The following is a 47,055-nucleotide window of genomic DNA, read 5'->3' as shown; positions in this document are numbered from 1 at the left end:
GACCGCCGAACGTGGCCGGGGCCTGTTGATGGTGGACGTGCTCGCCGCGAGGTGGGGCGCGTACCCGATCGTCCCGTTCCCCTTCTGCTCCGACGTGGGCACGGCGGTATGGGCCGAGTTCGTGCTGGGCGGTGGTGAGCGATGACCGCAGTCGAGGCCAGGGTTCGGTCCGTGCTGGATGCTCCTCGGGGACACCGCTTCTCCCGTACCCCCGCACCCGCGCTCGCGAGGAGGAGCACGCTTCCGGAGACCTGGGAGGAGCGGCAGCAACGCCTTCTGCGGCAGATGGTGGGAAACCCGAAGGTCGCCTACCGGATCGAACACGGCGTGATGCCGCACTGGATGATCGTGGCGAAGGAACGCAGGGAACAGGCGGTCAGGGAGGCGAAACGACGGGAGGCCGAACCCGGTCCGATCCCGCCGCGCAGGCCGCGTGGACGCCACCGGGCCCCTCGCTGGCGCGGTGGCTGGGCCGCGGCGACGCTGACCTACGGGATCGCTCTGGTCGCCGGGATGATCAGTCAGGCCGTCGCGCTGTTCTGGTAACTGCGACGGGACTCTGCCCACGGGCTGTGGACAGAGGCCCGCGCACGACGAACGCCCCGGCCGGAGGGCTTCCGGCCGGGGCGTCGCTGACACACTGCTACAGGATGATCCGCATGGGCTCTTCCAGGATCTCGGCGAGCTCCTTGAGGAACGCCGCGCCCACGGCACCGTCGACCGCGCGGTGGTCGACCGACAGCTCCAGGGCGATCCGGTTGCGCACGGCGAGCTCGCCGTCCACGACCACGGCCTCCTGGCGCATCGCGCCGACCGCGAGGATGGCGGCCTCGGGCGGGTTGATCACCGCGGAGAAGCTGTCGATACCGAACATGCCCAGGTTGGACACGCTGAAGGTACCGCCGCTCATCTCCTGCGGCTTGAGCTTGTTGTCCCGGGCCTTGCCGGCGAGCTCACGGGTGCGCGTGGAGATCTCCGACAGGGTCGCCTTGTCGGTGTCGTGCAGCACCGGCACGACCAGCCCGGCGTCCACGGCGACGGCCACACCGACGTTGATCCGGTGGTGCTGGACCAGGGTGTCGTTGATCCAGGAGGTGTTGACCTCCGGGTGCAGCTTGAGGGCGGTCGCGCAGGCCTTCACGATCAGGTCGTTGAAGCTGACCTTCACACCCGTGCTGGACAGCTGCTCGTTGATCTGGCCGCGGAAGGCCTTGAGGGCCTCGGCGTCGATCGAGCGGCGCAGGTAGAAGTGCGGGACCGTCTGCTTGCTCTCGGTCAGACGGCGCGCGATCACCTTGCGCACGTTGCTGGTCTTGACCTCCTCCGAACCCCGGACGTCGTCCTGGGTCGGGGCGGCCTGGGCGGCGGGCGCCGGTGCGCTCGGCTGGGGAGCCGGGGCGGCGGGGGCGGCGGAACCGTCCTTGGCGGCGGCCTCGATGTCGGCCCGCACGATCCGGCCCTTGGGGCCGGACCCCTGGATCTTGGTGATGTCCAGGCCGTACTCCTTCGCGAGCCTGCGGGCCAGCGGGGAGGTACGGGGGCGCTCACCGGAGGGGGCCTCGGCCGCAGGGGCGGCCGGGGCGGCGGCCTCGGCGGGCCGCTCCTCGGCTTCGGGCTCCGCCTTCTCCTCGGCGGCGGGGGCCGCCGGAGCCGCGGACTCCTCGGGCACGGCGTCCGGCGAGTCGGCGATGAAGCCGATGACCTCGCCGATCGGCACGGTGTCGCCCTCGGAGACGTTCTGCTTGACGAGGTAACCGTCCTCGTAGGCCTCGAACTCCATGACGGCCTTGTCGGTCTCGATCTCGACCAGCACGTCACCGGAGGAGACCTTGTCCCCCACCTTCTTCACCCAGGTGGAGATGACGCCCTCCTCCATGGTGTCGGAGAGGCGCGGCATGTGGATCTCGCTCATTGACTACTCCCTCTACCCGACCCGTTTGCCGACGGCGCTCAGGGTTTCCTTGATCGCGGTGCTGATCGACTCGACCGACGGCAGGGCGGCGGTCTCCAGGGACTTGGCGTACGGCATGGGGACCTCGGCCATGGCCACCCGGCGAACGGGGGCGTCCAGGTAGTCGAAGGCGCCCTCCTGGATCGACGCGGCGATCTCCGCGCCGATGCCGTAGGTGAGCCAGTCGTCCTCACAGATCACCGCGGCACCGGTCTTCTTGACCGAGTCCACGAAGGTCTGCCGGTCGAGGGGGCGCAGGCTGCGCAGGTCCACGACCTCGACGCTGATGTCCTCCTCGGCCAGCTTCTCGGCCACCTGGGTGGCGACCATGGCCATCCGGGAGTAGCCGATCAGCGTGATGTCGCTGCCCTCGCGGGTCACGGCGGCACGGCCGATGGTGGCGATGGCGTCGTTCTGCGGCTCCGCGTAGTCCTCGGGCACCTCGCCCTTGGAGTTGTACAGACCCAGGTTCTCCAGGAACAGGACCGGGTCGTCGTCGCGGATGGCGGCGCGCAGCATCGAGGAGGCCTCGGCCGGGGTGCTGGGAGCCATCACCTTGAGGCCGGGGATGAAGGAGTAGAACAGCTCGATGTTCTGCGAGTGGGTCGCGCCGAGCTGCTGGCCGCCGCCGCCGGGGGTGCGGATGACCATGGGGACGCTGGTCTGACCGCCGAACATCCCGTAGATCTTGGCGGCGTGGTTGATGATCTGGTCGATGGCGATCAGCGAGAAGTTGATCGTCATGAGCTCGACGACCGGGCGCAGGCCCAGCATGGCGGCGCCAACGGCCGCGCCCACGAAGCCCTCCTCGGCGATGGGGGTGTCCTTGACCCGGCGGGGCCCGAACTCCTTGAGGAGGCCCTCGGTGATCTTATAGGAGCCCTCGAAGACGCCGATCTCCTCGCCGATCACGAGGACGTTCTCGTCGCGCAGCATCTCGGCGCGCAGGGTGTCGCGCAGCGCCTGGCGGTAGGTGATCACGGACATGTGAGTGGTTCCTTCCTATTCCGCGAACACCGGGTCGGCGGGCATACGCCGCGACTCGTTCGGCACCGGGGTGGCGTAGGTGTAGTCGAAGAGCGTGGACACGTCCGGCTTCGGGCTGTTCTCCGCGAAGTCGGCGGCCTCGGCGACCTCGGCCTTGACCGACGCGGCGATCTCGTCGCGCAGGTCGTCGGTGAGGATTCCGGCCTTGGTGAGCTGGGCGTCGAAGAGCACGATCGGGTCGTTCTCCTCGGAGCGGGCCGAGTCACGCTGCTCGTCGGTGCGGTACTTGGCCGGGTCCACAACGGAGTGGCCCTTCTGCCGGTAGCTCCAGGCCTCCAGCAGGAAGGGGGTCTGCTCCTCGCGGGCGCGCTCGACCAGGCGGGTGGCGGTGTCGCGGACGGCCAGGACGTCGCGGCCGTCGACGCGCTCACCCTCGATGCGGAAGGCGGCGCCGCGCTTGTACAGCTCGGGCTCGGCCGAGGACATCTCCACGGTGGTGCCCATGCCGGTGAAGTTGTTGATCACCACGAAGACGACCGGCAGGTTCCACAGCTTGGCGATGTTGAGGGACTCGTGCCAGGCGCCGATGTTGGTGGTGCCGTCGCCCATCTGGCACATGACGACCTCGTCGCCGCCACGGTAGGTGACGGCGAGCGCCGCGCCGGTGGCCAGGGGGAGCTGGCCGCCAACGATGCCGTAGCCGCCGAGCATGCGGGTCTCGGTGTCGTACATGTGCATCGAGCCGCCCCAGCCCTTGGAGACGCCGTCGGAGCGCCCGTAGAGCTCGGCCATGACCCGCTTGGGGTCCATGCCCTTGCCGATCGCGTACCCGTGGTCACGGTAGTTCGTGAACAGGTAGTCGCGCTCCTGGAGGGCGGTCATCAGACCGACGACCGTGGCTTCCTCACCGAGGTTGAGGTGGCAGTATCCGCCGATCCGGGCCTGGGTGTAGGCCTGTCCGGTGCGCTCCTCGAAGCGTCGGATGAAGAGCATCTGACGGTAGTAGTCGAGGAGGGTCTCGGGCTTCTCGTTGCCGAGGCCGGTGTCCTTCCGGGTCCGGCGCCGGGGCGCGGAGGCCCGGGCGGTGCCGCCCTTCGGCTTGGCCGTGTCAGCCATGGTGTGCCTTTCTACGTGCGCGGAGGCCGCGCGCCGCCGACCTGTGGGTCGGATGACGCGGCCCGCCCGGACCGCGCTGTCATACGTGGTCCCGGCGCGTGCCGCCGCCGGGCTCATCGGCGGCGACACTGTGGCTGTTGCGGGGCGCGTCCGGTCGGGCCTGGCGGGGCCCGGGTGCGGACGCGAAGCGAAACGGGTCGCGTGTGCAGTTGTCGCGCCGCGACCCTTGACGGCATTGCTTCCCGGTCTGGGGTGCCGTAAGCATCCGCCGGGAGGTCGGCCGAGTTCGTTCACCGGCCGGATGAACAACCCCGTGCCACCAGGGGGCACGCGCGTGGTGGTGTGACGTGCGTCGCGCACACTCTACGGTCTGATCGATGATCGATCAATACAACTTTAGGACAGAAACCGAAAGTCTGGTACAAACCACCAGGTGACGGCGGGAAGCGTCCGTGTGGGACGGATGGCGCGTGAGCGCGGGAACCCCTGAGGGGTGTGGGAAACGCGTCTAGCGGGCGCCCTCGTGGGTGCGCAGAGCCGCCTCGACGTAGTTCATGACGTGGTCGCTGAGCATCTGCCCCACGGCTGGGTCGCCCTCGCGGAACGCCCGGGTGATCTGCGCGTGGTCGGCGGCCTTGGCGTGCAGCTCCATGTCGAGCCAGCGCACCGACAACGCTGTCCACACCTCGACGCCCAGGGACTCCCAGGTGTGCAGCAGCACGCTGTTGTCGGCCGCCCGCACCACCTCGCGGTGGAACTCCACGCTGTGCCGGATCTGCTCGGTGACGTTCCCCTCGGCGGTCGCGCGTTTGAGCGCCTCCACCTCGCGTTCCAGCACGGAGGCGTCCTCGGCCAGGCGCGGCGCGGCCAACTGTGCGGCCACCAGCTCTAGACCGGCGCGGACGGGGTAGATCTCCGCCATGTCCTGGACACCGAACGCCCTGACCCGGGCCCCCTTGTTCGGCACGGTCTCGATGAGCCGCAGCGTCTCCAGCTCGCGGAGCGCCTCTCGGACCGGCGCCTGGCTGACCTTCAGCTCCGTGGCGATCCTGCGCTCCACGATGCGTTCGCCGGGCTGCCACCGTCCGGACAGCAGACCCTCGACCAGTACCTGCCGGATCTGCTCCCTCAGCGGCTCGCGGGCCAGCTTCGAGGGGTCGTCCGGCAACTGTGGGAGGTCGACCATCCAGGGCCCTTCCGTCTTCCGACCCGTGCGCGACCAGCACACGCGCCGACACACTCCAGCGTCTGACAAGCTCCTTGAAGCCTGCCACACGCGCGCGGGTCTGCCGCACGCTCGGCCTCGAAGCGCTAACGGAAGCCTCACGAACGGGTCGCGCACGGGTGAAGCGGACCGGTCGTCCACGTGGGCTTCGGGCAAAGTGCGAGGTGGAAGGGTCACACTTGGGCCGGGAAACCACCAATGAGGGCAACCGTCCGGGTAGGCTCGCATGTTGGCAATATCCACCCAAAGCCGTACGGAGAGTTACCCACGTCACGGTGATGGCCCGACGAGAGCGCCCTGACCCGCGCTGACCGAAGCAACTGCGGTAACGAGCGCCCACAGACGCCACTGTCGACCAGTTCCGTTCCCTGGACGTCGAGCCTGTCCGGCGGCCGGTCACGACCACCGTGAACCAGTCCGAAGGTTCGACCGTCGAACGGGGTGTAAGGGGTAGGACCCCGGTACGTCACCAACACTCCGTGTCGGCTCCGGGGACGTCAGGATCAGTCCCAACAACCGCGGCTAGCCCGTCCCCCACGCCTCAAGCAGTGCCACAGGCGAGCCCACGACGTGTGAGACAGCACTGAGCACATGACGCAATCCTCACGGACCCGGCACGCGCGGTCCAGACAGTTGACAACGCCACACGACCCGGAACGGCGCAAGCCGGACCCGGGGCCCTACAGCGGCCCGATCCCCGTGGTGCGGAGCAGGAAGCTCGCGCCGGGGCCGCCCGTCGTGCGCGCGGTCAGGTGGCCGAGCGTGAGCGAGATCGCGTGGGGGCTGGCCTCCGACCGCATCGCGATCATGCTCTTCGTCGCGCTCATCGTCATGACGATGCTGGCGGCGGGCCCCCTCCATCCGGTGGACAACTTCCTCAACGAGCTGCCCCGCCCCTACTGGGACACACTGCGCGAGCCGCTGATCTTCTGGCCGGACAACGTGGCCTCCCGTTACGTCGCCTTGCCGGTGCTGGGCGTGACCACCCTCCAGCTGGCCTACTGGCACCGCAGCTGGCGCCCGATCATCCTGGGGGCGGGTGGCGTCTTCGGGATGATGTCGCTGGTCTCCGTGATGAAGCTGCTGTTCAACCGGGGGCACGCCAAGTACTACGACCCGGACTTCTTCGCGGGGGCGGGCAACGTGGCCTTCCCCTCCGGGCACGGGGCCAACGCGATCCTCATCTACGGGCTGGTGCTGTTCCTCATCATCAGGTTCGGCGCGGCCCGGCCGCACATCATCCGGCGGTTGGCCTACTGCATCGTGGGTATCGCGCTCCTCCAGTCGACCGTCTCGATCTACCTGCACTTCCACTGGTTCACCGACCTGGTGGCCGGGATGATCGCGGGCGGGTTCGCGCTCAGGCTGACGATCCGCCTGGACCGGATGATCCCGCACGGCCACACCGTGCAGTGGTGGCCCTGGTACGGCAGGGAGACCGAGACCGCCTCCTAGGTCAGTACACCCAGGGATCGGCGCGAACGGTTCCCAGCGGCCTGGACAACGGAACGCCCGTCGGACACCCGGCGGGCGTTTCGCGTGTTCGGACCTGGTGGGATATACCCCTAAGGGGTATGTTTGCCGACGGGGGGCGCGCGCACGTGCGCGGCCTCCGTCGTTCGAAGGCGACGGGCGTGCAGGCTCGGAGCCGAAGGGGGTCGACATGACGACGGGTCAACAAGGCGACAGCGGCAGCCACGGGGAACACGGTGGCCACGGAGGTCACTCCGGGCACGGGGAACACGATGGCCACGGGGGCAAGAGCGGCCACGGGGGAGGGGGAGGCCACTCCGGGCACGGCGACCACGCGGCCGTGTTCCGCACCCGGTTCTGGTGGAGCCTGCTGCTGAGCGTCCCCGTGGTGTTCACCAGCCACATGATCTCCGGATGGTTCGGCTACCAGGTTCCCGACGCCCTGACCTGGGTCCCCCCGCTCCTGGGCACCGTCGTCTTCCTCTACGGCGGATGGCCCTTCCTCGCCGGGGTCCCCGGCGAACTGCGCGACCGCAGGCCCGGCATGATGACCCTGGTCGCGATGGCGATCACCGTGGCCTTCGGTGCGAGCCTGCTGTCCACCTTCGGCGTGGTCGGCATGGAGCTCGACTTCTGGTGGGAACTGGTCCTGCTGGTCGTGGTGATGCTCCTCGGCCACTGGCTGGAGATGCGCGCCCTCGGGCAGGCCTCCGGGGCGTTGGAGGCCCTGGCCGCCCTGCTCCCGGACCGGGCCGAACGCGTCGACCCCGACGGCGGGGTCGAGGAGGTCCCCGTCGCCGAACTCCGCACCGGGGACACCGCTCTGGTCCGCTCCGGCGGACGGGTCCCCGCCGACGGCACGGTCGTGCGGGGCTCCGCGGCCGTCGACGAGTCCATGATCACCGGCGAGTCCCGCACCGTCACCCGTACCGAGGGCGACCGGGTGGTCGCCGGGACGGTCGCCACCGACTCCTCGCTGCGGGTGCGGGTGGACGCGGTCGGCGACGACACCACCCTGGCCGGTATCCAACGCCTGGTCAGCGAGGCTCAGGAGTCGGGGTCGCGTTCGCAGGCGCTGGCCGACCGCGCGGCCGCTCTGCTGTTCTGGTTCGCCCTGGTCGCCGCCGCGGCCACCGCGACCGTGTGGGGGCTGGTCCTCGGCGAGGGCAGCCAGGCGGTCGAACGGACCGTCACCGTGTTGGTCATCGCCTGCCCCCATGCTCTGGGGCTGGCCATCCCGCTGGTCATCGCGATCTCCACGACCCTGTCGGCGCGCAACGGCATCCTGGTCAAGGACCGGCTGGCCCTGGAGCGCACCCGGCTCGTCGACACCGTGCTCTTCGACAAGACCGGAACCCTCACCAAGGGCGCCCCGGCGGTCGGCGACACCGCCGCCGTCGACGGATGGTCCCCCGGGCGGGTCCTGGCGTGGGCCGGCGCGGTCGAGGCCGACTCCGAACACCCGCTGGCCAGGGCGATCGTTCGGGCCGCCCGAGAGGCGGGCCCGGTACCCGAGGCCTCGGGCTTTCGCTCCCTCACCGGGCACGGGGTGCGGGCCGTCGTCGACGGGACCGAGTCCCATGTGGGCGGGCCCGCGCTCCTGGAGTCCCTGGGAGCCGCCGAACCCGCCGAACTCGCGGAACGCACCGGCCCCTGGCGCCACCGTGGCGCCACGGTGCTGCACCTGCTGGTGGACGGTGCCGTGGTCGGTGCGCTGTCCCTGGCCGACGAGGTCCGCCCGGAGTCCGCGTCGGCGGTCCGCCAGCTCCAGGCGCAGGGGGTGCGCGTGGCGATGGTGACCGGGGACGCCCGCAACGTCGCCGACGCCGTGGCCGCCGAACTCGGCCTGGACGAGGTGTTCGCCCAGGTGCTGCCGGACCAGAAGGACGCGGTGGTGCGCGACCTCCAGGGCCGGGGGCACCGGGTCGCCATGGTGGGCGACGGGGTCAACGACGCGCCCGCCCTGGCCCGCGCGGACGTGGGTATCGCCATCGGCGCGGGGACCGACGTCGCGATCGAGTCCGCCGGGGTGGTGCTGGCCTCCGACGACCCGCGCGGGGTGCTGTCCGTGCGGAGGCTGTCGCGGGCCGGGTACCGCAAGATGATCCAGAACCTTGTGTGGGCCGCCGGGTACAACGTCGTCGCGGTGCCGTTGGCCGCCGGGGTGCTCGCCCCGGCCGGTCTCGTGCTGGCTCCGGCGGTGGGTGCCGTGCTGATGAGCCTGTCCACGATCATCGTGGCGCTCAACGCCCAGTTGCTCCGGAGGTTGGACCTGCGTCCGGCCGACTGAGCGGCGCCGTTGTCGGATCGCGTCCCGTCCCGGGGCCCACGTGTGCACCTGGGCGGCAGCACGGGTGGCCGTGGTGGTCTGGACCTACGGGGAACCGGGTGTCACCATTGGGGTGCCGCGGACTCCCTCTTGTAGCGGGAGAGGGCCCGCGGAACCAGGCCGCCGCCCCGACCGGTTACGGGGCGGCGGCCGTCTCCGCGCAGGTCGCGGCGTCACGGCGCCCTCCGGGTGTTTCACGTGAAACACCCGGTACCGGTCACGCTCCCGCCGACGCGCTGGCGCGTACCCGGGTCGGGTGGTCCATGCAGTGGCCCATCGCCCGGTGCCAGCGGTTGCCGCGCAGGCCTGGTTCGAGGGCCGCCAGGGCGGCGGCGTACTTGCTGAACCGGGCCTCCCGCACTCCGAGCGCGTGTAGCCGCCGCTCCGTGGCGGTCAGCCCGCCCCGGGTCTTCACCTCCAGCAGCGCCACCTCCGGGCGCATCCGTACTTCGAGGTCGCCCCGGTAGCCGACCAGGTCCTGGTCGACGGTCACCCGCTCCTCGCCGTCCAGAGCCACCACGGTGGTCCGCCGGTAGTCGGTCACCGCCGAGGGGACCAGGACGTCCGGAGGCGTCAGACGGCAGCGACCCAACGACCGGTCGAGGAAGTCACGGGTGCGCGGGGTCAGCCGGTCCACGGGGGAGTCCGGGGGCAGCTCGACACGCACCTTGTCGGTCACCCCGCGCGCGCCCTTCAGCTTCACCTCGAACATGACCGTTCCGGTGTCCACGTAGGAGCGGGTGCGCACCTTGTAACGCAGCCTGCGCTCCTGGCGGTGGTCGTGGAAGGTCCGCAGCTCCGGGGTGTCCAGGTAGGTGGACGAGTAGAGGAAGGAGGACCGGCCGTCGATCTCCAGCACGCCGAACCGGTGCTCGGAACCGTCGAACAGGGCGGGCACCAGCCCGGCGGGGAGCAGGTACTTGCGACAGGTGCGGGTCACCAGGGCGGCGCGCTCGTTGATCTCGGCCAGCGAGACCGGGCGCAGCCCGTCCAGCGCGACCGGTGCCCGCCCGGGGTTCCCGTCCGCAGGAGGGGTTACGGTGCGCAAGGGGGCGGGGGAGGGGGAACGGTGTCTCAACGCCCACCCCACAGGGCGTCGGCCAGCGGGCGGCGCCCGGCGGGCCGACCGGGGGCCTCGGTCGGCTTCGGTTCCTGGAAGCGCACGTCCACGACCATGAGGTCGCGCACGTAGTCCACCTCCGTCACGTCCACGTGCCGCACCCGGCCGCGCAGGCGCCGTTCCAGGTCGTGCCGGAGCGCGGCCGGGTCCTCGTGCACCACGTCCAGGGTCATGATCCGCCGCTGCGTGCGGGCCAGCAGTCTCGGGTGTCCGGCCGCGTACAGGGAGCCCAGTAGCAGGGCGTTCAGTCCCAGCATCAGCCACGGGGCCGGGGCCGCCACCGCGTTCACCAGGCCCAGGGCGATCGCCACGAAGTAGTAGCCGATCTCCCCCTGGCTGATCAGGTCCGAGCGCAGCCGCAGGATCGACAGCACACCGAACAGGCCGAACCCGACGGCCAGGCCCACCTCCTGCTGGGTCAGCATCGAGACGACCGCGAAGATGCCGACGTTGAGCGCCACGTAGGCGAGCACCAGGTCCCGCCGACCGTGCCTGCGGAAGTAGAGGACGTAGGACAACACCGTGATCGCGGTCAGGTCGACCGCCAGAGCGAACCAGAACATGTCCCTCATGGTGTGCGCCGACGGTGAGACGGCCATGAGCCCCGTATGAGGGAACCCTCATGTTCCACGGGGACTCGGGCGGTCGGTTCGCGTCGCGGCGCACCGGGCCCCCGGCCGTTCGGCCGGTCCGACCCGGTGCGCCCGCCGTACGGTGCGGCCCCTCGAACCAACCGCTACCCGCGACCTCCCGCCGGGCCCGGGCTGCTTCAGCCGGTCAGCCGGTACCCCATGCCCCGCACGGTCAGGATGCGCTCGGCCCCCACCTTGCGCCGCAGCGCGCGCACGAACACGTCGACCACGTTCGACCCCGGGTCGTAGTCGAACCCCCACACGTGCGACAGCATCTGCTGGCGGGTCATCACCTGACCCTGGTGGCGCATGAGCAGCTCCAGCAGCGCGAACTCCCGTGCGGTGAGGTCCACCGAGTCCTCACCCACCTCGACCCGGCGGGTCCGCAGGTCGAGGCGGAGCCCGCCCGCGTGCAGCACCGTCAGGTCGGGGGCGCGCTCGGTGCGCATCCGCAGCCGGACCCGCGCGAGAAGCTCCTCGAAACGGAACGGCTTGGTGACGTAGTCGTCCGCCCCGATCTCCAGCCCGGTCACGGTGTCGCGCACCCCGTCGCGTGCGGTCAGGATCACCACGGGCACGTCCACCCCCAGGGCGCGCACCCTGCGGAGCACGTCGAACCCGTCGGTGTCCGGCAGTCCGAGGTCCAACAGCATGAGGTCGAAGCCGCCGGTGACCGCGTAGTCCACGGCCTCGGCCCCGGTTCCCACCACCGTGGTGGTGAACCCGCTGGCGGTCAATCCCTTCTGGACGAAGGAGGCGATCCGCTCCTCGTCCTCGACGATCAGTACCCGGCTCACAGGTGTTCCCTTCCATCGCGGTCGTCAACGGGGGTCAGGGGGATGACGAGGGTGAAGGTCGAGCCCGCGCCGGGGGCCGAGACCAGGTCCACCCGACCGTGGTGCGCCTCGGCGATGGCGCGGACGATGGCCAGGCCCAGCCCGGCGCCCCGGTCTCCGCGTGCGGTGCGGCCGCCCCGGGAGAAGCGCCCGAAGATGCGCGCGTGTTCTTCGGCGGGGATGCCGGGGCCGTGGTCGGCCACCCACAGGCGCACCTCGGAGCCGCTGACGCGGGAGCCGGTGCGCAGGGTGGAGCCGGGGGAGGTGTGCCGCACGGCGTTGGCCGCGAGCTGCACCACGGCCTGGGTGACGCGCTGGGGGTCGAGCCGCACCGTCTCCTCCGCCAGCGACTCCAGCCGCCAGTCGCGGTCGCCGAGCTGGCGTACCTTGGCGTCGATGTCGCTGGTGAGCTCGGCCAGGGAGACGGGTTCGGGGCGGACGAAGTCGGGCTGCTGGGCCTTGGCGAGCAGGAGGAGGTCCTCCACGATGCGGCCCATCCGGTCGAGTTCGTCGGTGACCAGCCGGACGACCTCGCGGCGCTCCTCGGGGTCGTCGCCCATGAGTTCCAGGTGGCCGCGCACGATCGTGATGGGGGTGCGCAGCTCGTGCCCGGCGTCGTCGACGAACCGGCGTTGTTCGGTGAAGGCCCCCTCCAACCGGTCCAGCATGCTGTTGAACTGTTCGGCCAGTGCGGCGATGTCGTCCCGGCCGGACACCTCGATGCGCTGGGTGAGGTCCTCCTCGGTGATCTCGGCGGCCGCCCTGCGCACCAGCCGGACCGGGGCGAGGACGCGCCCGGCCACCCACCAGGCGGCGGTGGCGGCGGCGAGCAGCCCGACCACGCTGACCAGGGCGAGGGTGCCCATGGTCCCGGCGGAGGTGCCGTCGTCGTGCGCGGTGAAGTAGCCGATCACGAACCAGCCCGCGGGCCCGCCGTCGCCCTCGGGCGGCAGCGCGCGGATCTTCTCCCACTCGACCGGCCCGGCCGGGGTGTCCAGCACGCCTCGGGCGTCGGGGGTGTCCAGGACGGCCTCGACCATAACCGGGTCGGCGGACACGTCGTACGGGGGCTCCTGCCCCTGCCGGATGCGTCCGGTGACGACCTCCTCGCCTCCGCGGCCGCCGCGCGTCGCGGACCGTTCACCGCCCTGGGCGCCGGTCCGCGCGTCGCCCTCCGGTTCGTCGACCCAGCCGAAGAGGATCTCGGAGTCCTCGGGGAACTGGCGTTCCAGGTGCACCCGGATGAGGGACGAGACGTCGGCGAAGGCCTCCCCGGTGCCGGGGTCGACGCCGACCGCCGCGAACCCCTGGAACTCGGCGATCTCCTGGGCCAGGGCGCGGTCGACCCGATCGTCGGTCCGGGCGGTCAACGCGCTCCAGGTGACCACGTTGACCAGGACGAGGACGCCGGCCATGAGCAGGACCACCCAGGCCGTGATGAGCAGCCGGGCGGGCACCCGGCGGCGCTGGGGGAGGTCCGGCTGGGGGCCGCGCAGGACGAGGGTGGGAAACACGGAGGTGCCGCCCGGGGCGGGGGAGCCTTCCGGTGACGGTGTGCCGTGCGTGGAACCGCCGGGTCTGGAGCGGCCCGGAGGGACGTGCACGGTGGTGGCGTCGGGGTCAGCGGTACCGGTGTTCGGGGCGACACCGGCGCCCGCACCGGTCCCGGGCCCCGCGTGCGGCGCGGCGCCCGTGCCGGAGGCGGTGTCGGAGACCGAACCGCGACCGGTGGAGCCGTCCGCTCCGTCCCCCTCCGCCCCCCGCCGGCGGTCAGTCGTCATCGTCGTCCCCGTCCCCGTTCTCGTACCGCGCGTCCAGGCACGCCTCCCACCAGGCCTCCCACTGTTCCTCGCCCCACGCCTCGTGGCCGGAGCCCCCGTCGAGGCAGTCGAACGGGAACCCGGTCGGCGGCTCGGCCGAGGGCTCGGGGGAGGGGACGGGCGAGGGGGCCCCGGTCTCCCCGGTGCCCTCGCCGTCGCTCGCCCCGTCCTGGTCGGTGACCGGCGGGGGAGGGCTGACCACGCCGTCGTCGGGTTCGGCGGCGGAGGTGGCCCCGGGCGACTCGCCGAGCACCACCTCGGAGGCGCGCCCCGGGTCGGGGTCGCGGAGGAACAGCGCCCACACCAGGGCGGCGACGGTGACGGCGACGACCGTCAGCGCCCCGGCCGCCAGCGGCACCAGAGGTGATCTCATGACTGTCAAGCCTCCCCGACGAAGGCGGCGCGCACATGAAACGGGCATGAGGACGTCTTCATGATCCCAGGTCGGGCGCACGATGAGGGGCGGGCCCCCTCCGCTCGGGAGGAGGCCCGCCCCGGAGGCCGCGAGCGGGCCCGTGTCAGGCGCGGTCCTCCAGGTAGCGCAGGGAGAGGCGCGCGGCGTTCTCGTGGCCGTGGCCCGCGTCCACGGCGGCCTGGGCGATCGGGCGGACGGCCGCCAGCGGCCCGGGGTCCATGCCGCGGTCCCTGGAGGCGTGGATGACGTGGTCCATGGTGGCCAGGTTCGAGGTGATGCTGGACCCGTCCGCGGAGAAATCGCCCCGGTCGAGCTTGCCCGCCATGTGGGTCACGGACTCGGGCAGGAGCCCGACGATCCCCTGGGCGAACGGGGCGAAGTCCGCCGGTTCGATCCCCTCCGCCCTCGCGAGAGCGAACGCGTGGGCGAGCCCGGACATCGAGGTCCAGAAGATCTCGAGCAGGGCGAGGTCGTACCCGGCGGCGCGGCCGTGGTCGTCGCCCAGGTGGGTGTGCGTGCCGCGCTGGGGGAGCGGGGGCTGGCGGCGGCTCTGGACGCCGGACGGGACGGGCCGGATCAGTAGCGGCGGCCGCGCAGCTCGGCCACCAGCACCGCCGCCTGGGTGCGGCGCTTGAGGTCCAGTTTGGCCAGCAGCGCGGAGACGTAGTTCTTCACGGTCTTCTCGGCCAGGTACAGGCGCTCACCGATCTGCCGGTTGGTCATGCCCTCGCCGATGAGGTCGAGGATCTGGCGCTCCTGCGGGGTCAGCTCCGCCAGGGGGTCGGGCTCGGCCTGGGCCCCGCGCAGCCGCTCCAGCATCGCGCCGGTGCTGCCCGAGTCCAGCAGGGAGCCGCCCGCCGCGACCGTGCGCACCGCGCCGACGAGGTCGGCGCCGTGGATCTGCTTGAGGACGTACCCGGCGGCCCCGGCCATCACGGCGTCGTACAGGGCGTCCTCGTCGGCGAAGGACGTGAGCATCAGGCAGGCGATCCCGGGGTGGTCGGAGCGGATCTCGCGGCACACCTGCACCCCGGAGCCGCCCGGCAGGCGCACGTCGAGCACGGCCACGTCGGGCAGCACCACCGGGATGCGGGACAGCGCCTGCTCGGCGGTCCCGGCCTCGCCCACGATCGTCATGTCGTCCTCGGTCTCCAAGAGCGCGGCCACGCCGCGCCGGACGACCTCGTGGTCGTCGACGAGGAAGACCCTGATCGGCTTCCGGGCACCCTCGGCTCCACCGTGGCTCATCGCGGCCCCTTCCTCGTCTCGTGTCCGCTCGGACCTGACACCGCTTCGAGGAAGACGTTAACGCCTGAGAGGAGCGCCACGGGGGTCCTTGGACACCGAACTCCCCGGGCGAAGGTCCCAGAATCGGACAAATACGTGACCTCGGGTGAGAAGTGCCTGATCACGCCTGGTCTGAGTGCGGGCGCCGCCACCGCATCGTCACCATCTCGTCACCCGGGCCGGGCGCCGGAACCCGAACAGGGTCCCGGCGCCCGCGCCTCACGGCCGCCGGCCCGCCCAGGGGCGGGCGAGTTCGAAGGCCCGGCAGGCCCGGAGCACACGCGCGTCGGAGTGCCGGGGGCCCACCACCTGGAGGCCGATCGGCAGACCCGACTCGCTGAACCCGCACGGCACGCTCGCGGCGGGCTGCTGGGTCATGTTGAACGGGTAGCTGAACCCGGCCCAGGAGGTCCACCGCCGCCCCGCCAGCTCGGGCGGCGACTCCAGCCCGGCCTCGAAGGCCACGATCGGCATGGTGGGCGTCAGCAGGAGGTCGTAGGTCTCGTGGAAGCGGCCCATCCGGGCCCCCATCGCCATGCGCAGCGCCATCGCCGTCAGGTAGTCCTGGGCCGTGTAGGTGCCGCCCTCCTCGATGATCTCCCGCAGGCCCGGGTCCTGGAGGTCGCGGTCCCGGTCGGTGAGCCGCTCGGTGGCCTTGGCCGCCCCCGAGTACCAGAGCACGTGGAACTCCTCCAGGGAGCCCGGCAGCTCGGGGTCGGTCTCCTCCACCTCGGCGCCCAGCGCCGCGAACACGCTCGCCGCGTCGGCGACCACGCGGGCCACCTCGGGGTCCACGTCCAGCCCGCCCAGGGTGGGGCTGTAGGCGATGCGCATGCCCCGCACCAGCGCCTCGGGGTCGGTGCCGCGCCCCGCCTCGGCCAGCCCGCCCGGGGCCGGGGTCGGCATGGCCATCCAGTCCCGGGAGTCGAACCCGGAGACCACGTCCAGCATCAGCGCCATGTCGCCCACGGTGCGGGCCATCGGCCCGGTGTGCGCGAGCGACCCGAACGGGCTCGCCGGGAAGTGCGGCACCAGGCCCCAGGTGGGCTTGATCCCGCAGATGCCCGTGAAGCTGGCCGGGATGCGGATGGAGCCGCCCCCGTCCGTCCCGGTGGAGATCGGGCCCATCCCGGCGGCCACCGCGGCCGCCGACCCCCCGCTGGAACCGCCGGGAGTGGTCGACAGGTCCCACGGGTTGCGCGTGATCCCGGTGAGCGGGTTGTCCGTGACGCCCTTCCAGGCCAGCTCCGGCGTGGTCGTCTTGCCGACGAACACCGCCCCCTGCTCGCGCAGGCGCGCCACCACGGGGGAGTCCTCGTCCCACGGGCCCTCCTGGGAGGAGGTCACCGACCCCTTGAGGGTGGGCCACCCCTTCGTCAGGTGGATGTCCTTGACGGAGGCGGGGACGCCGTCCAGTCTGCCCTCGGGCTCGCCCCGCCGCCAGCGCTCCGCTGAGGCGCGGGCCGCCTCGCGCGCCTCCTCGGGGCGCACCAGGCAGAACGCGTTCAGGGCCGGGTTGTCCTGCTCGATGCGTTCGAGCACCGCGTCGACCGCCTCCACCGGGGACAGCTCCCCGGTGGAGTAGGCGCGCAGGAGTTCTTCGGCGGACAGGTCGGCCGGTGTCGCGGGTTCGCCCGCGCGCGCCGCCGGGACGCCGCGCGCGGCCCCCGCGTCGGCACCGGTGGAGCCTTCGGCCGCACCGACGGCCGCACCGGCGTCGTCGGTCCCGGCCCGGTCGGAACGGATCGTCACATCAGCCTCCCAAGTCACGCGAGGGGTCAGCCGGGCACGTAGCCCCGGCGCTTGTCCACGACGTTGCGCGGTCCGCGCCCGTCCAGGTAACGGGCGAGGTTGTCCAGGAACAGCTCGACCAGGTCGTCCCGCCAGCCGACGACGTCACCGGACATGTGCGGCGACACGATCGACCCGGGCAGCCCCCAGAGCGGGTTGATGGCCTTGAGCGGTTCCCGTTCGAAGACGTCCAGTGCGGCACCGGCGATCGCGCCCCGGTCCAGGGCGGCGACCAGGTCGGACTGGACGACGATGGGGCCGCGCGCGATGTTGACCAGCCGCGCGGTGGGTTTCATCAGGTCGAGGAAGGGCCGGGCGACCAGGCCCCGGGTGGCCTCGGTGAGCGGCGCGGCGACCACGACGTAGTCGGCCTCGGGGAGCTCGCCGACCAGCGTGGGGCCGCCGTCGGCGCCTCGCCCGTCCAGGCTGGACTCGACCACGGAGCCGAAGTCGGGGTCGCCGTCGCGGGCGTGACTGCCCGATCCGTGGACCTCCATGCCCACGGCCCGGAGCTTGCGGGCGATCGCCCGGCCGATCGGCCCGGTGCCGACGACCAGGGCGCGCCGACCGGCCACGCGCTCGGTCTCGCGGTGCCGCCACACCCGCTCCCGCTGGAGGTCCCAGGTGCCGTGGAGGTCCTTGGCGAAGGAGATGACCAGGCCCAGGACGTACTCGGCGATGTGTTCGTCGAAGACACCGCGCGAGTTGGTGACCACCACGTCGCTCTCGACCAGCCCGGGGAACATGAGGTTGTCCACGCCGGTGGTGGCGGCGTGCACCCACCTCAAGGAGTCGGCCTTGGACCAGGAGTCGGCCAGCGCCTCGGTGAACAGGTCCCACACGAGCAGGAGGTCCGCGCCGGGAAGGGCGGTGGGCAGCTCGTCGGCGGTGGCGTAGACGACCCCGCCGAGTCCGGGGTGGTCGTCGATGCGCTCGTGCCCCGGTGGAAGGTCCTCGCCTCGGAGGACGACGAGACGGGGCCGCTCGGGCACGGACGGGTTGGCGGCGGAACTGTTCACGGGCGCCCTTTCCGGTTGCGACGGTGTTCTGACGTGCCGATCCTGTCGTCGGAGTGGTGGTTTCGCCCTGCACGGGAAACGCTAGGGAGCCGCTCATGGATTGTCAACAATCCACAAAACGCCCGTTCCGGGCCTTTGCGGCGTGTTGTCCACGAGGCCTCCGGGCCTTCTCGGGGCGCCGTTCACCCGCACCGACGCTGACGGCGTACCCGCGCGTCCCGGTGGCTATTGCCGTCCAGGGGGGATGGATCGTAAGATTGTAGACAATCAACATCACGTGAGGTGCCAGGGAACCCTGACGAAACATCTTCGAAGGGACGCCACTTGCCCAGATACATGACCGTCACCCTCGCTCGGCGCGGGGTCTCCTGCGTGGCCGAACTTCTGGAGGCGGACGCCCCCCGCACCTGCGACGCGGTGTGGAACGCGCTCCCGCAGGGGGACGCCGTCCAGCACGCCAAGTACGCGCGCAACGAGGTCTACACGATGGTGCCGAGGTTCGCCGACCCCGAACCGGGCCAGGAGAACCCCACCGTCACGCCCATCCCCGGCGACATCGTCTACTTCTCGTTCGACGAGGGCATGCTCGACCGCTCCTTCAAGGAGGACAAGGGCATCGGGCACCTGCCCGGCGTCATCGACCTCGCCCTGTTCTACGGGCGCAACAACCTGCTGCTCAACGGCGACGTGGGCTGGGTCCCCGGCAACGTGTTCGCCACCGTCGTGGAGAACCTGCCCGCCATGGCCGAGGCCTGCAACGACGTCTGGCGCTCCGGGAGCGTCGGCGAGCGCCTCCTGTACGAACGGCTCGAACGCTGACCGGCCCCGAGGCGGCGGTCCGGGAGACTCCGAGGCCGCACGACCCCACACGAGCGCGACCGAAACCGGGAGGTGAGTGACCGATGCGGACCGAGCGAGACCGAGCGGCCCACGAGGGCGGCCCCGGAGGCGTCCCGGTGCGACGCCCCGAGGCGGGCGACGACGACCGGACCCCCGCCCCCATCCCCTTCACGGCGGACCCGACCATCCCCGAACACGGCGCGACGCACCCGGTCGCCGACCTCTCGGCGACCACGCTCACGCCCTGGCAGGCGGGCGTCGGCGTCGTGGCGCCCTACGACTTCGCGCTCGATCGCGAACTGTGGCGCTGGACGCCCGACGACGTCTCACTGCTCATCACCCGTCTGCCGTACGTGCGCATCCCGGTGACCGTCGACCAGGCCGCGGCCCTCAGCCGCGGCAAGCGCGTGACCAAGGCGGTCCGGGCCCTCACGGCCCCCGAGCCCCTCGCGGTCGGCTACGCCTGCGCCTCCGGCAGCTTCGTGCACGGAGCGCACGGAGAACGGGAACTGCGTACCACCATGCTGGCGGCGGGAGCGCCCGCCGCCGTCACCACCTCGGGCGCGCTGATCAACGCCCTGCGCGCCCTGGAGACCGACCGCATCGCGGTGGTCACCCCGTACGTCGACAGCGTCACCGACCGCCTGCTCGACTACCTCGCCGAACACGACGTCGGGGTCACCTCCAGCGTGGGGCTCGGCCTGCTCAGCCACATCTGGAGGGTCACCTACGCCGAGGTCGCCCGGGCGGTCCACGAGGTCGACCGCCCCGACGCCCAGGCCGTCTTCATCAGCTGCACCAACGTCCTCACCTACGACATCATCGCGCCCCTGGAACGAGAGCTGGGCAAACCGGTGATCGCCGCCAACCAGGTCACCATGTGGGACCTGCTGCGGGCCGCCGGACACCAGCCCGTGGCCCACGGCCAGCGCCTGGTCGACGCGACCGCGCCCAGCGCCGTCTGACACCGCCCGGAGGGCGCCCGGCCCCAAGGAGAACCATGACCCGAGTCGGAATCCTGTATCCCGGCCACAGCGCCGAGGACGACTACCGGACCTTCGCCGAGGCGCTCGGCGGCGAGGTCGAACTCCCGCTGGTGCACACGCTCATGCGTGAGGACGCCCACCGGGTGGACGCCCTCCTGGACGTGGGCAGCGAGGGCGTGCTCGCCAAGGGCGCCCAGGAGCTGACCGCGATGCGGGTCGACTCCGCCGTCTGGGCCTGCACGAGCGGCAGCTTCGTGTTCGGCTGGGAGGGCGCCCGCCGCCAGGTGGAGGGGGTGCGGGAGGTGACGGGCGTACCGAGCTCCAGCACCTCCTTCGCCTTCGTGCACGCCCTGAGCCAGCTACGCGCCTCCCGGGTCGCCATCGCCGCCACCTATCCCGACGACGTCGCCCTGCGCTTCGTGGAGTTCCTCACCGACGCCGGAGTGACCGTCATGTCCATGGCCAGCCACGGCATCGCCACGGCGGCCGAGGTCGGCCACCTCGACCCCGACGAGGCGCTCGACTTCGTCATCTCCAACGACCACCCCAGGGCCGAGGCGGTCCTGGTCCCCGACACGGCCCTGCACAGCGCGGACCTCATCGAACCGATGGAGGCCCTGCTGGGCAAGACGGTGCTCACCGCCAACCAGGTCAGCGTGTGGGAGGGCCTGCGGCTCGCCGGACAGTGCGGGGCCAGGTCCGGGCCGGGCACGCTCTTCCGCTCCGGGGCCTCCGTGGTCCGGAGCGCGTTCGAGTCCGGTTAGCCTCGGGGCCAGTCGCGCCCGGTTCGTCACCATTGCACCGAAGCCTCGAAGGGAACACCATGCCAGCCCCCGGTCAGCTCAGACCCGTCCCCAGACGGTCCACCGCCGAGCTGATCGCCGACCAGCTGAGATCGGCGATCATGTACGGCTCACTCGCCCCGGGGGACCAGCTCGGCGAGGCCGAACTGGCCGGGCGGCTGGGCGTCAGCCGGGGGCCGCTCCGCGAGGCCATGCAGCGCCTGGTCCAGGAGGGCCTGCTCCGCAGTGAACGGCACAGGGGCCTGTTCGTGCGCGAGCTCACGCCCGACGACGTCCGGGACGTCTATGTGGCCCGGCTCGCGGTGGAGCGCACCGCCTGCGAGCTGATCATGCGGGGCAACCGGGGAGAGGCCCTGGCCCGCCTCACCCCCGCCGTGGACCGGTTGGCCGAGGCGGCCGCCAGCGCCGACCGCACCGCCATGAGCGACGCCGACCAGGAGTTCCACCGCACCCTGGTGAGCTGCTCGGGCAACTCCCGGCTCGAGCGCATGGCGCAGACCCTGCTGGTCGAGACCCGCATGTGCCTCACCGTGATGCAGTCCGTCTACCCCGAGCCCCAGGAGCTCCTGGACGAGCACCGCCGCATCCTCGACGCCATCGTGGAGGGCGAGGAGGAACGGCTGCTCACGCTCATCGAGTCGCACATGGTCGACACCGTCGCCCGCATCAACGCGGAGTCCGCGGCCTGACCCGGACGGACCCGTGCCCGGTCACGGGGTGCGGGGCCGTGCCCCGAGGCGCGGGGCCGCCGCGAAGCCCCGTGCCCGCCCCCGCTGCCCGGAGCCGACCGAGCGGGGTGCGCTCGACCGCGCGGGCCGCAGTCCCACACGGCCCGCCGTGAGGCCGTCCCGGTGGCATTGCCGCGACCCGGGACGACCCCCTGCGAGAGCCCGAGCGGTCAGACCAGGCCGCCGATCCCCACGTACTTGGTGTCCAGGAACTCGTCGATGCCCACACGGCCGCCCTCGCGGCCCAGACCCGAGTGCTTGACACCGCCGAACGGCGCCGCGGGGTTGGACACCACGCCCTGGTTGAGGCCGACCATGCCGGTCTCCAGGGCCTCACTCACCCGCATGGCCCGGTTCAGGTCACGGGTGTACAAGTAGCTGACCAGGCCGAACTCGGTGTCGTTGGCGGCGCGGACCGCCTCCTCCTCCGTCTCGAAGGTGAGCACCGGCGCCACCGGGCCGAAGATCTCGGTGGTCGACAGCTCCGCCGCGAACGGGACGTCGGCCAGCACCGTCGGCTGGTAGAAGTGCCCCGGTCCGTCGCCGGGCCCCCCGCCGACGAGCACGCGCGCCCCGCGCCGCACGGCGTCGTCCACCAGCCCCTGGACCTTGTCGCGCGCCTTGTCGTCGATCAGCGGGCCCACGTCCGCGCCGTCGTCCAGCCCCCGGCCCAGCCGGAGCGCGCCCATGCGCTCGCTGAGCCGCCGCGAGAACTCCTCGGCGATCCCGGACTGGGCGTAGATCCGGTTGGCGGCCGTGCAGGCCTCGCCGATGTTGCGCATCTTGGCGAGCATCGCGCCGTCCACCGCGGCGTCCAGGTCGGCGTCGTCGAAGACCAGGAACGGCGCGTTGCCGCCCAGCTCCATCGACGTGCGCAGGACCTGCGGGGCGCTCTGTTCCAGCAGCTTGCGGCCCACGGCGGTGGAGCCGGTGAACGACAGCTTGCGGACGCGGCCGTCCGACAGCAGGGGCTCGGTGAGCGCACCGGGGTCCGTGGTGGGCAGGACGCTGAGCACGCCCTCGGGGAGGCCCGCCTCGGACAGGATTCCGGCCAGGGCCAGCGCCGACAGCGGCGTCTGGTGGGCGGGCTTGAGGATCATCGTGCAGCCGGAGGCGATCGCCGGGCCGATCTTGCGGGTGCCCATCGCCATGGGGAAGTTCCACGGGGTGATGAGCATGCACGGGCCCACCGGCTGGCGCATGATGAGGAAGCGCGACTTGCCGTCCGGCGAGGTGGAGTACCCGCCCTCGATCCGTACGGCCTCCTCGGAGAACCACCGGAAGAACTCGGCCGCGTAGGCGATCTCGCCCCGGGCCTCGGCCAGCGGCTTGCCCATCTCCAGGGTCATGAGGACGGCCAGCTCCTCCTGGCGCTCCATGAGCAGCTGGAAGCTCCTGTGCAGGATCTCGCCGCGCTCGCGGGGCGCGACCCGGGCCCACCCCGGCTGGGCCCGTGCCGCGGCGTCCAGGGCCTCCAGAGCGTCGTCCCGGCCCGCGTCGGCCACGTCGCACAGCACCTTGCGGGTGGACGGGTCCTCGACCTCGAAGGTCGCGCCCGAGGAGGAGTCCCGCCACTTCCCGCCGAGGAAGAGCCTCTTGTCCACCTGTGCGACGACCCGTGCTTCGCGATCCGACATGTTCTCTCCTCCGTCGACGGGCCGCCCCGGCGTGGAACGGCCTGTGGTCAGAACTGCCCGACGTGCGCCCGCTGGACACCGCCGCGCCCCGGATGTTTCCATAGCAGCGTCGATTGTCAACAATCCTACGGAACTCGACACAAGGAATTGAGGCCATCGCATGGCGGAGCTCTCCCCGGTTCTCAAGCAGGCGACCCCGGTCGTCGCGGCACGAGGCGAGGGTGTCTACATCTACGACGAGGACGACCGCCGTTTCCTCGACTTCACCGCCGGGATCGGCGTGACCAGCACCGGGCACTGCCACCCCAGGGTGGTCGCGGCCGCACAGGAGCAGGTCGCGACCCTGATCCACGGCCAGTACACCACCGTGATGCACCGGCCCCTGCTGCGACTCACCGAACGCCTCGGCGAGGTGCTGCCCGAGGGGATCGACCGCCTGTTCTACGTGAACTCCGGCAGTGAGGCCGTGGAGGCGGCGCTGCGCCTGGCCCGCCAGGCCACCGGCCGCCAGAACGCGGTGGTCTTCCAGGGCTCCTTCCACGGGCGCACCATGGGCGCCGCCTCGCTCACCACGTCCGGGGTGAAGATCCGCGCCGGAATCGGCCCGCTCGTGCCCGGTGTGGTGGTCGCACCGTTCCCGTACGCGTTCCGCCTCGGCCTGTCCGAGGAGGAGGCGGTGGCGTACGCCCTGCGGGAGCTCGACTACCAGTTCGCCACGGTGACCTCCCCGAAGGACACCGCCGCCGTGTTCATCGAGCCCGTCCTCGGTGAGGGCGGCTACGTGCCCGTCCCCGACGCCTTCCTCCAGGGGCTGCGGGAGCGCGCCGACCGGCACGGGTTCCTGCTGGTGGTGGACGAGGTCCAGACCGGCTTCGGCCGCACCGGCACGTTCTGGGGCCACGAGCCGTCCGGGGTGCGCCCGGACATCGTCATCACCGCGAAGGGACTGGCCAGCGGCTTCCCGCTGTCCGCGATCGCCGCACCGGCCGCGATCATGGAGAAGGCCTGGCCGGGTTCCCAGGGCGGCACCTACGGCGGCAACGCGGTCTCCTGCGCGGCGGCCCTGGCCACCCTGGACGTCATCCAGGAGGAGGGGCTGGTGGAGAACGCCGCCCGCCAGGGCGAGCGGCTCCAGCAGGGCCTGGCCAAGATCGCCGAGGCGCACCCGTCCATCGGTGACGTCCGGGGCCGCGGCCTGATGCGGGCCAACGAGTTCGTCAAGGAGGACGGCAGTCCCGACGGAGAGGCCGCGCAGCGCGCCCAGCAGGCGGCGTCCAGGAACGGCCTGCTGCTGCTGACCTGCGGCCCGGCGGGCAACGTGGTCCGCTTCATCCCGGCCCTGGTGGTCAACGGCGAGCAGGTCGACACCGCCCTGGAGCTGTGGGCGGCCTCCGTGGAGGAAAGCGTCGTCTAGACGTTGGCGGGGCGCCGACCCCGGGGTCGGCGCCCCATGGCCCGGGTCACACCGAAAACTGGCGCAAAGGTGCTCCGACGCCGTGATAGAGTCGGAGACGTCGCAAGGGAGAGCGCAGCTCACCCGGGCGACACACAACTGAAGACCTGCACTCGTAGCTCAATGGATAGAGCATCTGACTACGGATCAGAAGGTTGGGGGTTCGAGTCCTCCCGAGTGCACCACCTTGAGACAGTGGAGAGGCCGCCCGGTTCGCGCAAGCAACCGGGCGGCTTCTTTTGTGTCGGGGCAGACTTCCGATGGCCCCACGGGTCCAGCTGGTGTCCGTGGTCCCGAAGAGGGCCCTCAGGCGTACCCAGTTTCTCCAGAGTCGGACCGTCGTGGAGAAGCTTTGAAACTCATCTCCAGAGACACGGAAACTTGTAGCGGCGAGGGTAGACATGCGCGCCGCTCGTTGCTAGGTTTTCTTCCACGGCCACTGAGTTACACGGCTGGACCACCGGATACGTCGGTGGAGAGCAGGTCGGCTCGACGGCGCGCACGTGCTTCAAGGCGCCGGGGGCCGGTAGGACAGCAGTACCGCGGTACCGGTCTCTCGCTCGTGCAGGGGAGGCCGCAGCAGGAAGAAGGACGCAGTAGGGCTCGACCGGCGCACGGTTGTACGGCGTCGGGAGCCGGAAGCAGTCGAAAGCAGTGCACGAAGTGAGAAGCGAGAGGAGTAGATGCCATCAGGATCGCCCGAGCGTGGAGAGGACTCCGCCCGGGTACCGCAGGCCCCTGGATGTGAAGGAAGGTGGTCCACGGTCACACAACCGCGATCCCCACGATCCCGTCCCAGCTTGACCTCGGGGTCTGGAAGACCGGCTCTCGCCGGTAGGTGGTATTGAACTCTCGGGCCCCAGCGCCGAAACGGCGCTGGGGCCCTCTACGTGCGTTCAGGAGAAGGAAGACACGCACTTGCCCCGTCCCGACACCGGCCACCGGTTCGACGATGACAACTACCCCGCCTACACCGTGGGCGCCGCCGCGGAGATGATCGGCGCCACACCGTCGTTTCTGCGCGCTCTCGGTCAGGCCAGACTGATCGAGCCCCTGCGCTCGGAGGGCGGACACCGCCGCTACTCCCGATACCAGCTCAAGATCGCCGCCCGCGCCCGCGAACTCGTCGACGAGGGGACTCCGATCGAGTCCGCCTGCCGCATCATCATCCTGGAGGACCAGCTCGAGGAGGCGTTGCGCATCAACGAGGAGATGCGCGCCAAAGATCTGTGAAGCCGATGGGGCGCGCCGCTCCCGGATCACATAGGGGCGACGCGGCCGGACCGGGTCCCGCTCGGTGCGGGCCCGGTCACCATCGGCCGACCTCCGGGTCCCCCCGGAGGGAGGGGCGGAATCCGGCGGAACCCGGTCTCAGCGTCGGGGGCGGCGCCGCCCCCGAGGTGCGAGTGTGCCTGAGCGCTCCTGCGGCCTGGCGGACCGCACGGTCACCGGCAGCCCCGAGGGTTCGCGGGCTCCGGTCACCTCGGCCAGCTCCGGGGTGTCCGCCCCGGCACCAAGGGTGCGCGGTTCGATCCGTGCCTTGCCCACCAGGCGAGTCATGTCGCGGCGCTGGGCGGGCATCACCAGCGTGACCACGTGGCCGGACTCACCGGCTCGGGCGGTGCGTCCGCCCCGGTGCAGGTAGTCCTTGTGGTCTGTGGGTGGGTCGATGTTGACGACCAGATCCAGGCCGTCCACGTGGATGCCGCGTGCTGCGACGTTGGTCGCGATCAGCGCCGTGACGTCTCCACGCTTGAACTGGTCGAGGGTGCGGGTGCGTTGGGGTTGGGTGCGTCCGCCGTGCAGGGGCGCGGCGAGCACCCCGTTGGCCAGTAGGTGTTCGGCCATACGGTCCACCGCGCGCTTGGTGTCGAGAAACATGATCACCCGGCCCTGTCGGGCGGCGATCCTGGTGGCGACGGACCTCTTCTCACCAGGAGAGACGTGCACGACGTGGTGCTCCATGGTGGACACGGCGCCTTCGGACAGGTCGACCGAGTGCACCACCGGGTCGTCAAGGAACCGGCGCACCAGCTGGTCGACGTTCCGGTCCAGGGTGGCGGAGAACAGCATGCGCCGCCCTCCGCTCGGTACCTCCTGGAGGATCGCGGTGACCTGGGGCATGAAGCCCATGTCGGTCATCTGGTCGGCCTCGTCCAGGACGGTGGTCTCCACCCGGTCCAGCAGACAGTCGCCGCGCTCCATCAAGTCGCGCAGCCGCCCCGGGGTGGCCACGACCACGTGGCTTCCCTGCCGTAGGCTGCGCGCCTGCCGGTGGATGGGCATACCGCCCACGACGGTGGTGGTGCGAACCCCCACCGAACGCGCGTAGGGCTCCAGGGACCCCGCGACCTGCTGTGCCAGCTCCCGGGTGGGGGCCAGGACCACGGCCAGGGGGCGCCGCGGTTCCGTGGGGCGCCCGTCGAGGCTGGCGAGCAGGGGCAGGCCGAAGGCCAGGGTCTTGCCGGAACCCGTTCGGCTACGGCCCAGCACATCGCGTCCGGCCAGGGCGTTGGGCAGGGTCGCCGCTTGGATGTCGGACGGGGTCGTCAGCCCTTGGCGGGTCAGGGTCCGCTTCAGGGCCGAGGGCATGTCCAGTGCCGCGAAGGAGTCCACGGGCGGCAGGGCCGGGGTGATGGTGGTGGGAAGCGCGAACTCGCCGGAGGGGCCCGCGTTGCGAGGGCGCGAGGAGCCGCCGGGGCGCTGTCGACCGTAACTTCGTGCCGGTCGCGCACGGCCTGTGGTGGGGTGGGGATGGCTCATAAATGGCCTTTCGCCGTCGGAGTTCCCCGGGAGGGAGGCCTCACGGCCCCACAGTGAAAACCGGTAACACCGAATGAATGAAACCTGCACGCCCGGATAGAGAATTTCCAGGTCGAGTAGAGCAGTTCTGGAAAACGACGCGCGTGAAATCGGGCGCGGGAAAACAAAAAGACGGGGTCCGGCTCCTGGAGGGCGGACCCCGTCACGGGGGGAGTGTCCTCCCCCGGATCAGGCTTAGCGCAGCGTGATGTTCTCGGCCTGGGGGCCCTTGGCCCCGGCGACGGCGTCGAACTGCACGGACTGGCCTTCGGCCAGCTCACGGTAGCCCGTGGCCTGGATGTTCGAGTAGTGGGCGAAGACGTCGGGGCCGCCACCGTCCTGCTCGATGAAGCCGAAGCCCTTTTCGCCGTTGAACCACTTGACTGTACCGGTGGCCATGATGGCACCTCTCGCTCGACAATGAAGAAAACCGCAGATGACGATTTTCCCGTCACTGCGGTGATCTCCGATGGAAGTGAGGTTCCATGGGGCCACTACTGCAACTCCTCTGACAGTAGCACAGAAAAATCTATTATCCCGATTATCTGGCGCTCCACGTGGCGTCGGAAAGTGCGGTGTGGGAAATGGAGGGGTGTGGAAGCACTTCAGGGGCGGGCGTCGGCGTGGTCCGGTGGTCGCGAAGCGGGCCCGACGAACCGTGTCGGGGTCCGGGATCGGCGTGAGTCACGACGGCGCGGCCCGTCGTGACTCACCGAGCTCAGGCCGGGGTGGGGGCACCGGTGGTCGGCAGCCGGACCCCGGCCAGCTCCTCCAGTTGGCGCCACACCGACTCCATCGCGTCCGGAGGGGGCGCCTGGGTCAGCGGGTTCGGGGTCAGGCGGACCGGCCGCCCCTTGACACCGCCGCTGGGAGAGTAGAGGTCACCTCCCTGGGCCCGGGGGTCGGTGAGGGCGCGCAGCGCGGACCAGGCCGCGGCGTCCTTGCCCTGGGCCCACGGCGTGTACGGGTTGCGTTGGAAGGGGACCGTCTCGTCCCGGACGCCCGGTCGGTGCGGGGTCCGGGCGTCCACGCCGACCCCCGGGCGTGAGACCAGGGAGGCCACCGGCACACCCGCGGCCCTCAGCCGTCGGTCGAGTTCGTAGGCGAACATCTCCGTGACCGCCTTGCTCCGGGTGTAGGCGCGGACGCCCAAGCGAGAGCGGGCGCGCACGTCCCGGACCCCTGTGCGCAGCAGGTCCACGAACGACGTCGAGGTGTGCACGATCCTCGCGGTCGCGCCGTGCCTCCGCGCCGTTCGCTCCAAGAGTGGAAGCGTCCCCGCGACCAACCCCACGTTCGCCCGGACGTGGGTCGCCAGGAGGGTCGGCAGGCCGTCGGGGGTCCGGTCGGCCGCGCTCAGCGACATGGAGCCCCCGTTCAACAGCAGCCCGTCCAGGCGTTCGTACTCCGCGAGTCCCGAGACGGCCGTGGCCGTCGACTCCGGTGACGCCAGGTCCAGGAGCAGCGAGCCCAGACTCGCGTTCGGCACCTGCGCCCGGATCGCGGCCGCGGCGGTGCCCAGTCGGTCGAGCGAGCGCCCCGCGAGGACGACGTGTGCTCCGGTGGCGGCGAGTCGCTCCGCCGCGAAGTACCCGATGCCCGCGGTCGCCCCCGTCACCACCAGCGCGCGTCCGTGCTGTTCGGGCAGTACTTCGGGGTCCCAGTCCATGGCGACTCTCCCATCAATCGGATGAACTATCCGCTTACTGTAACAGTAATCGGATGACTTATCCGGTTCGAGTAGGATGCCTTCATGAACGCACTGCGCGCTGACGCCGCCCGGAGCAGGGAGCGCATCCTGGAGGTCGCGCGACGGAGCGACCCCAAGGACCTGCGCCTCAACGAGATCGCCCGCGAGGCGGGGGTCGGGGTCGGGACCGTCTACCGTCACTTCCCCACGTCCCACGCCCTGGTCGAGGAACTCACCATGGAGACTCTGGGCCGACTGCGCGCGCTCGCCGCACGGGCCAGCGCCGACCCCGACCCGGGGCGCGGGTTCGAGGCGGCACTGCGCGCCGTGGTCGACCTGCACCTGGAGGCGGGCGGTCTCCAAGCGGTCCTCCTCGCCAACGAGGACGTGAGCGAGGAGGTGGGGGCGCTCAAGGCCTCGATCTTCGGCGAGCTCGAAGAGCTGCTCAGGAGGGCGCGGGAGAGCGGAGCACTGCGCCGGGACCTGACCACCGCCCAGGTCGAGCGACTGGTCTGCGGGATCGAACACGCCATCCGCCTGGGGGAACCGGAGGACCGCGACGTCTTCGTGGACACCCTCGTCGCGGGCCTGAGACCGCCCGCCTCGACCGCCGCTGGGGCGCCGTCCACGCGCTGAGGCCCGCTTCCGAGCGCCGCCAGCGGCGAACGGTCGTCGCGCCATGAATCGGCGGCCGTGTGAGGAAAGGGATTCGAGCCCCCGACGGCGGGCGGTGCCATTCCTGTCGCCCTCAGACGCCCGTCGGTGGGGTCTCCGGTGCCGGTCCGGACGGCTTCACCGCGGCGGCGCTCAGTCGTCGACGCTGCTGCGGGACTGGTAGAGCAGGTCCTGGTACTCGGGGTGTCGGGCGATCCACCCCGCGAAGAACGGGCAGGTCGCCAGCACCCGCAGGCGCGCGGAGCGGGCCTCGTCGAGGGCCGCGCGGGCGAGCGCGGACCCCACGCCCCGCCCCCCGTACTCAGGTGCGACCTCGGTGTGCACGAACGCGACGAGCTCCTCCGTTCGGATGTAGTCCGCGACGCCCGCGACCTCCGGTTCCCCGTCGACACGTGCCTCGTAGCGCTTCGCCTCCGGGGCGTCTCTCACCTCGACCGCCATGGGTCCTCCTCCTCGATGGGTCGGCCGGGCGGTCGTCCGCCCGGCCGGGTGCCCGCCGGGTGCTCGTCCGGCGGGCGCGGGTGGGGTCAGGCTCCGGTGCGGGAGTTCAACAGCTGGGTCTCCCAGGCGAACGCGACGCCGGTGGCACCACCGTGCTGCTCCAGGACCCCGGCCATGGCCGACACGGTCTCCTCCCGGGCCCAGTCGCGCTGCCACTCGCCCGCCACGGCCAGCCAGGTGATCGGCACCACGCCGGCCTGGACCATCCGCCGCACGGCCATGTCGTGGGCCTCGGCCGAGACACCGCCTGACGCGTCGGTGACCGCGAAGACGTGGTAGCCCTCGCCAGCCGCCTGGATCGCGGGCATCGCCAGGCAGATCTCCGTCCACAGTCCGGCGATGACCAGCTTCTTCCTGCCGGTCGCCTTGACGGCGTCGACGACCCGTTGGTCCTGCCAGGTGTTGATGAACGTGCGGTCGATCGGCGTCTGCTCCGGGAAGATGTCGCTGAGGCCCGGGATGAGGTGGCCGCCGCGCTCCTCCAGGACGGTGGTCAGGATGGTCGGAACCTCGAACGCCTTGGCGGCCTTGGCCAGGGCGATCGCGTTGTTGACGACCATGGTGGGCTCGTGGCTGTTCAGGTTGGCGAACTGGAACGGCTGGTGGTCGATGAGGACGAGCACGCTCTCCTCCGGGGTCAGCAGTGCCTCCAGTCCGTTCTTGGCCTCGGTGCTCACGGGGGTCCTCTCCGGGTGGGGGGGCGACGCCCACAGTGACTCATTTTATTGATGCGTCATCAAAATAGGCACCAATGGATGATGCGTCAACCGTGTGGCGGATCTGGCTAACAAGTTGACCCATCATCTACTATGCGCATGACGCATCACCCAACTTCGGGGCGTTCGAGCAGCCTGCCCCATTCGGCCTGTTCCGGGGTGGTGAAAGCGCCACCGCGCCTCCCGTGCCACATCCAAGGAATCGAGAACCGATGACCCTCCCGTCACTGACGAACTGGCCGGCACTGCGGGTCGCCGACTGGACCCCCACCCGCGACACCCTGCACATGTGGACCCAGATCGTCGGCAAGATCCGCATGGCCCACGCCCCGCTGGTCAACCACTGGTGGCAGGTCACCCTCTACGTCAGCCCACGCGGGTTGACGACCTCGGCCGTCCCGTACCGGGGCGGCGCCTTCGAGATCGAGTTCGACCTCGTCGGCCACCGGCTGGAGGTGCGCGGCAGCGACGGCGGTTCCCGGGGCTTCCCGCTGAGGCCGATGACGGTTGCCGAGTTCTACACCCGGACCCTGGACGCGTTGGGACGCCTCGGAATCGAGGCGCCGATCCGGCCGCACCCGAACGAGGTCGACCCGGCGATCCCCTTCGCCGAGGACCACGAGCACGCCTCCTACGACGCCGAGGCCGCCACCCTCTTCTGGCGACAGTTGTTGCAGGCCAACAGGGTGATGGGCGAGTTCCGGTCGCACTTCGTCGGCAAGGTGAGCCCGGTGCACTTCTTCTGGGGAGGGATGGACCTCGCCTGCACCCGCTTCTCCGGGCGGTCGGCCCCGCCGCACCCGGGCGGTGCGCCCAACTGCGGGGACTGGGTCATGGTGGAGGGCTACTCGCGGGAACTGTCCAGCTGCGGGTTCTGGCCCGGCGGCGGCGAGGAGGGCGCCTTCTACTCCTACGCCTACCCCGCGCCCGCCGGGTTCGCCGACCAGCCGGTCGGTCCGGAGGGCGCGTACTACAGCACGGAGTTCCAGCAGTTCCTGCTGCCCTACGAAGTGGCCCGCGCCGCACCCGATCCCGACCGCGCCGTCGCGGAGTTCCTCCGCACGACCTACGAGGCCGCCGCCGACCAGGGGCACTGGGACCGCCCCGCGCTGGAGGACGACCCCCTCCGTTGGGCCGGAGCCTGAACCGACCGGGACACGGCGGTCGGGGTGCCCCGCCGGTCACCCCGACCGCCGCGCTCGCCCAGGTGAGGTGTCGACTTCTTCGTTACACTGCGCCCATGGACGAGACGCCGCGCTGGCTGAACGCGGAGGAGAAGGCGGCATGGGACGGCTTCATCCGCATGCAGGAGACGCTCGTCGGGCGGCTCTCCCGTCTCCTCCAGGCCGACTCCGGGATGTCCGCCTCCGACTACGTCGTCCTCGTGAACCTCACCGAGAGCAGTGAGGGGAAGATGCGCTACCTGGAGCTGGCCAAGCTCGTCAACTGGGAGAAGAGCCGCATGTCCCACCAGGTCAGGCGGATGACGCAGCGCGGTCTCGTGGCCAGGGAGGAGTGCCCCGACGACGCCCGGGGGGCGTTCATCGTCGTCACCCCGGCGGGTTACGAGGCGATCGAGGCGGCCGCGCCGCTCCATGTCGAACACGTGCGGCGTCTGTTCGTCGACGCGCTGACCCCGAACCAGCTCGGCACGTTCGCCCGGCTCACCCAGCGCGTGTCGGACCACATGGACAAGCAGCCCGACTGAGCACGAACCCGGGTCGTCGCTGATCCTCGTCCTGCGCGAGGATGGGGGCCGACACCCCCCACGGAAGCCGGGAACCGACCATGTTCGACATGATCACCGACGCCGCCGAGCGTGCGGTCGTCCACGCTCGGGATGAGGGCGCGCTCGTCATGCCCCCCGCCGCCGACGCGGTTCCCGCGGCGTCCGCCCAGGGCGCCCCGTGACCGGCCGCGCCCCCGAAGGCCACCTGAAGCTGACGATCGCCTGTGTGCTGCTGTTCGTCGGCGGCCTGCTGATCCTGGTGTCCGCCAGCCCGCTCACGGGTGACCCGAACCCGACGAACATGCTGGGCGGCGCGGTCATGATGGGGGTGTCGACCCTGCTCTACCACCTGATGATCCGGCGGTGGTGACGGACGGGGGCCACCGTCGGCGGCTGCCCGGGTACCACCGAGGCGGCTACCCGGGGAGCACGACCAGGGCTCCTCCGGAGCCCTGTGCCAACGTCGTTCGCACACGGCCCGCGATCCAGTCGGGAGCGCCGACCAGCTCCTCCCCGGCGAGGAGCGGCACGCGGGCGGTGACCGTGCCGACCCCGTCGAGCCGTTCCAGGGTCAGGTCCGCGGACCCGGTGGCGGGGTCCGCGTGGACCGCGACCAGATTCAGGTCCCTCATCCGCCAGTGGGTGGAGTCGACACAGATCTGGTCCAGCAGCCAGGCGTAGCGGGCTCGGGCCGAAGCGTTCGTGGGCGGGGCCCAGAACTCCCGTCCGTGTCCGGGTGGCGAGGCCCGTACGGTCCGGCCCGGGGCCGCGCCCTCCAACAGGTGTCGAAGCCGGTCCGCGTCGGTGTCGGGCTCGCAGACGACGGTGACCCGTGGTCCTCCGTCCCAGGCCGCTCGAACCCGGGCCCGCGCACCGGTCAGGTCGAGTGCCAGGAGGAGGTCGGTGTCGGCGCGTTGGATCGTCGAACTCGCGACCATGGCGGGCACCCACCACTCCACGTGCGGCCATCGGGGCGAGGGGCGCAGCGGTCGCGCGTGGTGCGGCAACGGACCTCCGGGCGTGTCCGGGTGCGGGCGGCTCTTCCCCCGGCGTCGCGGAGGGTGGACGTTCGGAACCGGAGTCCCCGGGAGGGGGCATCGGCCTTCGGTCCCACCGTAGGCGCCGCGCGGCCGTCCTCGGGTCGAGGGGATGCCGAACGGCCCCGTCGGCGCCTCCCGAGAAGAAGTCTCCTCGAAGGCGGCGCGAACACTCCGTCAGAGCGGGGCGGAGGGGGTCGTCTCACGAAAAAATGTACCAGTGTTTGTCGCACATGAAGCGGGGGCGTTTTCCCTTGTCCGACAGGGCCTCCCGGCCACCGACAACCGTCCCGAAACGACCCGATGAGCAAGTTCGGACTTGCCACACGGCTCTCACGTGCTAAAACCTAGGTGGGTTTGGGGTTGCTACCAAACCCATAACGAATCGTTGAGAGGTGGTTCATGCATCTACTTCCCTCCGATACCGAGAAGCTTCTCCTGGCCGTCGCGGGCATGATCGCCCGGGACCGACGGGAACGGGGAGTCAAGCTCAACCAACCGGAATCGGTAGCGCTGCTGTCCTGCTGGGTGATCGAGCGGGCCCGAGAGGGCGCCAAGGTGGCCGACCTGATGGACGAGGGGCGCACCGTGCTCTCTCGTGACGAGGTCATGGACGGGGTCCCGGACATGATCCCGAACATCCAGGTCGAGGCCACCTTCCGCGACGGTCGCAAGCTCGTCACGATCACGGAGCCGATCCAATGATCATTCCCGGTGAGATCCGCACCCGCGTCACCCCCCTCGACCTCAACGCCGACCGCGAGCGCCTGTCCCTCGTCGTCGTCAACGCCGGGGACCGGCCGATCCAGATCGGCTCCCACCTGCACTTTCCGGACGCGAACCCGGCCCTGGACTTCGACCGTGAGGTCTGCCGGGGCTTCCGGTTGGACATCCCCGCCGGCACCTCGATCCGTCTGGAACCCGGGGTGAGCCGCACCGTCGACCTCGTGGCCTTCGGCGGTCGACGCTACGTTCCCGGCCTCCAGCTCAACGACCTGAGCAAGGAACCCAAGACCGGCGAGCGCGTCCCGCGTCCGGTGATCCCGTTCGGCACCCCCGGCGTCGAGGTGCCCGCACCTGAGCGCGCCTCCGGCACCACGATGCGCGTCGGCGAGATCGACGCGCACGACGGGGACCCGGCCGAGGTGGTGCCCACCGAGACGCCTCCCGGACAGCGGGGCGTGACCGAGGACGAGGACACCGAGGAGCAGCAACCGTGAGCCGCATCGACCGCCGCGAGTACGTCCAGCTGTACGGGCCCACGGTCGGGGACCAGATCCGCCTGGGCGACACCGACCTGTGGATCGAGGTCGAGGAGGACCGCACCGCGGGAGGCGACGAGGCCGTCTTCGGCGGTGGCAAGACCATCCGCGAGTCGATGGGCCAGGGGCTGACCACGCGCTCCGAGGGAGCCCTGGACCTGGTCATCACCAACGTGGTGATCATGGACCACTGGGGGATCGTCCGGGGTGACGTCGGCATCCGGGACGGCCACATCGTGGCCATCGGCAAGGCCGGCAACCCGGACATCATGGACGGCGTGCACCCGAAACTGCTGATCGGCCCGGGCACCGACGTCATCGCCGGTGAGGGCAAGATCCTCACCGCCGGGGCGATCGACACCCACGTGCATTTCCTCAGCGAGATCGAGATGCGCGAGGCGCTGACCACCGGGACGACCACGGTGATCGGCGGCGGCACCGGTCCCACGGAGGGGTCCAAGGCCACGACGGTGACGCCGGGCGCGCACGCGCTGCGGATGATGCACCGGGCCCTGGACAAGTTCCCGCTCAACGTTCTGCTGTTCAGCAAGGGCAGCACGGTCTCCATGAAGGCCCTGGGCGAGGACGCCCTGGCCGGTGCGGGCGGGTACAAGGTCCACGAGGACTGGGGCGCGACCCCGGCGGCGATCGACGCGGCCCTGCGCGGCGCAGACGAGTTCGGCCTCCAGGTGGCCCTGCACGCCGACTCCCTCAACGAGACCGGCTACGTCCAGCACACGCTGGAGGCGATCGCCGGTCGCGGCATCCACGTGTTCCACTCCGAGGGCGCGGGCGGCGGCCACGCGCCGGACATCATCGTCACCGCGGGTGAGTCGAACGTCCTGCCCGCCTCCACCAACCCGACCCTGCCGTTCACGGTGAACACCGTCGCCGAGCACATGGACATGCTCATGGTGGTGCACCACCTCAACCCGCGCGTGCCGGAGGACCTGGCGTTCGCCGACTCGCGCATCCGCGCCTCGACGATGGCGGCCGAGGACGTCCTGCTGGACATGGGCGCGATCGCCATCACGTCCACGGACGCGCAGGCGATGGGCCGCATCGGTGAGCTGATCTGCCGTACCTGGCAGGTGGCGCACGTGATGAAGAACAAGTTCGGTCCGCTCCCCTCGGAGCTGCCCGCCGACAACGCCCGTGCCCGCCGGTACGTGGCGAAGTACACCATCTGCCCCGCGGTGGCGCACGGCATCGACCACGTGGTCGGTTCTGTGGAGCCGGGGAAGATGGCCGACCTGGTGCTGTGGGACCCGGCGTTCTTCGGCATCCGGCCGACCTCGGTGATCAAGGCGGGCGCGATCGTCGCCGCCCCGCTGGGCGACCCCAACGGCGCGGTTCCCCTGCCGCAGCCGGTCCTGATGCGGCCGACCCTGGCCGCGGAGGCCACGTCGGCGGCTGACCTCGCGGTGAGCTTCGTGTCGCCGATGGCGATCGAGGACGGGCTGGCCGACCGGCTGGGGCTCCAGCGCAAGCTGGTGGGCGTGAAGCCGACGCGCGACATCACCAAGGCGGACATGCCGAACAACAACGCGCTGCCGGACATCGACGTCAACCCCGAGACGTTCGAGATCGCCATCGACGGTCAGTTCGTGCGGCGCCAGGCCGTGGACGAGGTACCGCTCGCGCAGCGGTACTCGATGTTCTAGGCCGCCGTGTGAGCACTGGACTGGGCACACTCCTGCTGGCCGACGCGCGCCTGCCGGTGGGAGGCCACACGTACTCGGCGGGGCTCGAACCCGCCCTGCTGGACGGCCTGCCCACGGAGCTCGTCCCGGCGTACATCGCCGCGCGTACCCGCACGGTGGGTCTCGTGGAGGCGGCCGCCGCCGTCCTGGCCCACCGTGCGGTCGGTGGCGCGGCCGCCGACGCCCCCGCCATCGACGGCCCCGAGGGGGGCGGGGCGGACGCCGGAGCCCTCGCCGACGCGCACGAGGCGCTGCTGGCCCGCTCGCCGAGCGCCCCGCTGCGTGACATCTCGGGGCTGCTCGGCCGGGGGCTGGTCCGCCTGGCGGACCGCCTGTGGCCCGAACACCCGGCGGTGAAGGCGCTGCGCACGCTGGGCCGGGCCCCGCAGCGGCCGATCGCGCTCGGCGTGGTCGCGGCCGTCATGGGGTCGGACGAGACCGAGACCGCCCGGGTGAGTCTGTACGACGACGCCCAGACGGTGGCCTCCGCCGCACTGAAACTCGCACCCGTCGACCCGGTGGACGCGGCCGGTTGGGTGCTCGGAGCCGAGGGGGTGATCTCCGCGACGCTCGCGGAGGCGCTCGCGGTCCGGGGTCCCGACGACCTCCCGGCCCGCACCGCACCCCAGATCGAGGGGTGGTCCCTCGAACACCAAGTCAAGACCAGGAGGATCTTCGTTGCCTGAGCAGACCGAAGCGAACGCGGCCGCAGGTTCCACCACCGCCCCCCGTCGCGCGATGCGCCTGGGTGTGGCCGGTCCGGTCGGAACCGGCAAGAGCACGCTCATCGCGACCCTGTGCCGTGAGCTCGCCGGCGAGCTGAGCATGGCCGTGGTCACCAACGACATCTACACCGACGAGGACGCCCGCCTGCTGCGCGCGGCCGGGGTCCTGCCGATCGAGCGCATCCACGCGGTGGAGACGGGTGCGTGCCCGCACACCGCGATCCGTGACGACGTCACCCCCAACCTGCTCGCGGTGGAGGACCTGGAGGCGGAGTTCGCCCCGCTGGACCTGGTTGTGGTGGAGAGCGGCGGCGACAACCTCACCGCCACGTTCAGCCCCGCCCTGGCCGACGCGCAGATCTTCTGCCTGGACGTGGCCGGTGGCGGCGACGTGGCCCGCAAGGGCGGCCCGGGCATCGAGCGCGCCGACCTGCTCGTGGTGAACAAGACCGACCTCGCCCCGCACGTGGGCGTGGACGCCGAGCGGATGGTGGCCGACGCCTCCGCCTCGCGCGGCGGCCTCCCGGTGCTGGCCCTGAGCCAGCACGACGACGTCTCCATCAAGGCCCTGGCCGGGTGGGTGCACCAGGTGTTGGCCGACTACCGCGCCGGTAGCCACGTGCCGCGCGACCCGGGCCCGATGGCCCCGCACACCCACGCCGACGGCACCACCCACACCCATGAGGGTGACGGGGACGGGCACGAGCACGGATGAGTGAGAGCGTCCCGGCCCGAGTGACCGTGGAGCGGGTCGGCGGGCGGGTGCGTATGACGCACCTGTCCGGCGGCACGTACCTGCGGGCTCAGCCCCTGGGCGTGCGGGGCGACACCGCGCGGGTGGCGCTGCTGGGCACCTGGGCCCTGCTGCTCGCCGGGGACGACCTGCGGATGGAGGTCACCGTGGGCCCCGGAGTGTGGCTGGAGCTGGTGGAACCGTCCGGGACGGTCGCCTACGACGCCGACGGCGGGTCCGCGAGTTGGCGGGCCGACCTGAGCGTGGCGGACGGCGCGTGCCTGGTGTGGCGCGGCGCCCCGTTCGTGGTGACCGCGGGCGCGGACATCACGCGGGACATGCGGGTGCGCCTGTCGGGTTCCGGCCGTGCGTTGGTGCACGAGACGCTGGCGCTCGGCCGCTCCTACGAATCGTCCGGGGGGCCGCTGCGTTCGGTCACCCGGGTCGACGTGGACGGTCGTCCGCTGCTGGTGGAGGACCTGGACCTGCGTGATCCGTCATTGTCGGCGGCCCCCGGGGTGATGGGCGGGAACCGGGTGCAGAGCTCGACCTTCCTGCTGGGGGCCCGTCCGGAGCGGGCGGTGGGCGTGCGAGAGACCCTGCTGCACGGGCCGGGGGCCCTGGCCAGGGCGGTGGCCGGGCACGCCCACGAGGCGGACGCCCAGGTCGCCGACTCGTGGCGGCGGTGGCGCGCGGAGTTCACGGACCCCGCCGGATACGAGGCGGCCGAACCGGAGCACGACTTCGCCTGACGCTTGTGTCTGGCGCGTGTGCGCGACGGAGGAGGGCCGGGGGAACACGTTCCCCCGGCCCTCCCTCGGTCAGCCGGACAACTCCCGGAGGTCCGCCACCTCGTGGGCCCAGGCCCGCAACAGCGCGTGGTCGTGGCTGATGGTGAGGACGCCGACCCCCTCGGCGGCCAGCTCCGACAACAGGTGCGCGACAGTCGCCGTGGAGGCGGCGTCGAGCATGGCGGTGGGTTCGTCACACACCAGGTAGTCGGGGGCGGCGGCCAGAGCCCGGGCGACGCAGGCCCGTTGCAGCTGGCCGGCCGACACCTGGTGCGGGAGCCGTTCCAGCAGGTCCGGGGTGAGCCCCACCCTTCGGGCCAGTTCCGCGGTCCGGGCGTCCGTCTCCGCACCGCGCCGGGCCCGGCGCCCCCGGGCGTCCAACGGCTCCGCGATGATCCGCCGCAGCGTCATCCTCGGGTCGGTGGCGGCCACGGGTGACTGGTGCAGCAGCCCCAACCGCCCGTCCATCCGACCCCGCCGGACGGACGGGGGCCGACCGTCGACCAGTACGGCCCCCTCGTCGGGTGGACGCAGGCCGGTGAGGACGCGCGCCAGCGACGACTTGCCGCTGCCGGACGGGCCGGTCAGCCCGAGGACACGCCCCGGTTCGACGGTCAGATCCACCCCTCGGATCACCACGTGATCCCCGTATCGACAGGCGACGCTGTCAGCCACCAACGGCATCGTTCCGCTCCCTCCGGTCGTCGAACGCGTGGTCGGCGGGAAGGTCGGTGAGCTCCGGCGGGAGCCCCGGCAGCGGGTGCAGCCCGTGCGCGGGCAGCGCCGCCACGAGCGCCCGACTGTAGGGGTGCTCCGGCGCGGTGAGCACCCTGCGCGCGGGGCCCTGTTCCACGATCCGTCCCGCGTACATCACCGCCACCCGGTCGGCCGGGTCGGCGGTCTCCAGCGCCTGGAGGTCGTGGGTGATCACCAGGACCGCCGTGCCGGAGTCGGCCACGGCGCGCAGCAGGCCCAGGACCTGGACGGCCAGGTCCGGGTCCAGACCCGCGGTGGGTTCGTCGGCCACGAGCACCCGGGGTGCGCCCGCGAGGGCGGCGGCCGTCGCGGCCCGGACCCCCATCCCCCCGGACAGTTCGTGCGGAAACAGTTCGGCGGTGTCGGCGTCCAGGCCGACCCGTTCCAACAGCGCGGCGACCGACTCCCCGCTGCCCAGGGCGGCCACCACCTCGGCGAGCTGGGGTCCGACGCGGCGCACGGGGGTGAAGGTCGCGGAGCCGGACTGGGCGGCCAGGCCGATGGTCCGGCCCCGCAGCGCCCGCCAGGCGGGTTCGTCGGCCCCGAGCATCTCCCGGCCCCGGACCAGCACACTTCCCGAGGACCGGGTTCCGGCCGGGGCCAGACCGCACAGCGCCGAGGCCAGCGTGGACTTGCCGGAACCCGACTCCCCGACCAGGGCGGTCAGTTCGCCCGCGCGCAGGTCGAGGTCGACGTCCGTGGCCGCGTGCACCCAGCGGCCGTCGTCCGTGGGCAGACGCAGGGTGAGGGACCGTACCCGCACCAGGGACGCGCCGTCGATCGGACCCGCGTCACCGGGGGAGGCCCCGGGAAGGGGGTCGGCCGTCCGACCGCCGCGCCGGGAGCGGGGACGGCCGTCCAGGGCGCGGGTCAGCCCGGCCACGGACAGCGTGGTGGCCACGAGCACTCCGGCCGGGGCGGCCAGCGCCCACCAGGCGCCGGTGAACACGTCGCCGCGCGCGATCTCCAGCAGGGTGCCCAGGCTGGCCTCGTCCGGGGACAGGCCCAGACCGAGGAAGCTGAGCGTGGACTCGTGCCAGACGGCGTGCGGGACCAGCATCACCAGGCCGACCGCCGCCTGCGGGAGCGCGGCGGGCAGGAGGTGCCGGACCAGCACCCGCCTCCGGGAGGAGCCCCACAGGTAGGCGGCTTCGACGTACTCGGAGGAGCGCACCGAGAGCATCTCGGCACGCACGACGCGGGCGATCTGCGGCCAGTGGGTGAGCGCGATCGACGCGATGATCGCGGTCAGCGAGCCGGGGTAGAGGGCGACGATGACCACACCGATGAGGAGGTGGGGCAGGGCGTTGACCCCGTCGGTGGTGCGCATCAGCACCCGGTCCGCGCGGCCGCCCGTGGTGGCCGCGACCGCCCCGACGGCGACTCCGAGCACGGTGGCCACCACGGCGCAGACCAGCGCCACCAGGAGGGAGACGCGCAGTCCCTCGGCGGAGCGTACGAACAGGTCGTAGCCGGAGTGGTCGGTGCCGAACCACTGCCCCGGGCCGGGCGGCAGCAGGGCCTGCGAGAAGTCGGCGGTCTGGGTCCCCGCCCACCAGGGGACGAGGACGGCGTAGGCGACGAGGGCGGCCAGGGCGGTGGCGGGGAGGAGACGGAAGGGGAGGCGACGGCCGGGCCGAGGTGGTTTCGAGGACGGTGCGGTGGTCATGCCGCGCCCGGGGAGGGTGGTGGCGCCCGTGCTCGGTGACCTGGGAGTCTCGGCAGGGTTGTGCGCTCCCCCCGGGCCACCCGAGTTCCCCGGGGCGGCCTGGGCTGGTGTGGTCGGTTCGGGTACGGGCTCAGACATCGGCGCTCACCCTCGGGTCCAGGAACAGGTAGGCCGCGTCGGCGAGCAGGGAGCCGAGCAGCACCACGGCGGTGGTGGTCAGGGTCAGGGCGGCCAACAACGGGAAGTCGAGCGACACCGCCGAGGCCACCAGGGCGGCGGCGATCCCCGGCCAGGCGAAGATCTCCTCCACCAGCACCGCGCCCACCACGAGTTCCGGCAGCCGCGCCCCCACGATCGTCACGAGCGGGGCGAGCGAGACCGGCAGCACGTGGCCGGTGACCACACGGGCGGGGGACACCCCGCGCGCCCGGGCGGCCCGGACCGGCTCCGACTCCCGGGCGCGGGCCACCGCGGTGCGTACCGCCAGCAGCAGCCACGGAAGTTGGGTCAGGGCGAGGGTGCACGCGGGCAGCACCAGGTGGACGACGACCCCGCCGAACGTGGGTGCCTGCCCCGGGGCGGCCGCTCCCGCGACCGGTGCCCAGCGCAGGATCACGGCGAACACGGTCACCGAACCCAGGGCGAGGACGAACGGCGGCACGGCCTGCACCAGGACCCCGACGCGAGTGACGATCCGGTCGGCTCGCGACCCTGGGCGCAGACCGGCGACGGTGCCCCACACCAGGGCCGCCAGCACGGCCACGACCAGGGCGGTGCCGGAGAGCAGCAGGGTCCACGGGAGTCGTTCGGCGAACACCTCGGAAACCGGCATCGCGTACCCCCGGGACCAGCCCAGGTCACCGTGCAGGAGGTCTCCGGCCCAGGACCACCAGGCCCGCCACCAGGGCAGGTCGAACCCCAGTGCGGCCCCGAGGGACTCCCGCTGCTCGGTGGTGGTCCGCTGGTAGCCCGCGCCCAGGTAGGCGGCGAGCGGGTCGAAGGGGGAGCGCGCGGCGAGCAGGAACACCAGCGCGCTGAGTCCCACGAGCATCGGCAGGCCGACGGCGACGCGGCGCGCCACCAGCCCCGCCAGCTCGCGGCGGCGGTCCCGCCACCGGGTCCGGCGCGGCCGGCCCCGGCGGGCGGGGAACTCATCGACGCCACTCGGCGAGGTTCCACCACGGCCCCCAGGAGACCCCGTGGGCGTGGGGTTCGAGCACCAGCGGGCCGCGGTCCCAGTCGTCCTCGGCGGCGACGTACGTGTGATCGACGAACGCCATGAACACGTAGGTGGGGTTCTCGACGTAGGCCCGCTGGACCCTGCGGTAGGCCTCGACGCGTTCTTCGGGGTCGAGGGTGCGGCGGGCGGTCTCCAGGTCCTCGTCCATGCCGGGGATGGCGAAGTCGCCCGGGTTCTCGTAGGTGGGGGTGTCGGCGTCGCGGGTGTGCAGGGTGGCGTACACCTGGGTGTCCAGGTCGTAGGGCTTGTCGCCGCCGCCGAGCAGGATGCCCGCCTCGGTGCTGGCCGCGCCCATCTCGTCCCAGGAGGCGCCCCGGATGTCGACCTCGACGCCCAGGGGTTCCATCTCGGCGGCGAACGCGGTGGCCAGGTCGCGGCGCAGGTGGTCCGAGGCCAGGTAGTTCAGGGTGAACGCGGCGCGGTCGCCGTCGCGGACCCGGACGCCGTCCGGCCCCTCCTCCCATCCGGCCTCGTCCAGGAGGTCGGCGGCGGCCTCGGGGTCGTACTCGAAGACGGCCTCCGGGTCGTGCGCCTCACCGTAGACGTCGGGGACGGGGGTGTGGGCGGGGCGTCCGTGCCCGGCGAGCACGTTCTCCACGACGCCGTCGCGGTCCACCGCGAGGTTCATCGCCAGCCGTGCGTCGGGGTCGGCGGTGAAGGGGTTGTCGGCGGGCAGGGACAGGCCCCGCCACTCGGCGGTGCGGACGGGTACGACCTCGGAGCCGTCGAGGTCGGTGAAGGTCTCGGCGGTCACCGGGGGCAGCACCGTGCCGTCGATGTTGCCCGCCCTCATGCGCTGGGCCCGGGTGTTGTCGTCGGGCACGGAGAGGATGACCAGCTCGGTGACCTCGGGCGCGGTGCCGTGGTACTCGGGGTTGGCCTCGAACACGGCCTGGTCGGCGCTGAGGTCGGAGAGCACGTAGGGGCCGGTGCCGACCGGGGCGCGGTTGCGCTCGGAGTCCGCCGCCGGGCCCGGGGTGATCTCCTCGGAGGGGGTGATGCCGAGGGTCATCCGCGCGGGCATGGCGTAGTAGGGGTGGCTCAGTGTGAAGCGCACGTTGTGGTCGTCGACGGCGGTGACGGACTCGATCATCGAGTAGGAACCGGCGACCTCCGAGGCGGTGTCGGGGTCGAGCACGGCCGAGTAGGTGGCCACCACGTCCTCGGCGTCGAGGGCCGAGCCGTCGGAGAAGGTGACGTCGGTGCGCAGTTCCACGTCCCAGACGGTGTTGTCGTCGTTGGGTTCGGGGTCGGAGGCGGCGAGCGCGGGGACGAGTTCGGGGAGGGCGTCGTCTCCGGAGGAGTCGGGGCGCAGGAGGCCCTCGAAGATCGGGGAGACGCCGAGTTCGCCGTAGCCGTTGACCGGGTCGAACGCGCCGACGGGCTGGGCGTCGGCGAGGACCACGCGGGTCGGGGTCCCCGATGCGTCGGTGTCGGTGGAGCCGGAGCAGGCGGTCAGTAGGAGGACGGGGGCGAGTGCGGTCGCGAGGAGGGCGCGTGTGGGGACGGTTCCGTTCATGCAGTGCTTCCTTGTGGGAGTCGTGGTCATTCGATGGCGAAAAGTTGACCATCTGATCAGATGATAAGGTATCGACTCTCGTCGTCGGCCCCGCCCGTGACCAGGATCGGAGCCCCCGGGCCGCCGCCTCCACGCCCCACGGAACATCCGGAGACGACGGTCACCCTCCCGGGTCCGATCGGGGATAATGGAACCGATGACCTCCCACAGCGATCACCCATCCTCGGAGCCCCAGATCGACATCGGAGCCTGGGCGGATCGCTTCCGCCTGCTCGGAGACCCCACCCGCCTGCGCCTGCTGGCCGCCATGCACCACGCGGGCCCGGCGAAGGCCTCGGTGGGGGAGCTGGCCGCGACCGCCGGGATCACCGACGTCGCCGCCTCCCAGGCCCTGCGCACCCTCCGCCTCCAGGGCTGGGTCCAGGACGAACGCGACGGGCGCACGGTTCGCTACACACTCGTCGACACCACCGTGCACTCCCTGCTGCACCTGATGGGCGCCGAACACTGAGAACGCCGCCGGGGCGGGCGCGTCACTCGGACACGCCCGCCCCGACGGCGTCGGCCACCCCCGGAGCCCGCGGCGCCAGGGGCGGCCGTCAGTCGATCCGGAACAGTGTGGTGGTGCCCGAGACCTCGTTGGCCACGACCAGCACCGGCACGCCCGGAACCGGCGAGTCACCGGCGCTGATGAAGGTCAGACCCTCCGCACCCAGGTCACCGGCCGCACGACTGGACGGCTCGGCCCCGAAGTCGCGGTTGTTGAGGTACTGCGTGAACGTGACGGCGCGCGGGTCGGTGACGTCGTAGACCATCACCCCGCCCACGCGCTCCAGGCCCACGAACGCGTAGGTGCGCCCCTTCACCTTGCCCAGCGCCACCCCCTCGGGCTCGGGGCCCTTGTCGTCGCTGCGGCCGTCGAAGGTGCTCTCGCGGTGGTTGGAGTTGAAGAACTCCGGAGCGGCCTCGGCGGTGATGCGCTCGAAGTCGGAACCCGAGTCGAACAGCACCTCGCCGTCGGTGCCGAAGATCGAGAAGGAACGGCCGCCGAAGGAGTGGATCTCCTCGTAGCAGGACCCGTCCTCGCGCAGGCCGTCAGCGGTGCTGACCGAGAGCCGCCCCAGGTTGCGGTCGGCCGTCAGCTCCGCCACGGTCCCGATGCCCTGGTCGTTGTCGTCCAGGAACCGGCGGACGGCCGGTGCGTCCTCGCACAGCTCCAGGTTCTTCAGCCGGGTCTCCTCCGAGTACCCGTCCCAGTCGCGCGAGTCGCCCTCGTTGGCGGTGACCAGCAGGGTCTGCCCGCGCCAGCGGTAGCTGTCGAACCCGTCGGGCTGGTACATGCCGCTGACCGGCCAGTTGGCGATGGTGATCCCGCCGTCGCGGTCGGAGACGTCCAGTTCGTTCCCGGGCTCCAGGTGGTCCTTGGTGCCGAAGGGGACGATGTCGGTGATCTCCGCCCCGCGCAGGTCCAGCACCGCGAAGGCGTTGGCCTCCTGGAGCACCACGTGGGCGCTGTGGTTGGTGTCGGCCACGATGTACTCGGGCTCCAGGTTGCGCGCCACCCGGCCGGGGGTGCCGGGCTCGCCGGTGGACAGGTCCGGGCCGAACACGCGCACGTCCGGGTGGAGCTCGCGGTCCTCGTCCCAGGCGCGGAAGTCAGCGGTGCGCACGTCGTCCTGGGTGAGCCCGGCGGGCCTGCGGTTCACCGGGATCACGCTCACGGAACCCTCGGGGTCCACCGTGACGTCGTCGTCGGGCTCGCCCTCGTTGGCCACCAGCAGGGTGCGGCCCTCAGGGGTGAAGGTCAGCATGTCCGGCAGCGCACCGACCCGCAGGGCGTTCACCGACCTGCCGTCGGTGTCGAAGAGCACCACCCAGCCGTCGTCGGTGCGGTCGGCGGCCTCCACGGCCACGGCCACCACGTTCCCGTGGACCGCCACCGAGTTGGCGGCGCCGCCGCGCTCCACCACGGACCCGTCCGCCGCCGGGACCCCGGCGGTCTCCAGGTCGAAGAGCTTCACGGGCCGCTCGGGGTCGGAGACGTCCAGGACCTCGACCACGGCCGCGGCGGCGTTGACCACGAACAGGCGCTGGGTACGCGGGTCGTGGGCGACGATCTCCGCCCCCGAGGAGTCGAAGACGTCGGTGTGGTAGGTGCCCAACGCGGAGAGCCGGATGTCGCCGGTGGCCTCGGGCGCCCCGTACGAGGGGGTTTCGTCGGCCTGGACCGGCACGGCCATGGTGAGACCGAACGCGAGCAGGGCCGCGGCGGTGAGGGATCTGCGCATGGTGGTTCCCGAGGTTCGTGAGAGGGGGATGCGCACGAAGCCAACCACCCCGGGACGAGGGGGACCCGAACTCCCGGTGTCCTCCGGGTGAAGGGGTGGACCCGAAACCTCCCCGCCGCAGGTCAGACGGTGACCGGCCCCGGTGCGTACGGCGACGCGCGAGCCTTCGGGCGACGGGCACCACGGGGCGCGGACGCGGAGGCACCGACTCCGTCAGACGGAGCGCACCCGCTCAACGCCCCCTTCGCACGCGTTCAACGCCCCCGTCGCTACTCCCAGGTGAGACGGTGCGCGGTCCAGACCTCCAACGGCGAGCTCCCATGGTGGACCGCCAGCAGCGCGCGGCCCTCCTCGGACCTCGTGCCCACGACGGTCCCCGGGCCCACCCACCGGTTCCACGCCCGCTGGAAGGCGAGCGCGCCCCTCCTGTTCCGGGCCACGGCGGACGGCAGCGCGTGGAACACCGGCTCCGGGACGTCCTCCGGGCCGGTGGGCACGTACCGGGGCACCAGATAGCGCGGATCTCCCACCAGGGGACCGAGGACCTCGTCCAGGGAGTCGGCGAACAGCGCGGCCGCCCCCTGGTCATCGAGCGTGAACCGGTACACGCCGTCGCCGTCCACGTGCACCAGGACGCCGTCGGAGCCGGTGGCGGACAGGTCGGCGGCCCGCAGGGCGTCGGCCGCGTCGCCCCGATCAGGGAACTGCGGGCCGCCTGCACCGACCACGGCGCCCGGCTCCTGCTCGACACCAGCCAGTCCGCCGGATGGC

General features: G+C 71.7%; 46 protein-coding genes, 1 tRNA gene and 2 pseudogenes. 23 read left to right on the top strand and 26 right to left on the bottom strand.

Going from position 1 to position 47,055, the window contains the following annotated elements:
• Window positions 1–145 (top strand): annotated as a pseudogene (locus ABZ635_RS20895) (ATP-binding protein); the annotation flags it as partial.
• Window positions 142–546 carry a hypothetical protein gene (locus ABZ635_RS20890; protein ID WP_357767694.1) on the top strand — a complete coding sequence of 135 codons (405 nt, stop codon included), beginning with the start codon at window positions 142–144 and terminating at the stop codon, window positions 544–546. The pseudogene ABZ635_RS20895 and the gene ABZ635_RS20890, both read left to right, overlap by 4 nt.
• 97 nt (window positions 547–643) lie before the next feature.
• Here the strand turns inward: ABZ635_RS20890 and ABZ635_RS20885 are convergent, their stop codons facing one another.
• The 4 genes from ABZ635_RS20885 to ABZ635_RS20870 form a co-directional block, all read right to left on the bottom strand.
• Window positions 644–1,912, bottom strand: a complete 1,269-nt coding sequence (locus ABZ635_RS20885; protein ID WP_357767693.1) for a dihydrolipoamide acetyltransferase family protein — start codon at window positions 1,910–1,912, stop codon at window positions 644–646.
• 12 nt (window positions 1,913–1,924) lie between these two features.
• Window positions 1,925–2,938 carry an alpha-ketoacid dehydrogenase subunit beta gene (locus ABZ635_RS20880; protein WP_357767689.1) on the bottom strand — a complete coding sequence of 338 codons (1,014 nt, stop codon included), beginning with the start codon at window positions 2,936–2,938 and terminating at the stop codon, window positions 1,925–1,927.
• Window positions 2,939–2,953: 15 nt separating this feature from the next.
• Window positions 2,954–4,054 carry a pyruvate dehydrogenase (acetyl-transferring) E1 component subunit alpha gene (pdhA, locus tag ABZ635_RS20875; RefSeq protein WP_357767686.1) on the bottom strand — a complete coding sequence of 367 codons (1,101 nt, stop codon included), beginning with the start codon at window positions 4,052–4,054 and terminating at the stop codon, window positions 2,954–2,956.
• Window positions 4,055–4,562: 508 nt separating this feature from the next.
• The gene (locus tag ABZ635_RS20870) at window positions 4,563–5,240 is read right to left on the bottom strand and encodes a GntR family transcriptional regulator (protein WP_357767683.1); all 678 of its coding nucleotides are present in this window, start codon (window positions 5,238–5,240) and stop codon (window positions 4,563–4,565) included.
• A 738-nt stretch (window positions 5,241–5,978) separates the two neighbouring features.
• On the opposite strand from ABZ635_RS20870, the gene ABZ635_RS20865 reads away from it, so the two are divergent.
• Together ABZ635_RS20865 and ABZ635_RS20860 are read left to right on the top strand one after the other, a co-directional pair.
• Window positions 5,979–6,734, top strand: coding sequence for a phosphatase PAP2 family protein (locus ABZ635_RS20865; protein WP_357767709.1), 756 nt, complete (start codon window positions 5,979–5,981; stop codon window positions 6,732–6,734).
• A 358-nt stretch (window positions 6,735–7,092) separates the two neighbouring features.
• Window positions 7,093–9,042, top strand: a complete 1,950-nt coding sequence (locus ABZ635_RS20860; protein WP_357767706.1) for a heavy metal translocating P-type ATPase — start codon at window positions 7,093–7,095, stop codon at window positions 9,040–9,042.
• Window positions 9,043–9,298: 256 nt separating this feature from the next.
• Here the strand turns inward: ABZ635_RS20860 and ABZ635_RS20855 are convergent, their stop codons facing one another.
• The 9 genes from ABZ635_RS20855 to ABZ635_RS20815 all read right to left on the bottom strand — a co-directional run bounded on the left by ABZ635_RS20855 (window position 9,299) and on the right by ABZ635_RS20815 (window position 18,001).
• Entirely contained in the window at window positions 9,299–10,129 is an 831-nt protein-coding gene (locus ABZ635_RS20855; protein ID WP_357767681.1) for a polyphosphate polymerase domain-containing protein, read from the bottom strand.
• A gap of 26 nt (window positions 10,130–10,155) precedes the next feature.
• Window positions 10,156–10,764, bottom strand: a complete 609-nt coding sequence (locus ABZ635_RS20850) for a DUF4956 domain-containing protein (protein WP_357767678.1) — start codon at window positions 10,762–10,764, stop codon at window positions 10,156–10,158.
• 206 nt (window positions 10,765–10,970) lie between these two features.
• Window positions 10,971–11,630, bottom strand: a complete 660-nt coding sequence (locus ABZ635_RS20845) for a response regulator transcription factor (RefSeq protein ID WP_357767676.1) — start codon at window positions 11,628–11,630, stop codon at window positions 10,971–10,973.
• The gene (locus tag ABZ635_RS20840) at window positions 11,627–13,450 is read right to left on the bottom strand and encodes a HAMP domain-containing sensor histidine kinase (protein WP_357767673.1); all 1,824 of its coding nucleotides are present in this window, start codon (window positions 13,448–13,450) and stop codon (window positions 11,627–11,629) included. Before ABZ635_RS20840 ends, ABZ635_RS20845 begins: the two co-directional genes overlap by 4 nt.
• Window positions 13,440–13,862, bottom strand: a complete 423-nt coding sequence (locus ABZ635_RS20835) for a hypothetical protein (RefSeq protein WP_357767670.1) — start codon at window positions 13,860–13,862, stop codon at window positions 13,440–13,442. Before ABZ635_RS20835 ends, ABZ635_RS20840 begins: the two co-directional genes overlap by 11 nt.
• A gap of 145 nt (window positions 13,863–14,007) precedes the next feature.
• Window positions 14,008–14,409, bottom strand: coding sequence for a hypothetical protein (locus tag ABZ635_RS20830; protein ID WP_357767703.1), 402 nt, complete (start codon window positions 14,407–14,409; stop codon window positions 14,008–14,010).
• Between the two features lie 71 nt (window positions 14,410–14,480).
• Window positions 14,481–15,152, bottom strand: coding sequence for a response regulator transcription factor (locus ABZ635_RS20825; protein ID WP_357767668.1), 672 nt, complete (start codon window positions 15,150–15,152; stop codon window positions 14,481–14,483).
• Between the two features lie 258 nt (window positions 15,153–15,410).
• Window positions 15,411–16,943, bottom strand: a complete 1,533-nt coding sequence (locus tag ABZ635_RS20820; protein ID WP_357767665.1) for an amidase — start codon at window positions 16,941–16,943, stop codon at window positions 15,411–15,413.
• Window positions 16,944–16,969: 26 nt separating this feature from the next.
• A complete protein-coding gene (locus ABZ635_RS20815; protein WP_357767662.1) occupies window positions 16,970–18,001 on the bottom strand; it encodes a D-2-hydroxyacid dehydrogenase in 1,032 nt (343 codons plus the stop codon).
• Between the two features lie 336 nt (window positions 18,002–18,337).
• On the opposite strand from ABZ635_RS20815, the gene ABZ635_RS20810 reads away from it, so the two are divergent.
• The 4 genes from ABZ635_RS20810 to ABZ635_RS20795 all read left to right on the top strand — a co-directional run bounded on the left by ABZ635_RS20810 (window position 18,338) and on the right by ABZ635_RS20795 (window position 21,319).
• Entirely contained in the window at window positions 18,338–18,820 is a 483-nt protein-coding gene (locus ABZ635_RS20810) for a DUF3830 family protein (RefSeq protein ID WP_357767700.1), read from the top strand.
• 83 nt (window positions 18,821–18,903) lie between these two features.
• The gene (locus tag ABZ635_RS20805; protein ID WP_357767659.1) at window positions 18,904–19,806 is read left to right on the top strand and encodes an Asp/Glu racemase; all 903 of its coding nucleotides are present in this window, start codon (window positions 18,904–18,906) and stop codon (window positions 19,804–19,806) included.
• A gap of 35 nt (window positions 19,807–19,841) precedes the next feature.
• On the top strand, window positions 19,842–20,591 hold the full coding sequence (locus ABZ635_RS20800; RefSeq protein ID WP_357767656.1) for a maleate cis-trans isomerase: 750 nt from the start codon (window positions 19,842–19,844) through the stop codon (window positions 20,589–20,591).
• Window positions 20,592–20,650: 59 nt separating this feature from the next.
• Window positions 20,651–21,319: a GntR family transcriptional regulator gene (locus ABZ635_RS20795; protein WP_357767654.1), complete on the top strand. Its 669-nt coding sequence runs from the start codon at window positions 20,651–20,653 to the stop codon at window positions 21,317–21,319.
• A 209-nt stretch (window positions 21,320–21,528) separates the two neighbouring features.
• Here ABZ635_RS20795 and ABZ635_RS20790 read toward each other — a convergent pair whose 3' ends face one another.
• Window positions 21,529–22,995 carry an NAD-dependent succinate-semialdehyde dehydrogenase gene (locus ABZ635_RS20790; protein ID WP_357767651.1) on the bottom strand — a complete coding sequence of 489 codons (1,467 nt, stop codon included), beginning with the start codon at window positions 22,993–22,995 and terminating at the stop codon, window positions 21,529–21,531.
• A 160-nt stretch (window positions 22,996–23,155) separates the two neighbouring features.
• Here ABZ635_RS20790 and ABZ635_RS20785 point away from each other — a divergent pair, with 160 nt between their 5' ends.
• The 3 genes from ABZ635_RS20785 to ABZ635_RS20775 all read left to right on the top strand — a co-directional run bounded on the left by ABZ635_RS20785 (window position 23,156) and on the right by ABZ635_RS20775 (window position 25,681).
• Complete coding sequence (locus ABZ635_RS20785) at window positions 23,156–24,409, top strand: aminotransferase class III-fold pyridoxal phosphate-dependent enzyme (RefSeq protein ID WP_357767648.1); 1,254 nt, start codon at window positions 23,156–23,158, stop codon at window positions 24,407–24,409.
• A 148-nt stretch (window positions 24,410–24,557) separates the two neighbouring features.
• Window positions 24,558–24,633: transfer RNA gene (locus ABZ635_RS20780), tRNA-Arg, on the top strand.
• A gap of 733 nt (window positions 24,634–25,366) precedes the next feature.
• Window positions 25,367–25,681 carry a MerR family transcriptional regulator gene (locus ABZ635_RS20775; RefSeq protein ID WP_357767646.1) on the top strand — a complete coding sequence of 105 codons (315 nt, stop codon included), beginning with the start codon at window positions 25,367–25,369 and terminating at the stop codon, window positions 25,679–25,681.
• A 138-nt stretch (window positions 25,682–25,819) separates the two neighbouring features.
• Here ABZ635_RS20775 and ABZ635_RS20770 read toward each other — a convergent pair whose 3' ends face one another.
• The 3 genes from ABZ635_RS20770 to ABZ635_RS20760 form a co-directional block, all read right to left on the bottom strand.
• Window positions 25,820–27,211, bottom strand: a complete 1,392-nt coding sequence (locus tag ABZ635_RS20770; RefSeq protein ID WP_357767643.1) for a DEAD/DEAH box helicase — start codon at window positions 27,209–27,211, stop codon at window positions 25,820–25,822.
• A 234-nt stretch (window positions 27,212–27,445) separates the two neighbouring features.
• Window positions 27,446–27,649, bottom strand: a complete 204-nt coding sequence (locus ABZ635_RS20765) for a cold-shock protein (RefSeq protein ID WP_357767640.1) — start codon at window positions 27,647–27,649, stop codon at window positions 27,446–27,448.
• A 319-nt stretch (window positions 27,650–27,968) separates the two neighbouring features.
• Window positions 27,969–28,919: an SDR family NAD(P)-dependent oxidoreductase gene (locus ABZ635_RS20760; protein ID WP_357767637.1), complete on the bottom strand. Its 951-nt coding sequence runs from the start codon at window positions 28,917–28,919 to the stop codon at window positions 27,969–27,971.
• 84 nt (window positions 28,920–29,003) lie between these two features.
• Here ABZ635_RS20760 and ABZ635_RS20755 point away from each other — a divergent pair, with 84 nt between their 5' ends.
• Entirely contained in the window at window positions 29,004–29,576 is a 573-nt protein-coding gene (locus ABZ635_RS20755; RefSeq protein WP_357767635.1) for a helix-turn-helix domain-containing protein, read from the top strand.
• A 171-nt stretch (window positions 29,577–29,747) separates the two neighbouring features.
• On the opposite strand, the gene ABZ635_RS20750 is transcribed toward ABZ635_RS20755, so the two are convergent.
• Both ABZ635_RS20750 and ABZ635_RS20745 read right to left on the bottom strand, forming a co-directional pair.
• Window positions 29,748–30,056: a GNAT family N-acetyltransferase gene (locus ABZ635_RS20750; protein ID WP_357767632.1), complete on the bottom strand. Its 309-nt coding sequence runs from the start codon at window positions 30,054–30,056 to the stop codon at window positions 29,748–29,750.
• 86 nt (window positions 30,057–30,142) lie between these two features.
• Complete coding sequence (locus ABZ635_RS20745) at window positions 30,143–30,793, bottom strand: hydrolase (RefSeq protein ID WP_357767629.1); 651 nt, start codon at window positions 30,791–30,793, stop codon at window positions 30,143–30,145.
• A gap of 251 nt (window positions 30,794–31,044) precedes the next feature.
• Here ABZ635_RS20745 and ABZ635_RS20740 point away from each other — a divergent pair, with 251 nt between their 5' ends.
• The 4 genes from ABZ635_RS20740 (at window position 31,045) to ABZ635_RS20725 (ending at window position 32,931) form a co-directional block, all read left to right on the top strand.
• Complete coding sequence (locus ABZ635_RS20740; RefSeq protein ID WP_357767627.1) at window positions 31,045–31,977, top strand: DUF5996 family protein; 933 nt, start codon at window positions 31,045–31,047, stop codon at window positions 31,975–31,977.
• A 95-nt stretch (window positions 31,978–32,072) separates the two neighbouring features.
• Complete coding sequence (locus ABZ635_RS20735) at window positions 32,073–32,540, top strand: MarR family winged helix-turn-helix transcriptional regulator (protein ID WP_357767624.1); 468 nt, start codon at window positions 32,073–32,075, stop codon at window positions 32,538–32,540.
• A gap of 80 nt (window positions 32,541–32,620) precedes the next feature.
• A complete protein-coding gene (locus ABZ635_RS20730; RefSeq protein ID WP_357767622.1) occupies window positions 32,621–32,743 on the top strand; it encodes a hypothetical protein in 123 nt (40 codons plus the stop codon).
• Complete coding sequence (locus ABZ635_RS20725; RefSeq protein ID WP_357767620.1) at window positions 32,740–32,931, top strand: hypothetical protein; 192 nt, start codon at window positions 32,740–32,742, stop codon at window positions 32,929–32,931. Before ABZ635_RS20730 ends, ABZ635_RS20725 begins: the two co-directional genes overlap by 4 nt.
• A gap of 46 nt (window positions 32,932–32,977) precedes the next feature.
• On the opposite strand, the gene ABZ635_RS20720 is transcribed toward ABZ635_RS20725, so the two are convergent.
• Window positions 32,978–33,508, bottom strand: coding sequence for a hypothetical protein (locus ABZ635_RS20720; protein ID WP_357767617.1), 531 nt, complete (start codon window positions 33,506–33,508; stop codon window positions 32,978–32,980).
• Between the two features lie 492 nt (window positions 33,509–34,000).
• Here ABZ635_RS20720 and ABZ635_RS20715 point away from each other — a divergent pair, with 492 nt between their 5' ends.
• Genes ABZ635_RS20715 through ABZ635_RS20690 form a run of 6 tightly spaced genes read left to right on the top strand, consistent with a single transcriptional unit; the run spans window position 34,001 to window position 38,773 of the window.
• Complete coding sequence (locus ABZ635_RS20715) at window positions 34,001–34,303, top strand: urease subunit gamma (protein WP_357767615.1); 303 nt, start codon at window positions 34,001–34,003, stop codon at window positions 34,301–34,303.
• On the top strand, window positions 34,300–34,818 hold the full coding sequence (gene ureB / locus ABZ635_RS20710; protein WP_357767612.1) for an urease subunit beta: 519 nt from the start codon (window positions 34,300–34,302) through the stop codon (window positions 34,816–34,818). Before ABZ635_RS20715 ends, ureB begins: the two co-directional genes overlap by 4 nt.
• A complete protein-coding gene (locus ABZ635_RS20705) occupies window positions 34,815–36,524 on the top strand; it encodes an urease subunit alpha (RefSeq protein WP_357767609.1) in 1,710 nt (569 codons plus the stop codon). Before ureB ends, ABZ635_RS20705 begins: the two co-directional genes overlap by 4 nt.
• 8 nt (window positions 36,525–36,532) lie before the next feature.
• Window positions 36,533–37,249, top strand: a complete 717-nt coding sequence (locus ABZ635_RS20700; RefSeq protein WP_357767606.1) for an urease accessory UreF family protein — start codon at window positions 36,533–36,535, stop codon at window positions 37,247–37,249.
• Between the two features lie 52 nt (window positions 37,250–37,301).
• Window positions 37,302–38,003, top strand: coding sequence for an urease accessory protein UreG (gene ureG / locus ABZ635_RS20695; protein ID WP_357767697.1), 702 nt, complete (start codon window positions 37,302–37,304; stop codon window positions 38,001–38,003).
• Window positions 38,000–38,773 carry an urease accessory protein UreD gene (locus ABZ635_RS20690; RefSeq protein ID WP_357767603.1) on the top strand — a complete coding sequence of 258 codons (774 nt, stop codon included), beginning with the start codon at window positions 38,000–38,002 and terminating at the stop codon, window positions 38,771–38,773. The genes ureG and ABZ635_RS20690 overlap by 4 nt, the downstream gene beginning before the upstream one ends.
• A 69-nt stretch (window positions 38,774–38,842) precedes the next feature.
• Here ABZ635_RS20690 and ABZ635_RS20685 read toward each other — a convergent pair whose 3' ends face one another.
• From ABZ635_RS20685 to ABZ635_RS20670, 4 genes are all read right to left on the bottom strand, one after another.
• Window positions 38,843–39,496 (bottom strand): ATP-binding cassette domain-containing protein, encoded by a 654-nt coding sequence (locus ABZ635_RS20685; protein ID WP_357767600.1) that lies wholly within the window; start codon window positions 39,494–39,496, stop codon window positions 38,843–38,845.
• Entirely contained in the window at window positions 39,480–41,237 is a 1,758-nt protein-coding gene (locus ABZ635_RS20680; protein ID WP_357767597.1) for a dipeptide/oligopeptide/nickel ABC transporter permease/ATP-binding protein, read from the bottom strand. Before ABZ635_RS20680 ends, ABZ635_RS20685 begins: the two co-directional genes overlap by 17 nt.
• 130 nt (window positions 41,238–41,367) lie before the next feature.
• A complete protein-coding gene (locus tag ABZ635_RS20675; RefSeq protein ID WP_357767594.1) occupies window positions 41,368–42,318 on the bottom strand; it encodes an ABC transporter permease in 951 nt (316 codons plus the stop codon).
• Between the two features lie 70 nt (window positions 42,319–42,388).
• On the bottom strand, window positions 42,389–43,996 hold the full coding sequence (locus ABZ635_RS20670; protein WP_357767591.1) for an ABC transporter substrate-binding protein: 1,608 nt from the start codon (window positions 43,994–43,996) through the stop codon (window positions 42,389–42,391).
• Between the two features lie 196 nt (window positions 43,997–44,192).
• Here ABZ635_RS20670 and ABZ635_RS20665 point away from each other — a divergent pair, with 196 nt between their 5' ends.
• Entirely contained in the window at window positions 44,193–44,507 is a 315-nt protein-coding gene (locus ABZ635_RS20665; RefSeq protein WP_357767588.1) for a metalloregulator ArsR/SmtB family transcription factor, read from the top strand.
• Window positions 44,508–44,595: 88 nt separating this feature from the next.
• Here the strand turns inward: ABZ635_RS20665 and ABZ635_RS20660 are convergent, their stop codons facing one another.
• Both ABZ635_RS20660 and ABZ635_RS20655 read right to left on the bottom strand, forming a co-directional pair.
• Window positions 44,596–46,284 carry a choice-of-anchor I family protein gene (locus ABZ635_RS20660; protein WP_357767585.1) on the bottom strand — a complete coding sequence of 563 codons (1,689 nt, stop codon included), beginning with the start codon at window positions 46,282–46,284 and terminating at the stop codon, window positions 44,596–44,598.
• Between the two features lie 269 nt (window positions 46,285–46,553).
• Window positions 46,554–47,055, bottom strand: a pseudogene (locus ABZ635_RS20655) (hypothetical protein); the annotation flags it as partial.

Origin of the sequence: Nocardiopsis sp. NPDC007018, assembly GCF_040635075.1 — a bacterium.
Lineage (GTDB): Bacteria > Actinomycetota > Actinomycetes > Streptosporangiales > Streptosporangiaceae > Nocardiopsis.
The sequence above is the reverse complement of the archived record's forward strand: the minus strand, read 5'-3'. Positions and strand labels throughout refer to the sequence as shown.

Coding starts and splice junctions, on each gene's coding strand:
- ABZ635_RS20890 (WP_357767694.1), top strand. CDS start 142: ATGACCGCAGTCGAGGCCAGGGTTCGGTCCGTGCTGGATGCTCCTCGG.
- ABZ635_RS20885 (WP_357767693.1), bottom strand. CDS start 1,912: ATGAGCGAGATCCACATGCCGCGCCTCTCCGACACCATGGAGGAGGGC.
- ABZ635_RS20880 (WP_357767689.1), bottom strand. CDS start 2,938: ATGTCCGTGATCACCTACCGCCAGGCGCTGCGCGACACCCTGCGCGCC.
- pdhA (WP_357767686.1), bottom strand. CDS start 4,054: ATGGCTGACACGGCCAAGCCGAAGGGCGGCACCGCCCGGGCCTCCGCG.
- ABZ635_RS20870 (WP_357767683.1), bottom strand. CDS start 5,240: ATGGTCGACCTCCCACAGTTGCCGGACGACCCCTCGAAGCTGGCCCGC.
- ABZ635_RS20850 (WP_357767678.1), bottom strand. CDS start 10,764: ATGTTCTGGTTCGCTCTGGCGGTCGACCTGACCGCGATCACGGTGTTG.
- ABZ635_RS20840 (WP_357767673.1), bottom strand. CDS start 13,450: ATGACGACTGACCGCCGGCGGGGGGCGGAGGGGGACGGAGCGGACGGC.
- ABZ635_RS20835 (WP_357767670.1), bottom strand. CDS start 13,862: ATGAGATCACCTCTGGTGCCGCTGGCGGCCGGGGCGCTGACGGTCGTC.
- ABZ635_RS20825 (WP_357767668.1), bottom strand. CDS start 15,152: ATGAGCCACGGTGGAGCCGAGGGTGCCCGGAAGCCGATCAGGGTCTTC.
- ABZ635_RS20810 (WP_357767700.1), top strand. CDS start 18,338: ATGACCGTCACCCTCGCTCGGCGCGGGGTCTCCTGCGTGGCCGAACTT.
- ABZ635_RS20805 (WP_357767659.1), top strand. CDS start 18,904: ATGCGGACCGAGCGAGACCGAGCGGCCCACGAGGGCGGCCCCGGAGGC.
- ABZ635_RS20800 (WP_357767656.1), top strand. CDS start 19,842: ATGACCCGAGTCGGAATCCTGTATCCCGGCCACAGCGCCGAGGACGAC.
- ABZ635_RS20795 (WP_357767654.1), top strand. CDS start 20,651: ATGCCAGCCCCCGGTCAGCTCAGACCCGTCCCCAGACGGTCCACCGCC.
- ABZ635_RS20790 (WP_357767651.1), bottom strand. CDS start 22,995: ATGTCGGATCGCGAAGCACGGGTCGTCGCACAGGTGGACAAGAGGCTC.
- ABZ635_RS20785 (WP_357767648.1), top strand. CDS start 23,156: ATGGCGGAGCTCTCCCCGGTTCTCAAGCAGGCGACCCCGGTCGTCGCG.
- ABZ635_RS20770 (WP_357767643.1), bottom strand. CDS start 27,211: ATGAGCCATCCCCACCCCACCACAGGCCGTGCGCGACCGGCACGAAGT.
- ABZ635_RS20765 (WP_357767640.1), bottom strand. CDS start 27,649: ATGGCCACCGGTACAGTCAAGTGGTTCAACGGCGAAAAGGGCTTCGGC.
- ABZ635_RS20760 (WP_357767637.1), bottom strand. CDS start 28,919: ATGGACTGGGACCCCGAAGTACTGCCCGAACAGCACGGACGCGCGCTG.
- ABZ635_RS20755 (WP_357767635.1), top strand. CDS start 29,004: ATGAACGCACTGCGCGCTGACGCCGCCCGGAGCAGGGAGCGCATCCTG.
- ABZ635_RS20750 (WP_357767632.1), bottom strand. CDS start 30,056: ATGGCGGTCGAGGTGAGAGACGCCCCGGAGGCGAAGCGCTACGAGGCA.
- ABZ635_RS20740 (WP_357767627.1), top strand. CDS start 31,045: ATGACCCTCCCGTCACTGACGAACTGGCCGGCACTGCGGGTCGCCGAC.
- ABZ635_RS20735 (WP_357767624.1), top strand. CDS start 32,073: ATGGACGAGACGCCGCGCTGGCTGAACGCGGAGGAGAAGGCGGCATGG.
- ABZ635_RS20730 (WP_357767622.1), top strand. CDS start 32,621: ATGTTCGACATGATCACCGACGCCGCCGAGCGTGCGGTCGTCCACGCT.
- ABZ635_RS20715 (WP_357767615.1), top strand. CDS start 34,001: ATGCATCTACTTCCCTCCGATACCGAGAAGCTTCTCCTGGCCGTCGCG.
- ureB (WP_357767612.1), top strand. CDS start 34,300: ATGATCATTCCCGGTGAGATCCGCACCCGCGTCACCCCCCTCGACCTC.
- ureG (WP_357767697.1), top strand. CDS start 37,302: ATGCGCCTGGGTGTGGCCGGTCCGGTCGGAACCGGCAAGAGCACGCTC.
- ABZ635_RS20690 (WP_357767603.1), top strand. CDS start 38,000: ATGAGTGAGAGCGTCCCGGCCCGAGTGACCGTGGAGCGGGTCGGCGGG.
- ABZ635_RS20685 (WP_357767600.1), bottom strand. CDS start 39,496: ATGCCGTTGGTGGCTGACAGCGTCGCCTGTCGATACGGGGATCACGTG.
- ABZ635_RS20680 (WP_357767597.1), bottom strand. CDS start 41,237: ATGACCACCGCACCGTCCTCGAAACCACCTCGGCCCGGCCGTCGCCTC.
- ABZ635_RS20670 (WP_357767591.1), bottom strand. CDS start 43,996: ATGAACGGAACCGTCCCCACACGCGCCCTCCTCGCGACCGCACTCGCC.
- ABZ635_RS20665 (WP_357767588.1), top strand. CDS start 44,193: ATGACCTCCCACAGCGATCACCCATCCTCGGAGCCCCAGATCGACATC.
- ABZ635_RS20660 (WP_357767585.1), bottom strand. CDS start 46,284: ATGCGCAGATCCCTCACCGCCGCGGCCCTGCTCGCGTTCGGTCTCACC.